At 42.0% G+C, this 51,467-nt stretch carries 48 protein-coding genes and 1 pseudogene; 23 read left to right on the forward strand and 26 right to left on the reverse strand.

Annotated elements, in window-relative coordinates:
- Window positions 1-95: 95 nt before the first annotated feature.
- From VB775_RS19245 to VB775_RS19255, 3 genes and pseudogenes are all read right to left on the reverse strand, one after another.
- Window positions 96-782, reverse strand: coding sequence for a pentapeptide repeat-containing protein (locus VB775_RS19245; protein WP_281008129.1), 687 nt, complete (start codon window positions 780-782; stop codon window positions 96-98).
- 139 nt (window positions 783-921) lie between these two features.
- Window positions 922-1,062 carry a hypothetical protein gene (locus VB775_RS19250; protein ID WP_281008130.1) on the reverse strand — a complete coding sequence of 47 codons (141 nt, stop codon included), beginning with the start codon at window positions 1,060-1,062 and terminating at the stop codon, window positions 922-924.
- A pseudogene (locus VB775_RS19255) lies at window positions 1,062-1,511 on the reverse strand (IS982 family transposase); the annotation flags it as partial. The pseudogene VB775_RS19255 and the gene VB775_RS19250, both read right to left, overlap by 1 nt.
- Window positions 1,512-2,009: 498 nt before the next feature.
- Between VB775_RS19255 and VB775_RS19260 the strand changes: the two are divergent.
- Window positions 2,010-3,494 (forward strand): hypothetical protein, encoded by a 1,485-nt coding sequence (locus tag VB775_RS19260; RefSeq protein WP_281008132.1) that lies wholly within the window; start codon window positions 2,010-2,012, stop codon window positions 3,492-3,494.
- Window positions 3,495-3,618: 124 nt separating this feature from the next.
- Here VB775_RS19260 and VB775_RS19265 read toward each other — a convergent pair whose 3' ends face one another.
- Window positions 3,619-5,151: a family 10 glycosylhydrolase gene (locus tag VB775_RS19265; protein WP_281008133.1), complete on the reverse strand. Its 1,533-nt coding sequence runs from the start codon at window positions 5,149-5,151 to the stop codon at window positions 3,619-3,621.
- 229 nt (window positions 5,152-5,380) lie between these two features.
- On the opposite strand from VB775_RS19265, the gene VB775_RS19270 reads away from it, so the two are divergent.
- The gene (locus tag VB775_RS19270) at window positions 5,381-6,331 is read left to right on the forward strand and encodes a tetratricopeptide repeat protein (RefSeq protein ID WP_281008134.1); all 951 of its coding nucleotides are present in this window, start codon (window positions 5,381-5,383) and stop codon (window positions 6,329-6,331) included.
- 419 nt (window positions 6,332-6,750) lie between these two features.
- Here VB775_RS19270 and VB775_RS19275 read toward each other — a convergent pair whose 3' ends face one another.
- Window positions 6,751-7,842 carry an NAD(P)/FAD-dependent oxidoreductase gene (locus VB775_RS19275; RefSeq protein WP_281008135.1) on the reverse strand — a complete coding sequence of 364 codons (1,092 nt, stop codon included), beginning with the start codon at window positions 7,840-7,842 and terminating at the stop codon, window positions 6,751-6,753.
- Between the two features lie 174 nt (window positions 7,843-8,016).
- Between VB775_RS19275 and VB775_RS19280 the strand changes: the two genes are divergently transcribed.
- From VB775_RS19280 to clpX, 4 genes are all read left to right on the forward strand, one after another.
- Complete coding sequence (locus tag VB775_RS19280) at window positions 8,017-8,427, forward strand: FHA domain-containing protein (RefSeq protein ID WP_281008136.1); 411 nt, start codon at window positions 8,017-8,019, stop codon at window positions 8,425-8,427.
- A gap of 245 nt (window positions 8,428-8,672) precedes the next feature.
- On the forward strand, window positions 8,673-10,082 hold the full coding sequence (gene tig / locus VB775_RS19285; protein WP_281008137.1) for a trigger factor: 1,410 nt from the start codon (window positions 8,673-8,675) through the stop codon (window positions 10,080-10,082).
- Window positions 10,083-10,276: 194 nt separating this feature from the next.
- Entirely contained in the window at window positions 10,277-10,948 is a 672-nt protein-coding gene (gene clpP / locus VB775_RS19290; RefSeq protein WP_281009366.1) for an ATP-dependent Clp endopeptidase proteolytic subunit ClpP, read from the forward strand.
- A gap of 17 nt (window positions 10,949-10,965) precedes the next feature.
- Window positions 10,966-12,303 carry an ATP-dependent protease ATP-binding subunit ClpX gene (gene clpX / locus VB775_RS19295; RefSeq protein WP_281008138.1) on the forward strand — a complete coding sequence of 446 codons (1,338 nt, stop codon included), beginning with the start codon at window positions 10,966-10,968 and terminating at the stop codon, window positions 12,301-12,303.
- 82 nt (window positions 12,304-12,385) lie between these two features.
- On the opposite strand, the gene VB775_RS19300 is transcribed toward clpX, so the two are convergent.
- From VB775_RS19300 to VB775_RS19325, 6 genes are all read right to left on the reverse strand, one after another.
- Window positions 12,386-12,751: a CpeR family transcriptional regulator gene (locus VB775_RS19300; RefSeq protein ID WP_281008139.1), complete on the reverse strand. Its 366-nt coding sequence runs from the start codon at window positions 12,749-12,751 to the stop codon at window positions 12,386-12,388.
- Window positions 12,729-13,337: a chromophore lyase CpcT/CpeT gene (locus VB775_RS19305; RefSeq protein ID WP_281008140.1), complete on the reverse strand. Its 609-nt coding sequence runs from the start codon at window positions 13,335-13,337 to the stop codon at window positions 12,729-12,731. Before VB775_RS19305 ends, VB775_RS19300 begins: the two co-directional genes overlap by 23 nt.
- A gap of 214 nt (window positions 13,338-13,551) precedes the next feature.
- Window positions 13,552-14,094, reverse strand: a complete 543-nt coding sequence (locus tag VB775_RS19310) for a phycobiliprotein lyase (protein ID WP_281008141.1) — start codon at window positions 14,092-14,094, stop codon at window positions 13,552-13,554.
- A gap of 11 nt (window positions 14,095-14,105) precedes the next feature.
- Window positions 14,106-15,296, reverse strand: a complete 1,191-nt coding sequence (locus VB775_RS19315; protein ID WP_281008142.1) for a phycobilisome linker polypeptide — start codon at window positions 15,294-15,296, stop codon at window positions 14,106-14,108.
- 220 nt (window positions 15,297-15,516) lie between these two features.
- On the reverse strand, window positions 15,517-16,269 hold the full coding sequence (locus VB775_RS19320; RefSeq protein WP_281008143.1) for a phycobilisome rod-core linker polypeptide: 753 nt from the start codon (window positions 16,267-16,269) through the stop codon (window positions 15,517-15,519).
- 103 nt (window positions 16,270-16,372) lie between these two features.
- Window positions 16,373-17,233, reverse strand: a complete 861-nt coding sequence (locus VB775_RS19325; RefSeq protein WP_281008144.1) for a phycobilisome linker polypeptide — start codon at window positions 17,231-17,233, stop codon at window positions 16,373-16,375.
- 443 nt (window positions 17,234-17,676) lie between these two features.
- Here VB775_RS19325 and VB775_RS19330 point away from each other — a divergent pair, with 443 nt between their 5' ends.
- From VB775_RS19330 to VB775_RS19340, 3 genes are read left to right on the forward strand one after another with little or no spacing between them, the layout of a single operon-like run.
- On the forward strand, window positions 17,677-17,820 hold the full coding sequence (locus VB775_RS19330) for a hypothetical protein (protein ID WP_281008145.1): 144 nt from the start codon (window positions 17,677-17,679) through the stop codon (window positions 17,818-17,820).
- 12 nt (window positions 17,821-17,832) lie between these two features.
- Window positions 17,833-18,585 (forward strand): biotin--[acetyl-CoA-carboxylase] ligase, encoded by a 753-nt coding sequence (locus VB775_RS19335; RefSeq protein WP_281008146.1) that lies wholly within the window; start codon window positions 17,833-17,835, stop codon window positions 18,583-18,585.
- 9 nt (window positions 18,586-18,594) lie between these two features.
- The gene (locus tag VB775_RS19340) at window positions 18,595-19,647 is read left to right on the forward strand and encodes a M23 family metallopeptidase (protein ID WP_281008147.1); all 1,053 of its coding nucleotides are present in this window, start codon (window positions 18,595-18,597) and stop codon (window positions 19,645-19,647) included.
- Window positions 19,648-20,018: 371 nt separating this feature from the next.
- Here VB775_RS19340 and rppA read toward each other — a convergent pair whose 3' ends face one another.
- On the reverse strand, window positions 20,019-20,711 hold the full coding sequence (gene rppA / locus VB775_RS19345; RefSeq protein WP_281008148.1) for a two-component system response regulator RppA: 693 nt from the start codon (window positions 20,709-20,711) through the stop codon (window positions 20,019-20,021).
- Between the two features lie 382 nt (window positions 20,712-21,093).
- Here rppA and VB775_RS19350 point away from each other — a divergent pair, with 382 nt between their 5' ends.
- The 3 genes from VB775_RS19350 (at window position 21,094) to VB775_RS19360 (ending at window position 25,533) form a co-directional block, all read left to right on the forward strand.
- Window positions 21,094-23,568: a GH36-type glycosyl hydrolase domain-containing protein gene (locus tag VB775_RS19350; protein ID WP_281008149.1), complete on the forward strand. Its 2,475-nt coding sequence runs from the start codon at window positions 21,094-21,096 to the stop codon at window positions 23,566-23,568.
- 474 nt (window positions 23,569-24,042) lie between these two features.
- Window positions 24,043-24,888: a diaminopimelate epimerase gene (dapF, locus tag VB775_RS19355; RefSeq protein WP_281008150.1), complete on the forward strand. Its 846-nt coding sequence runs from the start codon at window positions 24,043-24,045 to the stop codon at window positions 24,886-24,888.
- A gap of 306 nt (window positions 24,889-25,194) precedes the next feature.
- Window positions 25,195-25,533, forward strand: coding sequence for a histidine triad nucleotide-binding protein (locus tag VB775_RS19360; RefSeq protein ID WP_281008151.1), 339 nt, complete (start codon window positions 25,195-25,197; stop codon window positions 25,531-25,533).
- A gap of 448 nt (window positions 25,534-25,981) precedes the next feature.
- Here VB775_RS19360 and VB775_RS19365 read toward each other — a convergent pair whose 3' ends face one another.
- The 5 genes from VB775_RS19365 to VB775_RS19385 all read right to left on the reverse strand — a co-directional run bounded on the left by VB775_RS19365 (window position 25,982) and on the right by VB775_RS19385 (window position 30,396).
- Entirely contained in the window at window positions 25,982-26,164 is a 183-nt protein-coding gene (locus VB775_RS19365) for a CsbD family protein (RefSeq protein ID WP_281008152.1), read from the reverse strand.
- A gap of 845 nt (window positions 26,165-27,009) precedes the next feature.
- Window positions 27,010-27,786 (reverse strand): sterol desaturase family protein, encoded by a 777-nt coding sequence (locus tag VB775_RS19370; RefSeq protein WP_281008153.1) that lies wholly within the window; start codon window positions 27,784-27,786, stop codon window positions 27,010-27,012.
- A gap of 1 nt (window position 27,787) precedes the next feature.
- Window positions 27,788-28,204, reverse strand: coding sequence for a YggT family protein (locus VB775_RS19375; RefSeq protein WP_281008154.1), 417 nt, complete (start codon window positions 28,202-28,204; stop codon window positions 27,788-27,790).
- Window positions 28,205-28,469: 265 nt separating this feature from the next.
- Window positions 28,470-29,345, reverse strand: coding sequence for a metal ABC transporter permease (locus tag VB775_RS19380; protein ID WP_281008155.1), 876 nt, complete (start codon window positions 29,343-29,345; stop codon window positions 28,470-28,472).
- A gap of 316 nt (window positions 29,346-29,661) precedes the next feature.
- Window positions 29,662-30,396: a metal ABC transporter ATP-binding protein gene (locus VB775_RS19385; RefSeq protein WP_281008156.1), complete on the reverse strand. Its 735-nt coding sequence runs from the start codon at window positions 30,394-30,396 to the stop codon at window positions 29,662-29,664.
- 94 nt (window positions 30,397-30,490) lie between these two features.
- Here VB775_RS19385 and VB775_RS19390 point away from each other — a divergent pair, with 94 nt between their 5' ends.
- Complete coding sequence (locus VB775_RS19390) at window positions 30,491-30,760, forward strand: hypothetical protein (protein WP_281008157.1); 270 nt, start codon at window positions 30,491-30,493, stop codon at window positions 30,758-30,760.
- Window positions 30,761-31,067: 307 nt separating this feature from the next.
- Here VB775_RS19390 and VB775_RS19395 read toward each other — a convergent pair whose 3' ends face one another.
- Window positions 31,068-32,378 (reverse strand): FAD/NAD(P)-binding protein, encoded by a 1,311-nt coding sequence (locus VB775_RS19395; RefSeq protein WP_281008158.1) that lies wholly within the window; start codon window positions 32,376-32,378, stop codon window positions 31,068-31,070.
- Between the two features lie 507 nt (window positions 32,379-32,885).
- On the opposite strand from VB775_RS19395, the gene VB775_RS19400 reads away from it, so the two are divergent.
- The 8 genes from VB775_RS19400 to VB775_RS19435 all read left to right on the forward strand — a co-directional run bounded on the left by VB775_RS19400 (window position 32,886) and on the right by VB775_RS19435 (window position 37,704).
- Window positions 32,886-33,341 carry a DUF29 domain-containing protein gene (locus tag VB775_RS19400; protein ID WP_281008159.1) on the forward strand — a complete coding sequence of 152 codons (456 nt, stop codon included), beginning with the start codon at window positions 32,886-32,888 and terminating at the stop codon, window positions 33,339-33,341.
- 111 nt (window positions 33,342-33,452) lie between these two features.
- Window positions 33,453-33,707: a hypothetical protein gene (locus tag VB775_RS19405; protein ID WP_281008160.1), complete on the forward strand. Its 255-nt coding sequence runs from the start codon at window positions 33,453-33,455 to the stop codon at window positions 33,705-33,707.
- A 31-nt stretch (window positions 33,708-33,738) separates the two neighbouring features.
- Window positions 33,739-34,755 (forward strand): PDDEXK nuclease domain-containing protein, encoded by a 1,017-nt coding sequence (locus VB775_RS19410; RefSeq protein WP_281008161.1) that lies wholly within the window; start codon window positions 33,739-33,741, stop codon window positions 34,753-34,755.
- A 72-nt stretch (window positions 34,756-34,827) separates the two neighbouring features.
- Window positions 34,828-35,835 (forward strand): PDDEXK nuclease domain-containing protein, encoded by a 1,008-nt coding sequence (locus VB775_RS19415; RefSeq protein WP_281008162.1) that lies wholly within the window; start codon window positions 34,828-34,830, stop codon window positions 35,833-35,835.
- A 63-nt stretch (window positions 35,836-35,898) separates the two neighbouring features.
- The gene (locus tag VB775_RS19420; protein WP_281008163.1) at window positions 35,899-36,156 is read left to right on the forward strand and encodes a hypothetical protein; all 258 of its coding nucleotides are present in this window, start codon (window positions 35,899-35,901) and stop codon (window positions 36,154-36,156) included.
- 33 nt (window positions 36,157-36,189) lie between these two features.
- Window positions 36,190-36,474, forward strand: a complete 285-nt coding sequence (locus VB775_RS19425; RefSeq protein ID WP_281008164.1) for a hypothetical protein — start codon at window positions 36,190-36,192, stop codon at window positions 36,472-36,474.
- Complete coding sequence (locus tag VB775_RS19430) at window positions 36,471-36,917, forward strand: nuclease (RefSeq protein ID WP_281008165.1); 447 nt, start codon at window positions 36,471-36,473, stop codon at window positions 36,915-36,917. The genes VB775_RS19425 and VB775_RS19430 overlap by 4 nt, the downstream gene beginning before the upstream one ends.
- A gap of 328 nt (window positions 36,918-37,245) precedes the next feature.
- The gene (locus tag VB775_RS19435; RefSeq protein ID WP_281008166.1) at window positions 37,246-37,704 is read left to right on the forward strand and encodes a DUF29 domain-containing protein; all 459 of its coding nucleotides are present in this window, start codon (window positions 37,246-37,248) and stop codon (window positions 37,702-37,704) included.
- A 124-nt stretch (window positions 37,705-37,828) separates the two neighbouring features.
- On the opposite strand, the gene VB775_RS19440 is transcribed toward VB775_RS19435, so the two are convergent.
- From VB775_RS19440 to VB775_RS19470, 7 genes are all read right to left on the reverse strand, one after another.
- Window positions 37,829-38,650, reverse strand: coding sequence for a hypothetical protein (locus tag VB775_RS19440; protein WP_281008167.1), 822 nt, complete (start codon window positions 38,648-38,650; stop codon window positions 37,829-37,831).
- On the reverse strand, window positions 38,647-40,041 hold the full coding sequence (locus VB775_RS19445) for an AAA family ATPase (protein ID WP_281008168.1): 1,395 nt from the start codon (window positions 40,039-40,041) through the stop codon (window positions 38,647-38,649). The genes VB775_RS19440 and VB775_RS19445 overlap by 4 nt, the downstream gene beginning before the upstream one ends.
- A gap of 219 nt (window positions 40,042-40,260) precedes the next feature.
- Entirely contained in the window at window positions 40,261-42,063 is a 1,803-nt protein-coding gene (locus VB775_RS19450) for a helix-hairpin-helix domain-containing protein (protein ID WP_281008169.1), read from the reverse strand.
- Window positions 42,064-42,217: 154 nt separating this feature from the next.
- Window positions 42,218-42,514, reverse strand: a complete 297-nt coding sequence (locus tag VB775_RS19455; RefSeq protein ID WP_281008170.1) for an antitoxin — start codon at window positions 42,512-42,514, stop codon at window positions 42,218-42,220.
- A 69-nt stretch (window positions 42,515-42,583) separates the two neighbouring features.
- Complete coding sequence (locus VB775_RS19460) at window positions 42,584-43,159, reverse strand: Uma2 family endonuclease (protein WP_281008171.1); 576 nt, start codon at window positions 43,157-43,159, stop codon at window positions 42,584-42,586.
- Between the two features lie 48 nt (window positions 43,160-43,207).
- Complete coding sequence (locus VB775_RS19465; RefSeq protein WP_281008172.1) at window positions 43,208-44,011, reverse strand: PP2C family serine/threonine-protein phosphatase; 804 nt, start codon at window positions 44,009-44,011, stop codon at window positions 43,208-43,210.
- Window positions 44,011-44,673, reverse strand: a complete 663-nt coding sequence (locus tag VB775_RS19470) for a vWA domain-containing protein (RefSeq protein ID WP_281008173.1) — start codon at window positions 44,671-44,673, stop codon at window positions 44,011-44,013. The genes VB775_RS19465 and VB775_RS19470 overlap by 1 nt, the downstream gene beginning before the upstream one ends.
- A gap of 682 nt (window positions 44,674-45,355) precedes the next feature.
- Between VB775_RS19470 and VB775_RS19475 the strand changes: the two genes are divergently transcribed.
- Window positions 45,356-46,321, forward strand: a complete 966-nt coding sequence (locus VB775_RS19475; protein ID WP_281008174.1) for a CobW family GTP-binding protein — start codon at window positions 45,356-45,358, stop codon at window positions 46,319-46,321.
- Between the two features lie 382 nt (window positions 46,322-46,703).
- On the forward strand, window positions 46,704-49,157 hold the full coding sequence (recG, locus tag VB775_RS19480) for an ATP-dependent DNA helicase RecG (protein ID WP_281008175.1): 2,454 nt from the start codon (window positions 46,704-46,706) through the stop codon (window positions 49,155-49,157).
- Between the two features lie 108 nt (window positions 49,158-49,265).
- Here the strand turns inward: recG and VB775_RS19485 are convergent, their stop codons facing one another.
- The gene (locus tag VB775_RS19485; protein ID WP_281008176.1) at window positions 49,266-50,987 is read right to left on the reverse strand and encodes a hypothetical protein; all 1,722 of its coding nucleotides are present in this window, start codon (window positions 50,985-50,987) and stop codon (window positions 49,266-49,268) included.
- Between the last annotated feature and the right edge of the window lie 480 nt (window positions 50,988-51,467).

A 51,467-nucleotide genomic window follows, 5' to 3' on the forward strand; every position in this document is an offset into this window, starting at 1 on the left:
TTCTGTGGTGGTAAGATGGACAAAGCTCATGAGGGTATCCTAATTATTGTGATTAATATCAGAATATCCTTATGAGTCCCTTTACGCAAAGATCTCTAGGTGTTGCATTTCATCCTTGAATTGGCGTTAACCCTTATAAGTTTTGCATTACTTAAGTTTGTAAATTCAAAATTGATATTGCTCAAATCCATCCCGCTTAAGTCAGATTTACTAAGATTACATTCTTTCAAGAAATATCTCTTTAAATCTAAATTTCTAAGATCACATTCAATAAAATTAGCACCACTTAGATCTACTTTATCGGCAACAAAAGGAGAGCCAATTTCTATACTGATATCTACAAATCTTGCATTTGTAAAATTCACATTATGCATAGTAGTTTCAGAAAGACTCGTTCCAGAGAAATCAGCCTTTCTCAGAATTGCGTAACTTAAATTAGTGTTATTAAAATCAAAACATTTATTTGGATCAATGCTATCAAGAAAATACATTTCTCCAACTCTTGCTAAACCTTTAGTTCTTGAAAAAACAACCCTTATAAAGTTTGTGTTTTTAAATATAGAACTTGCCAAATTTACTGAGAAGAATTTGGTGTTGTTAAAATTAGATTCACTTAAGTCTGCATGGCTCATGTCAGCATTAAGTATATTGGTGTTGCTTAAGTCTATATCACTCAAGTCTGCATGACTCAAATCAGGCTTTAAATCTGGATTTTCTTTTCTCCATTGATTCCAGACACTTATACCTTGCCGAAAAATTTTGAGATGTTCTTGATTAGCCATGGAAAATATTTTTTAAAGATTTAAGTTTTAGTTTATCGAAACTGTAATTAATTTGGCATGAAGTAGCCAGCGATCGCCATATTCATAAACCTATCAACAAGCAAGAGGCAATTTTATCTGTGAATTGAATTGGCGATTTCTATACAGCAACCTGTTGATAGTCAATCTCTGGAATACCAACCATTTCCTTAGCGTGTTCGATCGCCATATTGCAAAGCTGACCATCTTCATTTAAGTCCAACAAGGTGTTCTCATCTAAATTCACGTGAGTTCGACGCACTAAAAGATGGCAGGAGGAAGAGCAGGTAAGCCTTTGAAAAGAAGATCTAAAGCAGGTTTAGTCTCTCGACATGTATAAGCAACCAACCCAGCTAAAAGGTTGACAAGAAAATTAAAAAAACTGCGATGTCTTGAATGCTCAATCTGAGAAATGTTTTTGAGTTGATCATTGACGGACTCAATAATTGCGCGCTTACGCAGCAAAATCTTATCAATCAACTTGACCAAACAGTTTTTCATATTTTTCTTGCGCTTAGTAATCAGTTGTAAACCTTGTTCATAGAGCTTCTCAAACAACTTTTGGGAGATATAACCACGGTCACCAAACAATTGACCAAAGAGGTCTTGAGCCATCTCAGGCACAGGTTGTCGGTCATCAACATTGGCTGGTGTGAGCTTGAAGGCAAGCAATTCCCCTTTGTCGTTGATAATCAAATTTTCCTTTCTCCCTGCATTGATGGCAACATTGGTTGCTCTTGCCAGTGTTTTTCAAAGCTTTCGCAGAAATCATCCACTTCACAGAAGATTCGCGTGATATCCAAGTGCGATACGATACTGTTCATATTGCTGAGGCTTTTAGTTTGTCAAACCTAGTCTCAGCTTTTCTTTTGCTTTTGTCTACTCCGTCGAACTGACGTTAATTTAGTAATTCTCATTATGAAAACGATTTTGGTATTTCCAACGCCTTCGGCGTTGGAAATACCAAAATCGTTTTTTTGACAGCCAGCCGTTGGCTGTCAAAAAAACGATTACTACTTAAGAACTACCTAAACATATAAAGGTACGCCCCTCAGGGGCGCACCTTTATATGTTTAGATTTGTAATACCCTTTTGCTTATTTTGCGATTTTTAGGATTTATTTTATTCTTGGATTTTGAGGAAAAATTCTTTGAAAATTGGGGGAACAATAGAAATAGCCTAGTCGTCTTGGGTGAAATCAGTTCTTTCATGGAACTACTTCCGAGCTATTTACGTCGAACTGAAGCTTTTGGTAAGCAAAGCCCTAGTTTCAGGATTACTCAAGTACGCACAAAAAATATCAAGAAGGACAATAAAATGCTAACTCGGATCAAGAATTACACATTCAATTTGGGGGCGATCGCAATCACACTTAGTGCAACAGCGATCGCAGCATCTCCATCACTGGCTCAAACGACCCCAGTCCCAATTACTGGTGGTAGTTTTACGGTAAACGTTACCAATGCAGCCACAAACAACGTTAATAGCACAGCCGTAACTGTACTAACACCAGTTGGAACTGCTCAAATTTCAGCTCTTTCAGGAACTACTGCTGGGACTACCAATCTAGCTGTTGGCAATAACTTTGACATTGTTGGTAAATCCACTGGCTCTGTCAACTTTGATACTGGGACAACTGCCAACTTTACCAATGCTGATACCACCATCAAAGGTAAAGTTGTTAATACAACTGCGCCTGGTGATGTCTCAGCTTTAGCAGCGCCCGCAACAGTAACTGGTTCTATTCAAAAAGACTCTTTTATTCAAGTTCCTACAGCGAACATCTCGGCGTTACCAGCTAACACTGTTGTTATTCCTATTACCAGTGGGAAGTTTGATGTCACTCGCTTTAATGATGGCACAACCGTTGGCAATAGCATTCCTACTGTGTTGACTCCCTTTGGAACCGCTCAACTCACAAAGTTTACATTTCAAACTCTTGATAATTTGAATGGATCGCCATTATTTGCTGTTGATGATGAAGTGCGTACTACAGGCTTAGCATCTGGTTCTATTCCCAGCAGAGTTAGTACTTTCACCGATGCAAAGACAGCTATGGTTGGGAAACTCACAACGGCAACAGCTAACCCAAATGCTTCATTTACTCTCAAGGGTGACATTACTGGCGGCAACTTGGTTGTTCCATCTAGTGCAACCACTATCCCAAATACTAGCACTGAGACAATTCTCATTCTTGTCAACAATCCAAAATTGTTGAAGTTAGTTGGTCTGAATCCAAGGTTCTTGGCTTCAGGTAAAAGCAAATTCCTGCTTGTACTAGTCAACAACCAAAGCTTGCTGAACTACGTAGAATCTAAGTCTACCGAAGTAGGTTCTAGCGATCCAATCTCTCTCGGCAATGGCAATGCTGTAGATAGGCTAGTTTTCGTCAATTTCCAGAAGAAGAATCTCTACTATTTTAGTGAAGTATCCTATAGAGCTTTGTTGACATCGATCGCTAATTCTAGCAATACCTCCACTAATACTTCTAACAACACCTCCACTAATACTTCCATCAATACTTCTACTCAAGTTGTGAGAGTGGTTTTTGTGGGCTTACCTAGTCGCCTCATCCCTGGTTTTGGCACAGTCGCAAAATTTGAACGCCGCGATCGCAATGATGATGACCGCCGAGGTGATGATCGTCGCGATGATGATCGTCGTGGCGATGACGATGACGATGATGATGACTAAATCTTAAGCTATATCAATGCTTAGAACAAATCAAAAAACAAAAGAGTAATGGCGGCGCGAAGCGCCGCCATTACTCTTTTGTTTTTGAGTGCAAAGTGCTGTAAATAATACGCCCGAATCTTTTTTAAAGTTTACATATTTGGCGCGATCGCGAAAGTGCTATTTCTTCTACTTGCCAACCAAAGGCAAAATGACTAATAGAATTAACCGCAGGTACAGCCGCTCGAATGGCTTGCATTTGTACTTCTAAGGATGGACGATTTGTAAAGGTGGCGTTCCATTGACCGACTAAAATTGGAGCGATCTTGGTTCCCCTCGGAGCATAGTTCGCAACCCTTAGAATTTGCGCCACGATACAGTCTGGCTTGCCACAAACCGCATATACCATTGGTTGCCACTCATAGGCGTTGGTAAATAAATGCCAAGGTTGCATTCGCGAGTCAAATCCAGCACCTACGGGTTGATTACCATCAGAGAAAAAAGCAATACTGGCGGGAATGCCTTTCTGGAAAACAGGTTTAGCAACTGTGTCAAGATAATAGGTCACACCGATAAAAGCATGACCAACTGCTAATCGCCAGAGTTCACTTTGCCAATAGACGATCGCAGGATTTTTTTGCTCAGATGGTTGGCGACCTTGCCAGAGAGGTTCTGTTTCTTGTGGGTAAAGTTTTTTGACAGCTTGCAGATCTGTTGGCGTGATATATCCCTGTTTGAGAAAACGATTAATAATTTCCCGACCCTGAAAATTCTCAGCGCGATCGCGAAAAGCTTGCAAAGAAGCTTGTCCATAAATCCATAGATAACGAACATTACTCACCACCGAAGACGCACCCGCGCCCCGCTTGTAACGCACATAATCAAACACCACCCCGTCAGGTTTGCGCTTAACGACCTCATTCACTGCTAAATACAAATCGCTCTGGGCTTGATAATTGTAGGGATCGATAAATAGCTGATCTTTAGTGGGAACTTCACCTTCACCGTTTTTGCCTAAGTTCTCAACTATGGAAATTGTACTATCACCATTAGCATTGCGAGCGATCGCATTTTGACGGGCTACGGTTAATTTTGATAGTCCATTAAGATCTACGCCTCTACCATAACCAGTTCCCACATTCATCGTAAATATCCATGCATGAACCTTAATTCCTCGTTCTCGACCTTTAGCGATCGCCAGTTTTAATAAATCTGCATTTTTATACTTCTCTGATTGCACAAGGGAATTCCAAGCAGTTACATTCTCTGATTGTGGTAATAGAATCTTGCCATCGGAAAGCACCTCTATAAATACTTGGTTATAGCCCTTATTCACAATCCGATCCATCACTTCGTCAAGTTTGCCAGACTGCAAATCACAGGGATATAAACGCAGCCAGATCCCTTGAGTTTTCAGCCAAGATTTTTGACGGCAGGTATTTAGAGATTGACTATGCTCCTTCATAATCGCTTGATATTCTTTAGTGGCAACTAAATTTGCACTTTTAGATTTGTCTTGAAAAGCAGCAATCCGCAAATTTTCTTTGGTAGCGATCGCATCCTTATCAAATTGACAATATTCACCAACTTGAGCAAAGGCTGGTTGTAAAACAATGGCTACTAAGAAATTAGTACCTACAATAAGGGAAAAGAATTGAGTAGCGATGTTGACTGACATAGGAGAACCGCAATATTGATGGGGGATGAAATTGCTGTAATGTTTTTGGGAAATATGTTATTACAGCAATTACCGATCAAACAAACCACAAGAAAATTTTTGAAAGCATTGCTAAGCAACGCTTTCAAAAATTTTCTTGGTTTGGGTTTGAGCGCAAAGCGCTGTAAATTTTTGACATAGCGCCAAGCACTGTAACAGAAATCAAACACCATAGCAGACTTTAATCGCCATGACTGATGTTATTAATCCATCAACCGTTGAATCACCTGAGACTTATTTACAGTTTGGCAATCGCTATTACCAGTCTGGCAACATTGCTCTGGCTCTGAAAAACTATGAACGAGCCTTAGCAATCAATCCAGATTTGGCTGCTGTCCATGAACGAATTGGATTAGTTCATCAACAGCAAGGAAATGACATGGAAGCGATCGCGAGTTTTACTAAAGCAATTCAGATCAATCCGCAATCATTAGAAGCCCAATTAGGATTAGGGAATGCTTATCAAAAGATGGGTTGGGCAGAACTTGCGATTACCCATTTTCAACAAGCTCTTGAACTGTATCCCGATCGCTTTTTGACCGAATATCATTGCAAACTGGGGGATAGCCTCAAAGAGAGAGGCAAGACAAAAGAAGCTTTGGCTAGTTATGAAAGAGCGATAGCTACCAATCCTGATTGTATCGATGGCTATCGAGCGATCGCTCAAATATATATGCGTCAGAATGATCCTGAAGCAGTACATACAGTTTATGAACGTGCTAATGCTCGTAATTTAGAACTACTACAAAGTAAGGATTATAACGCCCTAGGGGTAGCATGGATGTTTCAAGTTAGTTCTCTAAGTGACACAGAAAAATCTGCAATAGATGATTGTGTAGATAGAGCTATCTCCAGTTTTGAACGTGCTATTCAAATCGAGCCAGCCCATGCTGATGCCCATTGCAATCTAGGCAGTGCTTTCATTCGCAAAAATCAATTTAAAGATGCCATTATTGCCTATAAAGAAGCGATCGATATCGATCCAAATTTTGCTCAACCCTACTTCAATCTTGGCATTCTCCTCAATAATATTGGCAAGGTTGACGAAGCGATCGCCTGTTTTCAATCCGCCGTTGATCTTGTTCCTAATTGGGTCGAAGCAAAACAATATCTCGGTAAACTTCTAGAGCGCCAGCTATAAACACTAATATTGCTAGGTAATGCGTTTGCTATATTCAAAGTATAGTCAGACTTTGTGAAGATCATCAGGTATCGGATGTAGAGGCCTATAACTCAACCCTAGAAACGATCATGCAACGGTAAGGTGCAGACGCAATCTATGGTGTAGTTAATCGCAGTTCGGGTTAATTTCAAACTAACTCCTAGAGAGGGTTCGCGCTGCGAACCCTCTCTAGCAGGCAAAACAGTAAAAGCCTCGCTTCGCGAGGCTTTTACTGTTTTGCCTGCTAAAATTTTGTAGCTTATCCCGAACTGACGTTAACTAGAACGTGAGTTCGATATAGCCATTTGCGGCGTGCGAAGCACGCCGCAAATGGCGAAAAATGGTAAGAATCGCTTAGCGATTCTTACCATTTTTCGCTTTCGTCGAACTGACGTTAACTAGAGGGTAAAAGGTCGCCAAGGTAGATCGCTTGTACCAGTTAAAAGCAAATCTTTGGTAATTTGTGCTGTTACGGGAGCCATCAGTACACCATTGCGATAGTGACCTGTGGCAACCAAAATGTGAGGATAATCTGGCACAAACCCTAAAATTGGTGATTGATTGGCAACTGGTCTGGGTCGATCGCCTGCCCATGTTTCTAAAACTTCCGCCTTGGCAAAAGTAGGACACCATGCGATCGCCTGTTCTAGTAATAAAGACACATTCGCCTCGTTGGGCAATTCTTTTGGTTCAAACTCTAAGGTTGCGCCGAGCCAATAGCGATCGCCACCTAACGGCACAATATTCAGATCGGAGCCATCCTCATTTTCAATATGCACAACATTTTTGAGGTCTAAATTGGGGATGTATAGCAATAATGCTTGACCAGCAACTGGTTGCATCAGATCTTGTCCTGCATATTTAGAATGATTTTTTAGAAATGGTGACAATATGGCATTAGAGCCTAAACCTGATGTAACAATAATGCGATCGCTAGATATATCTTCTAAATTCTCGACTGGTGCATTCCAAAGAAATTTCACCCCATTTTGAGTTGCGGCTTTGACTAGGGCATTAACCAATTGTGTAGGATGCACAGCCCGATCACATGGACTTAATAAGCCGCCATTGGTCTGCCATTGTGAGAATTCTTGAGCAATTTGTTCGCGATCAAGCCATTGCAAATTAAATCCCTGTCTTTGGCGAATCTCAGATAGCGATCGCGATTTTGTCTCCGCATCAGGCGAGCGATACAAATTTAAAATGCCGTTGCGGTTGTAGAGGATGTCGTGTTTTGTTTGATCGGTTAACTCAGATATGAGGCGATCGTATTTACTCAAGCTCGACAAGCGCAACCTTACTAAAACACCTCTTGCTCTAGAACCAGAAGCAGCCATCAGTACCCCCAGCGCCGCACCTGTAGATACCATTGCAGGGTCAGCATTTACCTCTAGAACTGTCACATTTAGCTCATACTCTTTGCATTTGCTTAATTCATAGGCAATCATTGCTCCGATCACACCGCAGCCAATAATAGTGACAGTTTGCATAGATATTTTCAATTTTTCAGTAGATGTAGCGAAAGGCGCGAAGTGTCCTTGTCTACTCTAAGATCTGATTGTCATCATAATTAAAGTCAATGCTAAACTTTTGAAATAAGTGCAAATCCTGTAGCATTTGTGGTCAAAAATTTCCCAATCCTGTAAAAATCCTGCATTAAACCTGTGATTACGCTAAACTTGCTGCATCCCATCGAATCCAACCCAATCCAAACATGGAAATTTGTATCTGAGCCTGTGATTCGGATTGGGCGATCGGGCGATAATGATGTGATTCTTTATAGCTCTGTTGTCTCGCGCTACCATGTTGAGCTACATCGTCACTCGCTCTATTGGGAAATAGTTAATATTGGCGCAAACGGTACATATATTAACGATCAGCAAATTGATAAGGAGCGCGTGCAGGATGGGGTGACTATTCGACTTGCGACAACGGGACCTAAATTACAAATTTTATTAGATGGGGTTGAATCGATGTCTCCTTCCTCTCACGCTGCTGCTACTAGCCCAAAGTCCCCAACAAAGCCAAGCGATGGTCGCCCTACCTTTATGTCACGTAAGGACTCTGCGATTTAGATTTTTCTTTACTGTGCGTCCCTAAGTAATTTAGTTTACAACTTGGTACAGATGCGAGTTCAAAACTGTGTCACCTAATTTAGATTTTTTTGAAATAAGCGATCGCCAATATCGTATTATCATAGACTTGGCATAATTTGGCACTTGCTGACAGTTTTGCCAAAGGTTGGCAAAAGCACAAAAAATGTTTTTTGATTTCTAGATATATACAATCTAGGCGTACTTAATCTAGGCATATTTAAATAATGAAGGTCACTCTAGAGAAGCTTCCCGCTAGTCAAATTGGTTTTGACATTCAAGTAGAAGGGGCAAAGTCTCAAGCAATATACGATCGCATCGTCAAAGACTTGACGCGCACGATGCAAGTCCCCGGTTTTCGCAAAGGCAAAGCGCCTACTCAAATTGTATTGAGGCAAGTTGGTAGCCAGCGACTAAAAGCTAATGTCCTTGAAGAGTTGCTAGAAAAAACCTTAAACGAAGCCCTTGCTGAGAATAAAGAAGTCAAAGATAAAGCTTTGGGAGGCTTTCAACTAATTACCGATATTGAAACTCTTGTCCAAACCTTCACTCCGGGGCAAGAAGTAAACTTTAAAGCGGCGATCGATGTTGAGCCAGAAGTAACTCTCAACAAATATCAAGGCTTCACGGTTAAGGCTGAAGAAATTAAGCCAGACCTCACCGAAGTCGATCGCACCCTAAACGAATTTCAAGTTCGCAAAGCCACGATTGTCCCGATAGAGGATCGTCCTGTCGCCCTCAATGATGTTGTTACCGTTGATCTTAAAGTGCTAGATCGTGCCACTGGCGAAGAATTGCCTGACGCGGGTGAAGCGGACTTTCAACTAGATGTTGATGAAAAAGCCTTTATTCCTGAAGTTGTTCAGGCAATTGTAGGTGCAGAGATTGATTCAGTCGTTGAAGTCGAGTCAATTTTTCCTGAAGAATATTACCCCGAAGAATATGTCGGTAAGGAAATTAAATATGTGGTCACGATCAAATCGATCAAAGGTCGTGAGCTTCCTGCCCTAGATGATGAGTTTGCTCAATCGATCAGCGACAAAGAGACGATTTCCGAATTGCGGGAACTCCTCGAAAAGCGTGTCATTGATGAGGCTGAGTCTAAAACCCAAGCCAACAAGGAACGCGCTGTGCTTGAAGCCCTCACCGCCGAACTCGAAGTGGATCTACCAGCAACCCTCTTGCAGCAAGAACTAGACTTTTTGGTGCGCCAACAAGCTAGCTACTTGCAAGAGCGCATCGATCCCGCAATGGCAAAGCAACTGTTTACCAAGGAATTGGTTGAAGAAATGCGTCGCCTCAATCAACCAGAGGCAGTAACCCGTCTTCGTCGTAAAGTCGCCCTTGATAAAATTGCTGAAGAGGAAAAGCTTGCGGTTGATGAAGCTGCACTCAAAGAAAGAGTTGCTAGCACCTTGGAAGTCCTCAAAGATCCTAATATCGATCCCGCTAGATTAGCTAGCTTGATTCGTGAGGAAATGCGGACTGAGATCGCTGTGGAATGGTTGATTGAGCATTCTGAGATTGAGTTGGTCGAGCAAGGTTCACTCAAACCAGAGCCAGAAGCCATCGAAACTATCTCACCAGAGACTGATGCAGATGCCATAACTGTTGATGCAACATCTGAAGAAGCTTAATTAAAAGTAAGAGGGGGGCAAAGCCCCCCTCTTACTTTTAAATTGCGTAGAATAGTATGGCTAGATACCAATACTGTTTTTGAGGCATAATAACTCTTAAATCTGTATAGCAAAACCCAGCTTTACCAATTAAGCCTTTTCTAATCAGGTTTTGCCTAAGATCATGCATCAAAATTATGGTGAATTTAAAACGAATGTTCTCTTTATCTAGTCAATTAGCATCAAATCAATTTGCGATCGCTTCGACCCAAAATCAGGTTGTACCGATGGTAGTCGAGCAATCGGGTAAAGGCGAGAGAGCATTTGATATTTTCTCGCGCTTACTGCGTGAGCGCATCGTGTTCTTGGGTTCGCAAGTAGATGACACCACATCTAACCTGATTATGTCGCAGCTTTTATTTTTAGAAGCTGAAGATCCTGAAAAGGACATTTATCTTTATATCAATTCTCCCGGTGGCTCAGTCTATGCGGGCATGGCGATTCTTGATACCATGAACCATGTCCGCCCCGATGTTTGTACTATCTGTATGGGCTTGGCTGCTAGTATGGGCGCATTTTTGTTGGCGGCTGGCGCTAAGGGCAAGCGTATGTCTTTGCCTAATTCACGGATCATGATTCACCAACCTCTTGGTGGCGCTCAGGGGCAAGCCGTTGATATCGAAATTCAAGCAAGGGAAATCTTGTACATCAAGCGATCGCTTAACGAAATGTTATCAGCTAACACAGGCAAACCTCTCGAACAGATCGAACAAGATACCGAGCGAGATTTCTTTATGTCTCCTACGGAAGCTCAACAATATGGTTTAATTGATCGCGTTTTAACCAATTCCAACAGCCTCCAGCCATCTGTCCTATCCCTAGTCTAGCCACAGCGAGATAGCTTATGCCCAGTAAATATGACTCTCATCTTAAATGTTCCTTCTGTGGTAAGTCACAGGAGCAGGTACGCAAACTCATTGCAGGACCAGGGGTATACATTTGTGATGAGTGCGTTGATTTATGCAACGAAATTCTCGATGAGGAGTTGTTTAACAGCGCTCCACCTCAATCTACCCAGCGTAAAGATCCTGCTAATGAAAAGCGGAAAACTAAAACTGCGGCAAATCTTAATCTCAGTCAGATCCCTAAACCCCGTGACATTAAACGCTATCTTGATGAAAATGTAGTTGGGCAGGACGAAGCCAAAAAAGTTTTGTCGGTTGCTGTCTATAACCACTACAAGCGTCTAAGTTTTATCGAGTCGGCTAGTAAGGGGCAAGTTGAAGATGGGGTTGAACTTCAGAAATCAAATATTTTGCTAATCGGTCCTACGGGTTGTGGTAAGACCCTCTTGGCGCAAACCCTAGCCGAAATGCTAGATGTGCCTTTTGCTGTCGCCGATGCTACCACGCTTACTGAGGCGGGCTATGTTGGTGAAGATGTAGAGAATATTTTACTGAGGCTCTTACAGGTTGCTGACCTTGATGTTGAAGAGGCTCAGCGCGGCATTATTTATATTGATGAAATCGATAAAATTGCACGTAAGGGGGAAAATACTTCGATTACGCGTGATGTTTCGGGAGAAGGTGTGCAACAAGCCTTACTCAAAATGCTCGAAGGCACGATCGCAAACGTACCACCTCAGGGTGGACGCAAGCATCCTTACCAAGACTGCATCCAGATTGACACCAAAAATATCTTGTTTATTTGCGGTGGCGCATTCGGTGGTATGGAGAAACTGATCGAGCAGCGTATTGGCAAGAAGTCCATGGGCTTTGTGCAGCAGGGTGAGTCAATTCCTCGCGAAAAGCGGACTGCGGAGATTTTGAAAAATCTACAGCCCGATGATCTGGTCAAGTTTGGGATGATTCCTGAATTTATCGGTCGGGTTCCTGTGACGGCTGTTCTTGATCCGCTTGATGAAAAAGCGCTGATGGCAATTTTGACTGAGCCTCGGAGTGCCTTGATCAAACAGTACCAAAAACTCTTGAAAATGGATAATGTCCAGCTTGAGTTTCAGTCTGATGCAGTTCAGGCGATCGCCAAGGAAGCCTATCGTCGGAAAACAGGGGCGAGAGCTTTGCGCGGTATCGTCGAGCAGTTGATGCTAGACATGATGTATGAGTTGCCTTCACGCAAGGATGTCACCAAATGTCTAATTACTCGTGACATGGTGGAAAAACTATCTACGGCGGAGATTTTGCAGCATCCAGCTTCAATGCCTAAACCTGAATCAGCGTAGAAAACTCAAAAAAACAAGCGTAGCATGTTCTTTCTAGGGATTTTAAAAGCTAAAAATGGCAACTCCATTTTTAGCTTTTTCACTATGTTTGTGCATCAAATCTAGTGCGAAAATTCCCATACTTAATCCAATATTGCTTTAGTTGATGATGAGGTGTATGCAAACTAGCTTTGGAACGATAGAGAAGTACTTGACGATGATCGCCCATCCAAATTTTATCGACTGGATCGACAGAAATAACTGTACCACCAAGTGCTATAACGCATTCAGAAAATCTTTCTACGGCACTGTAGTCAACACTTTCAAATACAAAGAAGTTTCCTGAACAAATTAGGTGGCGACTGCGAATCCAACATTGCATCTTTTTTTGAGCTTCTGGTGGGAGCATTTTAGCTTCATTTGACTCTAAATTGATCGCAGGAAGTTTATAAGACAGTTGGGACTTCATGGGCAAAGCTCTCCTGTTTTTCAAATTTTAATGGACCAGTGGTAGAACCCCATACCTGTTGATGGGTATGAACATCCATCCCTTTATCGAGACTCGCCCAAGTCGTTTCGGTGATTTCGACATAGCTATCGAGATAGGTTTGACAGCCATTTTTCTCGATAAAGCAGCTATTCCCTTCTACCTCTCCAAAGAAGCGATCGCCTTCTCTTCTAAATACCATTGAGCAGTTATGGCGACGCTCAATCACATCAGGCGAAATAGTATTGAGAATGTCTAAATTACGTCCTGAGCCAGCATAAAACATGGCATTTTTGAGACTGAAGTTCTCAATATAAATATGATTGTCGCGATTAACTAAGCGATGAACTCCTTGACGGTAAGGAGTCCATAGATCGTAATCGTAAACCTGTTCTGAATAGAGTCCGATCCCAGAGAAGAAGTCAAAAGGCAAAGGACGAAAGAAAACATGGATATGGGCAAAATCTTTAGGGCTAGCCGATGCTTGTTTATAGTTGCTAAAATCTCCTGCCATCCAACGAGCAAGGGTGAGCAAATCATTTGATGTCACTTCAGCTTTATCCATCATTTTCGGAGATATTGGTTAATCTTTAGATTTCAGGATGAGAATTGATGATGCAAAACATCACTTACAACACTGTGCGCCTAAGTGAAATCCAAACTTTTATTGATCAGTAATGCAAAGCAAGACTTCTTCTAAAAAGCTTGTGGTTTATTGGATTGCAAATTGCTGTAAATCTTAGTCTCCAGATTTAAGGAAGCAATGTTAACAATGTCTAACACTACATATCCGATTCTTGAGACTTTTGGCGAATCTCTGAAGAGAAAGAAGCCGTGACTAAACCCGTACCTGCACTGGTTTTGATTAGCGATACTCGACAGCGCACATTAGGATTAACAAACCAGATTTTTTCTTCGGCTGCTACACGATCGTAAGCAGTGATGAGCACAAACGTACCATCATCAGTAAAGTGATATTCCCCAATTGCCGCAACTTCCTCTGCATAGCCTCGTTCACGGAGGAGTTTTCCTCTCCTAGGCTGTACAGGGTCAGGGACTGGGATTAAGACGCAATTACCTTTAATTGCTTCGCTATCTTCCCAGTCAGATTGACCTTCCCAACTCATCCGAAATGGTGATGCCACCGTTTGCGGATCGATATTGTAGATTTTGCAGAGTTCGATCACTTCGGTGGCTTCGGTGGAAAGTGAAGTAATATCAATCTCCGACTGAACAGCCTCAAAATGACCGAATGCTAAATGATGAGCACTACGCTGTGAGCGCCAATGCCCGATCGAGTTCTCTACAAAATCCTGAATATCCATTAACTTTTTAACTAACTTTTGGGTTTCCGTGGCGATCGCGGTACTTGAAGATCACTTTTGGGCTTGTTAAAACCATTACCTGATTTACTAGAGGTTTTGGTCTTTTTCGATTTAGATAATGGTGTAGCCACTTCGGATGATTCAATTGAAGGCTCTACTGCTGTGACTGGTAGACTTGCTTCAACATCATTCTTAACGGTTTCTTTTAGGCCATTAAGAATGATGTCAGAAATTTGCTCAGAAGAGGTTTCGGGAAGGTGGTTGGTATCTTGCTCAGGACTAAATTTTGCAGCAGTCTCTACAACTGTCTCTGGGATTGGCTCTATAGTGATTTCTGGAACAATCTCTACGGCGGGTTCTGGCGCAGCAACTACCTCAGCGATCGCTGGTTCTTGCCCTTGATGGCTAGACTCTTTCTTGCTAATACTATTACTAGTCTTAGTAGAAGTGCGCGATTTTTTGGCTTTGACAGTTGGTTCGGCGACAGGATTTTGATTGGTTGAGATAGATTCGGAAATAATTTCCACAACAGGAGCTTGCTCTGTAACTACCTCAGCGATCGCTACTGGCTCTTTCCTTGGAGTACTAGGCTCCTTTTTACTAAAACCATGTCCAGTCTTAGTAGAAGCCCTTGACTTTTTAGGTTTAGCTGTTGTTTCAGAGAGAACCTTTTTAGGTTTAGAAGTAGATACTGCTGCTTCTGAAGTGTTTTCAGAATTGATTTCAGGAGTGTCGTCAAGAATAACTGTAGGAATATTTTCTAAAATTGGTTCTGATATATGTTCAAGCTTAATTTCAGGTATAGACTCAGAAACTATCTCAGAGGTATCTTCAGTAACACTTTGTACAGTGCTTTCCACAGTATGCTCTGAATGAATTTCTAAAGGAGTCGTAACAGCTTGTTCGATTGCGATCGCAGGAGTTGCTTCGACATTAGCCTTATTTTCTTCGACAAATGCAATCACAGGTTCAACCGTGGGCAAGTTAGGCTGAAATCCTTGAATAGATATATTTGTAATCTTGCCACCAAAGCGCTGGATTGATTGCAACCTTTTAGAAAGGGAGCTATAGGGAACTGTGACTGTACACCTAGCACTTTGCATCTTGATGGCTTGATTACCGCCTGTAAACTCAATGGTGATACGGTGGTTTGGATCAACGCTTAAGTTTGGGTTAGCGGAATTAATATCTATACTTTTCATGTAAAACTCATCCTAGCGATCGCAATTATGCGACCACATATCAAAACATTTTTAAATGATCCGTATAAGTATTCCGTAAAAACGTCTCTGAAAATCAGTTTTTTTATGTCCCAAATGTTACAAAAGACTGCTTAGTAATCTTTTGTAACATTTGGGTCAAGTACTTACCACTCTCTACTGGCAAAAGAATGCCATAGCTATTCTTCTAATTGCTTAATTCTTAAGCAATTTCCGTAATGCTAACGATTTTGCCAGAGGTACGGTTAATCCTTTGGATTTGAGCAGTCATGTTGCTCTTAGAGACGATGTACTCAGTGGAGCTAACACGGCGGCGAGTGTCAAACTTGGAACCAGATACCAAGATCTTGAAGCGTTTTTCAGTGCCAGAACCAATTACAGTGGCACTTGAAGGCTTAATGGCTTTGCTGCTGTTGGTTGCCACTTCATAAACTAACTGTGAAGATTGCACAGCACTATCAGACTGGGCTGCACCACGATCAAGTGAAAAAATACGATTGTAGCCAACTTGATAGGCATTGTTAGCACTATCTTTACCACGATTGTAAGGAACAACATTTTCACCAAAGGCTGCTTGATATTCATCGCTATCAATGAAGGAATCAATCTCAGCATCATAGCCTTCAGCAACAGTTCGCACGATATGCTCAGATACTTCACGTTGATCCTGTGGAGCGCGACCTAGTAGATGCAAGAAATTGAGTTCAACGAAGCGGTAAGGAGCGCAAGAGGTGAAATAGCGATCGCGATAGAAGTCAGATTTTGCGACGATGCGAACAAACTCACGAACTGAAATTGAGCGATCGCATAATCTTGATTCTGCCGACAACAAACGCTCACTTTCCATGACGTGAGGATTGCCTAAAACTTGTTTGTAAACATTGCGAATAATTGTTTCCAATTCTTCGGCACTGCTGTTAGGTTGCAGTTCAAGAGCAGCTAATAAAGTTGCCATAATAAATTTTCTCTGTAGTGAAAATGGTTAATGAGGTTGTTTTAATAAAAAAATTTAATGAACTTCGCTAGATCACACTAAGCGTTCTCTAGCGAATAAAAAACTAAACAGCAGTAATACTAGCGATTACGCCGCCTTGTTGATGAATGCGTTGGTATTCTTGGGAAAGTTGGTCGAAAGGCACCAAATAGACTTTGTTGCTTCGACGGAACTTGGAAATACTGTTAACAGATTTGGCACGGTAGCCAGTAACTTCGATACGGTAAACCTTGCTGCTAGGAGTACCAAAGGAACCACGACGGGTAAGTGGTGCATCAGCAGGAGTACGGAAGGTTCCACTATCACCAGTTGAAGGAATGACAGCCGTGGGAGTGGAGTTGATGATTAGTGAATTTAGTTTGGGGCTATTGCCTGCCAAATCACCTTTCAAGCTGCTGCTTGAGGCTCCACGAACTAATTCAAAAGTGTGGGTGAACTGTACCAAGTTGGTAATAGCTTCAGTCTTATAGCCACGAATATAAGGAACAATGTTTTCACCAAAGGTAGTTTGGTATTCATCACTGTCGATATAGGAGTCGATATCAGCCTCAAATCCTTTAGCATCAAGGATATCGCTATGGCTACGCACTTCAGCATAATCGATTGGTGCGCGACCAAGCAAATGACGGAAGTTGAGTTCAGTTGTGCGATAACGTGCAGCGTTAGTAAAGAAGCGGGAACGGTAGAGGTCAGATTTGGCAACTGCCCTTACAAATTCACGGACGCTTAATTCGCCACGCTTGAATTGGGATTCAGGAACGCTGAGTCTTTCGCTCTCCATTACATAGGCGTTACCTAGTACTTGACGATAAACCGCATTGATAATAGTTTCTAGCCCTTCCGAAGAAAGACCATTAACTGATTCAATGGGAGGAGTTTCATCAAATAGGCTGACACCCAAGCGTGAAGCTGGTCCAAAAGGCATTAGACAATATCTCCTGATTTAACGAAAGAATATGTATTAAAAGTATTTCAATAGTGATTACGCAGATTTTAGATTTCAAGCTCAGCATTGCTTAACCTTACGCCTAAAACCTGAATAAAAAATGAGTAAAGCGCAATTTATACGCTTTGTTATAATCGATTCTCTTACAAGTACGTAAACTTAAATATCAAGATTTGTGAATTTTACTCATGTCTGCACAATATTTACACAATCAATCACGGTCGATATTTATGTAATTAGTATTTTTATGGCTGTTGCCAAGTCTCTGAGGACATAAAAAACAAGAATTGATTGGTGGGGCTTCGCGCCACCAATCAATTCTTGTTTTTTAATTTTTCTTAAGATAACGTGAGTTCGGTATAGCCATTTGTGGCGTGCTTTGCACGCCGCAAATGGCGGAAAAAGTTAAGAACTGAAGTTAATTGATCAAACCCACAAACATGATGGCAGCCCAGAAGCGGGTACGATTTATCGATGCGAAATTGACTGCTGACGAAAAGTTGCTGTTACTTGCTGGTGCAGTGTTTACCGATCTTTTATACTTTGAGACTAAAGCTTCTTCATAGTCAGGAATTGCCTTGAATTTTCAGATTATCCGTTACGAAGAAATTGAGTCCACTAATAGTGAAGCATGGCGCTTAATCGATCGCCTCAATTCTGTCGAAGTCCAAAACGGCAGTCACCCCCATGGGAGTGATTGCCATACTGTGATCATTGCCAAACGTCAGACCAAAGGGAGGGGGCAACGTGGTCATAGTTGGCAGTCAGATTTGGGTGGATTATTTATGTCAGTAATTTTGCAGCCCAATGTTGCCGCCGTAAATGCTCACCAAATTACGCTTTGGTCAGCTTGGGGCATAGCCAAAGCCCTTAGTGAAACGGGGGCAAATGTCAAGCTCAAATGGCTCAATGATCTCTTAATTGATCGCCGCAAATTGGGAGGTATTCTCACCGAGACAAGAATCGAAGGTGACAAAATTCTTTATGCAGTGGTGGGGATCGGCATTAATTGGACAAATGATGTGCCTGAAGGCGCGATCGCCTTGGGAGAATTGCCAACTACTTTGTCAAGCATGGATGAACTGATCGAGGTGGTGCTAAAAGGTATTGAGCTAGGTCAAACTCGAAGCGATCGCGAAGGAATTATGGGCATTTTGGCGGAATATTTGGAGATGCTTAGCGATAAAAATGTGCGTCAAATGATTAATGGGCGGGAACTTCAAGGGCAAATAATCGACATTAGACCAACAGGCGAACTGGTAGTAAGATGGGAGGGCAATTCCCAAGACGCAATCTATCAGCCTCAAACTTTTTCTGTCGGCTATCAGTAGAATTAAAATATGCGAAAATCAACAATCTCCACGATCACACTGGCTACCCTGCTCTGCCTCTCCACAAATAACTACTTTCTAGTTGGCTCAGCATACGCCGCAACCAAATCGGCTATTTCCCCTGATATCGCAGTTACTCAACCTTCTGAGCAGTCCCCTCAAGCACAGCCTCAACCTGAGATTGCTCCTGCACCGAACACCATTGAGATTCAAAGCGATCGCAATGTTAATAACTCGGCTCCAGCTAATCAGCCTGTAAGTAATGTGGGGAATCGAGACTCTGTGCAAGTTAACATTGAATCTGCTAACCCCACCCCAAAAGCAGCAGTCAAGCGATCGCAACCAGTCGGGCAACCCGTCGAAATTGTCTTAGAAAATCGATCCACTGGTTGCAAATTCAAGGCTAGTAGCCTTTTAGAGCGCAATGCTGATCTTTGTAATCCTGAAGCGATCGCCTCTAAAAATAATGCTCAGAATTCCCAGAACTATTACCAAAATGGCAAAGTCCTCTATGCTGCGGCTTCGGGTGACACGGCTGTACAAGTGCGCCGCCTAACGGAGCAGGAAATTGCCGCGATGAGCTTGCCAAGCAATGGTGACAAGCAAATGTTGTTCCCCTTAGTCGCTCCATCGGTAATTAGTTCAATATTTGGGACTCGCGTGCATCCTGTTACAGGGCAAGTCCGCTTTCATCAAGGTACAGACTTAGCGGCTCCTGAAGGTACACCTGTCGTCGCCGCCTTTAGTGGTCGCGTGGAAATCGCGGGTTGGCTCGGAGGCTATGGCTTAATTGTGGTAATTTCCCACGGTGATACCCATGAAACAAGGTACGCTCACTTGTCTGAAGTCTTGGTCAAGCCGGGGCAAGAGATCAAGCAGGGCAATGTTATTGGTTTAGTTGGCAGTACGGGTATGTCTACTGGCCCCCACCTGCATTTTGAGATTTGGCAAAAGATGCAAGAGGGACTAGTGGCGATCGACCCTACGCCGCAGTTGCTGCTTGCCATGGAGCAGTTACAAAAATATCTCGCCCAATCACCTAAATCGACAAATAAAGCTTAAGTAACGTGAGTTCGGGATAGGCTAGCCAAAACATTAAAAGCCTCGCGAAGCGAGGCTTTTAATGTTTTGGCTCTTAGATGGGTTTGCTGCGCGAACCCTATCTAAACGTGAGTTCGATATAGCCATTTGCGGCGTGCAAAGCACGCCGCAAATGGCAAAAAATGGTAAGAATCGCTTAGCGATTCTTACCATTTTTCGCTTTCGTCGAACTTACATTGAATTAAAAAACAAACCCAGTAAGGGTTTGTATAGCAACGCAAGAGATAGATAGGACAAATCAAAACCAAAAAGGTGAGTGGCGGCGTGAAGCGCCGCCACTCACCTTTTTGGTTTTATGTCATAAGCAAAACTTACACTGCTATAAAACACCATTAATTGACATTAAACCGATAACCCAAACCATAAACAGTTTCAATTAGTTTTTCCTGTCCATATTCCGCCAATCGTCGCCGCAACAGTCTGACTTGGGCAGCAACCACGTTACTTTCTGGTTCTGCTTGCATTTCCCATAGCCGACTCAGAATCTGATCGCGGGTCAAAATTTGATGAGGATGCCGCATAAAATACTCTAAAAGCTGAAACTCTTTAGCCGTCAGTTGAATAATTTGGTGTTTCCCATTAATGTCATGGGCAGCGATCGTACAAGTATTGTAATCAAGAACGAGATTGGCAACTTTTAACTGTGTGGCTTGAATTTGTGGCGATCGCCTTTGCAAAGCCCTCAATCTAGCCAATAACTCTAACATCCCAAAGGGTTTTATGAGATAGTCATCGGCTCCTGCATCTAGTCCTTGAACACGATCTTCTATTCGATCTTTTGCCGTGAGAAGAATGACAGGAAGAGGATTTTGATTTTTGCGTAATCGTCTACATAATTCTAATCCTGAAAGCTGCGGTAACATCCAGTCCAAAATTGCCACAGTATATTCTGTAGGTTGGCAATCGAGATAGTTCCATGCTTCTTTGCCATTTTGAGCCCAATCAACCACATATTTCTCTTGCTTGAGACTACGTTGAATTGCAGTCCCTAAATCAACTTCATCTTCAACGAGTAAAACTTTCATGTTTTTTATTTACAGTCTATAGCAATGTAAGTTTTGCTTAGGACATAAAACCCAAAAGATGAGTGGCGGCGCTTTGCGCCGCCACTCATCTTTTGGGTTTTGATTTGTCCTATCTATCTCTTGCGTTGCTATATTCATGTTTTGAGTAATACAACAAATTTTTTGAAAGCGTCGCTTGGCGACGCTTTCAAAAAATTTGTTGTATTTTAAGCCAGCGTTAGGACGAATCAAAACTTACATTGCTATAACATGAGTTTGATAAAACATTGGTGTGCAAAGTTGAGATAATCTATGTCGCAATCTCGTTATGTTTGATGGTCACAAATTAACCCCAAAACATGACTATTATACGACTACTACATAAAAAGGAAGATTTTAAACTGTGGCGATCGCAAACCAATATGGCTATTACACCGAAGATAATCGGGAATTTGTGATTACAGATCCGCGCACCCCGCGCCCTTGGTTTAACTATATGTGGAACAGCCAGTATGCAGGACTGATTTCCCATACAGGCGGCGGCTTTAGCTTTCTAGAATCACCACGCGATAACCGTATTAGCAGAATGCGCTATAACTGCCTCCCTTGGGATCGTCCTGGACGCTATGTGATGGTCAAGGATGTAGCCTCGGGGCAATATTGGTCACTGAGTTGGTCACCAACAATTCACCTTAACTATGATTTTTATGAGTGTCGTCATGGTCAAGGCTATACTAAAATCACGACTGAGATTAATGGAATTCGTGGGGAAATTACGTACTTCGTTCCCAATGATGTGAATGCGGAAGTTTGGCGCGTGAAGTTGACTGATGTATCGGGTACGGCGAGGGATTTAGAGATATATTCTTTTGTAGAACTATTGATGGGGAATGCCCTCAACGATCAAATTAATCAACCCAATGACAAGCATTTTACGGACATCCATTTTGATTGCGATTTACAGGCTTTGGTCGCTACCCGCCGCTATTGGGTTCTAAATAAAGGAGTATCAGTTAAGCAGCCCAATATTGATTGGAAGTATCAAGTTTATTTCTCGCAAAGTTTACCAGTTTCTGGTTTTGACAGCAGTCTCGATACTTTTATCGGCAGATGGCGATCGGAGTCGAATCCCTTAGCAGTGGAAACAGGGGTGATGCAGAATACTGAGATCACGGCTGGCGATCCTGTAGTGGCTTTGCAATCGAAGATTAGCTTAGGGGCAAATAGTTCGGTTGATTTTGCAGTAACTTTGAAGATTGCAGCGAAAGAGATCCCCCCTACCCCCCTTGCAAAGAGGGGCAAAGAAAATTCTCCCCCCTTCACAAGGGGGGCTGGGGGGGAGCTAAACCGTGAGACAAAGATAGGGAAGGATGCGGGAGAACTACTAGAGATTGTCGATCGCCAATTTCTGCAACTTAAACAAAAATGGGATCAGCATTTATCCTGTGTGCAGGTGCAAACGCCCGATCCCGCCTTTAACGCGATGATTAATGTGTGGAATCAGTATCAGGCGGCTGTCACCTTCGATATGGCGCGAAATTCGGGCTACTATCATGGTGGATTGCTGTTTGGGACAGGAATGCGCGATCGCTTTCAGGATATTCTCGGCGTGGTCATGGTTGATCCTGCAAGAGTGCGCGAAAGATTGATTAAGGCTCTTAACTTCCAATTCAAGGATGGTTCCACGTTACATAATTACTTTGTGCTAACCAATACAGGCGAACGCACCAATCATTCCGATACACCACTTTGGATTCCCTTTGGCATTGTCGAATATCTCAAGGAAACTGGCGATTTCTCGATTTTAGAAGAAGTTGTTCCTTACCATGATGATACATCAGGCACAGTCTATGAGCATTTGGTGAGAGCGCTGGACTTTGCGATCGCCAACACAGGCGAAAAAGGAATGCCGCGCATTTTTACAGGCGATTGGAATGATACGCTCGATCATGTTGGCTCACAGGGCAAGGGCGAAACCACTTGGGGCGCGTTCTTTTTGGGTTATGTATTGAATAAGTCCTTGCCTGTTTGCGAACATCAAGGCGATTCGCAATCATTAGCAAAATTCCAAAAGTTCTATGAGCATCTGCGTCAAGTTACTAACGATATCTGTTGGGATGGTGAATGGTATTTACGCGCTTTCCGTGACAATGGCGAGCCGATTGGCGTATCTAGCGCTAGTCAGGGCAAAATCTTTTTGAACGCGCAGTCATGGGCAGTAATTTCTGAACTTGCACCGAAGGATCGCGCCGATCGCTGTATGGCAAGCAGCCGTGAGTATCTGACAACTCCTTTTGGCATGAAAATTGTTGATCCATCTTTTACGGAAATCGATGATACGGTCGGCTTAATCAGTCGTTGCGTTCCAGGGAAGAAAGAAAACGGTGCAGTGTTTAACCATGCCTCGTCTTGGTTTGTACTTGCCTCGCTGCTCAATGGTGATACCGAATTTGCATGGGAAATCTATCGCCGCATGATGCCGATTAATTCCTCACAGGCGACCGATGCAAAATGCGATCGCTTTGAAACGGAACCCTATGTTTATCCAGAATATGTGACTAGCCCCGATCATGAAACCCAAGGACAGGCAAGCCACTCATGGCTGACGGGTACAGCAGTATGGATGTTACGCATTGGCATTGATTACATTTTAGGTTTTCAACCCACTTTTGAGGGCATGATTATCGATCCCAAGATTCCTGCGGAGTGGTCAGGCTTCACGGCTCAGCGCCAATTTCGCGGCAAGGTTCTCTCGCTGACGGTAACCAATCATAGCGATGTCAAACAAATGCTAGTCAATGGTGAGGTGGTTACAGGGAAATTGATCGATTTGGCAAAATATGTAGGTGATGAAATCGCGATCGCAGTTCATCTCTAGAAAACCATTGTCAGCAACTATCTAGATCCCCCCTCCCCTCTTATACTAACGTTAGTTCGCCGAAAGCGAAAAATGGTAAGAATCGCTAAGCGATTCTTACCATTTTTCGCCATTTGCGTCGTGCGAAGCACGACGCAAATGGCTATATCGAACTCGCGTTATACTAATTCACGAAAGTGTGACAACACTTTTGTGAGTTAAAAACCAAACCCAGTCAGGATTTTCAAAACACAAAATGGCTAAGCCATTTTGTGTTTTGGCATAATTGCTATAGCAATGTAAGTTTTGCTTAGGACATAAAACCAAAAAGATGAGTGGCGGCGCTTCGCGCCGCCACTCATCTTTTTGGTTTTGATTTTTCCTATCTATCTCTTGCGTTGCTATAGAAGGAAATTAGACGTAAAGCACCTCGCCTCCTTTTTTGATTTGGCGATGAAGATCGATATAATATTCAAAAATATATTGAATTAATCCATGTCGATCGCATTTAGTAAATATCACGGCCTAGGTAACGATTTTATCCTGATCGATAACCGTCACAGTGCTGAACTAATTCTCACCCCTGAGCAGGCTATCAAATGGTGCGATCGCAATTTTGGTGTTGGCGCAGACGGAGTAATTTTTCTGCTGACTGAGAGTAATGGAGAACATCGGATGCGGATTTTTAACTCCGATGGCTCCGAGCCAGAGATGTGCGGCAATGGAATTCGTTGCCTAGCTAAATTTATGCAGGACTTGAATATCCCAACTACTGACAACAAATATAAGATTCAAACTGGCGCAGGTTTGATTGTGCCACAAATGGATGTGGATGGACAGGTAACTGTTGATATGGGCAAACCATTTTTGACCGCCAACGAGATTCCTACAACTTTGGGTGAAAGCGATCGCAAGGTTGTCAATGTGCCACTTGAAGTTGGAGACAAGACTTGGAATGTCACGACAGTAAGCATGGGTAATCCGCACTGTATGACCTTTGTTGATGATGTCGATACAATTGCTTTGGCGGAAATTGGTGTTCTCTTTGAACATCATGCTGTATTCCCTAAACGCACAAATACCGAGTTTGTGGAAGTCGTTAATCGCAGCTATGTGAAAATGCGTGTATGGGAACGGGGCGCAGGAGCAACCTTAGCTTGTGGGACGGGTGCTTGTGCGACGGTTGTAGCTGGTGTTTTAAATGATCTGTGCGATCGCATCTGTACGGTAAATCTCCCTGGGGGCGATCTCAAAATCCATTGGTCAGCCGAAAGCGATCACATTCTGATGACTGGTCCCGCAACTTTAGTATTTACTGGTTTAGCAGAGAACGAATTGTAAATAAGCTATGGCTATTGCGGCGTTTTGCGTCACAATAGCGCTAAAAAGGAAGGTTATGGTAAGTAGCTAACCATAATTAAAACCTAAAACCAGAAGCTGTCTCGTCTGCGTATCGGGCAGGACAGATTTCTAGGTTTAGCGAACCACAATAAATTTCTTGATTTGGGTTTAAGCGCAAAGGTCTATTTAGCGTTTATCAGTCTAGTGAAGTACGGGTTTGTTTTCCCGCCGAAGGCGGGAAAACAAACCTTTATACCTCGCTTGCTTGTAAAAGACTATAAACATAAAAAACTAGAGGTTTTCAAAATGAGTGAAACAATATTTAGTAAAATTATTAAGCGAGAAATTCCTGCTAGCATACTCTATGAGGATGATCTTGTCCTTGCTTTCCGCGATGTCAATCCTCAAGCTCCAGTACATTTTCTCGTCATTCCTAAAAAGCCGATTGTGAAGCTTTCGGAAGCAAATATAGAGGATCAAAATTTATTAGGGCATCTATTACTTATAGCTAGTAAAGTCGCTGCTCAAGAAGGATTAACTGATTTTCGTTTGGTTACTAATAATGGAGCAGGAGCTGGGCAGAGCGTCTTCCATTTACATATTCATGTTTTAGGCGATCGTTCCTTTGCTTGGCCCCCTGGTTAAACCATACAGATGAGAAGCAGCATCACTTATCTGCTATACCAAAGAACAAAATGCCTTAGCAATGTGAGTTGATATAGCCATTTGCGTCGTGCGAAACACAACGCAAATGGCGGAAAATGGCTAGAATCGCTTAGCGATTCTAGCCATTTTCCGCTCTCGTCGCACAGACGTTAATCTAACGTGAGTTCGATATAGCCATTTGCGGCGTGCTTCGCACGACGCAAATGGCGAAAAATGGTAAGAATCGCTTAGCGATTCTTACCATTTTTCGCTGTCGTCGAACTGACGTTAATCTAGACGCATTCTTGGTTACTGAAAATAAGCGATCGCCCTGCGGCAGGCTAGGGCGAACACCTACTAAGTCACCACCTAAAACCTAGAAACCTTTCCTGCCCGCGTATCGGGCGGGAAAGGTTTCTAGGTTTTTAGATTACTTATGTCTAGTTACTTAGTCGATAACTTTTTTGACTTCATCTTTGACATCTTCAGCGGTGTGGCGTAATTTTGCTTCAGCTTGTTTTGCCTGACCTTCCGATTGGTTTTTAGTGTCACCCGTCAGATCTCCCACGGTTTCTTGCACTTTGCCTTCAACATTTTTAGCAGTTGCCTTAGCTCTATTTTCTAAACTCATAATGGACTCCTTCTATAATTTGAGAATTATTTATTGATGTTACGTCGAGATTCCACTTCCTATATCCTCTTCCATCGAGAGAAGAGAAGCAAACCCATATTATTCTCTTGTGCATCTATTCAGAAACAGAGATGCTAGGGGTTTGGGCTTAGAATGGTTGAAATTTCTACATAACAAGATGTGTCTATAAGAGTCGAATTAACAACCCTTACTTCTAGAATTACTATGACAGACCAATATTTGATTTCTTGAATGAATTGATTAAGTTGATTGAATAAGATACAAATCGCAATTAAAATCACAACACTTTAACCTAATCCTCAATAGAAAATAACGACGATTCGCTCTGCCATAATTTTTTGGAGTGAGTTGATATCGCCATTTGTCGAACTGACGTTAAGTTTGAGTTAATTCTAATGTTATAGCAACGTAAGTATTGCTTAGGACATAAAACCAAAAAGATGAGAGGCGGCGCTTCGCGCCGCCTCTCATCTTTTTGGTTTTGATTTGTCCTAGCTATCTCTTGCGTTACTATACGTAGAACAAAGATCGTCATCATGTTTCCATGTCATCCTAAAAGAGGATTTGGAGACCAAATCCCTACCATATTTGAAAAGTAGGGGCTTGGTCTCCAAGCCTCAATGAGCTAGCTCCCAGAGAGAGTTTGCGGTGCGAACCATCTCTAGGAGCCAAAACAGTAAAAACCTCGCTTTGCGAGGCTTTTACTGTTTTGATTTTTAAAATTTCGTAGCTTATTCGGAACTCTCCACAATTAGAACCTAAAACCAGAAGCTGGCCAGTTTGCTACGCGGGCGGGACAGCTTCTGGTTTTGTCTAGCTACTTACTAGTTTATAGACTCATTTTCACTCGTTAGACGCTTATCAAAGTTTTCTTCATATCTAAGATCTTGAGTATGGAATAGCTTGTCCCAGAAGGTGAAATAGAGACCATAATGCAAGGTGTACTTGAAATGATGGATAGAATGATGAGCTGGACCAATAAACCATTTGCCTAGCCAATGATGGGGAAAAGATACAGGTAACCGATCAATGCCTAGATGGTTTAACACAGCCCAAACCGTCATTGTGGTCAGGACAGCTATTAAAGTGATGAAATGTAGTGGAATCACAAAAACAATACCCACTAAAAAAAGAGAACTAACGATCGCTTCTAAAGGGTCAAAAGCAAATGAAGTCCAAGGTGTGGTGTAGCGCGATCGGTGATGTCCTTGATGTAACCAACGAAAAAGGGAAGGGTGATGAAACAATCGATGGGTGAAATAGAAATATGCGTCCTGTAGAATCAACACGAGGCTATAACTTATACCTAAATACCACAATCCATACTGATGAGGATTGCTGTAAATGCGGGTAAGGTTCCATCCATATCCCGATACGATGAATGCAGAGGCGATCGCAAAGACGGCTGCTGAAAGCACAGATAGTTTAATATCTCGTCGTATTGAATCCCAAGATGGAACTTGTGGTGGATTTTGCCCACCTAGTGACTGACGGAATGGTGAATAAAAAAACAGATACATCCCCCCTGCCACAAGAAAATATCGGGCAAGAATAATCCCGAAGAATGCAATACCGTAAAATCCAAATGAGTGATCTAGCAATTTAGACTCTATTAAAAAAGATGAATCTGACTAAAGAAATTAAAAGATAGCTCAAAATTGCATAGGCAATAATTGCAATCACAATATTTACATCAAATATATTTGTACCACCATCAGATGTAGGGCTGATGAATAAGGTCGAAAATGGAGCAATAAATGGTGCGGATAAATTATTGATTAAACGAGCAAACTCATTTTGAGTATTAGCACCAAATAAACGTAATACAAATCTTAGCATCAGTAATATTTCGATGATTCCCCCTAGCCAGTAAATACTGTTAACTACCCAATAGTAGATATTACTGCGTTGAGCTTTTCCTAGACGTTGTTCTTCTTGTTGAAGGCGAAAAGTCTCTTCATCCTGTCTTAGGTCTTGCTGTCTTTCTTGATTGCTTTCATTTCGCTGATTATCGTTCATGTTTAGACTACTGAGTTTTGTGATGGGGCTAAATAACTATTTAGCTTTTAGCCCTAAGATGACAGATAGCTGCATTATTTATTGATTGAATTGATTGACTACGATACAAATCTTTAAGTAGCTAGACATTAAGTGCGTATTTGAGAATTGAAAGCGTTACAAAGCAACGCTTTCAATTTTTTCTTGAGGCTCGTTTGAGCGCAAAGCGCTATAGGATAAACTGCAAATCTAGAATCTTGTGACGATTGAATTTGAAACTGCTGTTCTAAAATTGTGAGAGTTTATGCAATAAATGTTTCGTTCTTCTGACGATCGCCTTTTTAGTTAAAATTCCTTGCGAAGGGCTAAATAATAGAGCTAAAAGGAAAAGTCCTGAAATAATCAAGACGATCGCACTACCAGAAGGAACATTTTGATAATAGCTAATGTACATGCCACTAACACTGGCGATAACACCGAACAATGCTCCTAGTGCCATCATTAAGTGTAATTCCTTCACTAATAGATAGGCGGTGGCGGCGGGGCCAGTGAGGAGTGAAACCACTAACACCACACCGACCGATTGCATACTGGCGATAATCGTGAGGGTGATGCCTGCCATCAGTCCAAAGTGAATGAAATGGACAGGTAAGCCCATAGCTTTAGAAGCTAGCGGATCAAAGCAATAGAAAATTAATTCACGGTAGAAGATGACTACACAAGCTAAGACGGCGATCGCAATAATCAAAGTTCGCCATAGGTCAGCAGTGGTCACTCCCAAAATATCGCCAAATAGAAAACTATGCAGATCTAATTTGCTTTTGAGGGTGGTAATTAACATGACACCCAAGGCTAAAAATCCTGAAAATACCAGAGCCATTGCCGTATCAACTTTAATTTTGGAATGGGTCTGAATCCAAGCCACGACAAAGGTGCTAATCGTACCTGCGATGAATGCACCCAGAAAAATATCCATGCCAATATAAAAGGCGATCGCCAGCCCTGGCAAGACCGCATGGGCAACCACATCGCCTAAAAGTCCCATATGCTGCACGATCAGATAACTACCAACCACCGCCGATAGAATCCCAATGAGAATGCCGATCGCGATCGCATTTCGCATAAACTCAAAGCCCAAAGGCTCTATTAACCAATTCAACATAAATTTTGTTCCTTAACTTATTTCGTCCAAAGTGAAGATCTGCCCTCACCCCCCAGCCCCCTCTCCCATTAAGGGCGAGGGGGAGAAAGATTAATTTCTTGTTCCCCTCTCCCTTTTTGGGCTGCTGTGTACACACAAGTTATCAGCTATATAGTGAGTTACTAAAGATCCCCCTCAATCCCCCTTGTAAAGGGGGAAGAAGAAAATTCTCCCCCCTTTACAAGGGGGGCTGGGGGGATCTAAACCCCGAAACGAAGACAGAGAAACTTGTGTGTACAAGGTAGCCCTTTTTGGGAGAGGGGCTAGGGGTGAGGGTCTATAATTCTTTCTGCATCAAAATCACACTGTCGCCGTAGGCGCGTTTAATATTCTGGGAAGTAATCACAGTATCGCGATCACCATCGGCAATTAGTTCTTTATTCATTAGCAATAGGCGATCGTAATTATCTAAATTAGATCCAAGATCGTGAGTGATTACTAACAGGATTTTGCTTTGCGATTTCAATTCCGCAAACACCTCAAAGATTACTTCCTCCGTTTTTTTATCGACACCCACAAACGGCTCATCGAAAAATAGTAATTCTGCTTCTTGGGCGATCGCCCTTGCTAGAAATACTCTCTGTTGTTGACCGCCCGATAGTTCGCCAATTTGGCGATCGCGTAGTTCCCATATGCCGACACGCTGAAGCGCCGATTTGACAATGCTCTCGCAGTGACAGCCTGACTTTTTGATCCAGCCTAGCCAATTACGATGACGGGTACGCGCCATCATTACCGCACCCCAAACCGTCACAGGAAAATCCCAATCCACCTGCGATCGCTGCGGCACATAGGCAACGGTGCGAAGCTGTCGATGCAAAGCCCGCGATCGATAACGCACATGACCATTACTAGCAGGCACTAATCCCAGAATTGCCTTAAAAATCGTACTTTTGCCAGCGCCATTGGGACCAATCACCGCCACCATTTGCCCAGAATCGATCGCAAAGCTGACATCTTCCACGGCATTGACATCGTGATAGCTGACTGCCAAATGCTCAACTTCTAGCATATTTTTTTGTTTGCGGTTAAGTTTGCGATTAAACTGATAATGATTATCGTTCTTAGTATATAATCAATTCACCTTAGCGCAATATTTTTGTTCCATGCCCATCGATCTGTTCCCCAAAAAACCTGCCGTTAGTGCCGAACAATCGCAGCAGGTCAAGGATTGGTTATATGAAATCTTGCAAATTAATCATCAAACAGTTATTTCTCTTAGCCAATTACAATGCCAAGATCCCGATTGTCCCCCTATTCAGACGGCGATCGCGATTATGACCAGCCCACATCGGATCATTCGCATTCATAAGGCAATTTCCGATATTACCTATGTTGATGTAGTACAGGCGATCGCTGTTAATCTTAAAGATTAGGGATTTTAAAAGCACAAAATAGCCACGCCATTTTGTGCTTTTAAAATCCTTATAGGGTTTGATTTTTATAGCAATGAAAGTTTTGCTTAGGACATAAAACCCAAATAAATGAAGGCGGCGCAAAGCGCCGCCTTCATTTATTTGGGTTTTGATTTGTCCTAGCTATCTCTTGCGTTGCTATAACTTCCAAAAGTGTAGCAACACTTTTGGAAATTGGTACAAGTTTTGCTTAGGACATAAAGCCGAAAAGATGAGTGGCGGCGCTTTGCGCCGCCACTCATCTTTTCGGCTTTGATTTTCTCTTGCTCTAATAATCACTGAAGGGTCTAATCGTAGATTTTGCCAGTGCAGGAACTATGCGATCGCTTGCCATTCTTGCGCCCGAAATATTTCTTGCTGTGGGTCCCACACGCAGAGCGGCTAGACCTCCCATGATAAATAAATCGCAGCCATGCCATCGCAAATGTTCATTGAGAATAGGAAATCCGTTAACGAGGGGTTGCGGATATTGCTGCATTACTTGACGTAGCAACGGTTCCGCTTTTGCATCAAACCTTGTACCTGTGGCTAACCAAAGGCGATCGCATGATAATTCTATTCCATCTATACAAATAATTTGCCATTTTGTTCCATTCCAACTGGCTTGAGCAACTTCGCATTCTGGATGAAATTCTAATCTGCCTTGATGATGCTCTCTTCGTAATTGTGTCATCACCGAGGGAGTCATCGAACCACCATCTCTCGCTGTGAGAACTATTTCCCGCCGTTTTTGCCAATCGGTTTCGGCATGAAAACCCTTGAGATATTTGGGACCAAGCCATCCCGCATCGGCATCAAAGAGCTTTTCTTTAAATTGCCGACGGGAAAGCAATAATACCTTTGCGCCACGGGCGATCGCCCCTAAAGCCAAATGTCCACTAGTTAAGCCACCACCAACGATCAAGATAGTTTCTCCCGCTAAGTGTGGCGATGCTAGATTGAGGTCACTAGAATGCACAAGGCGATCGCAAGGAAAGTTAGGGGTAATCCGCTCAACCCAATTGGGAATTTGTTTAATGCTGTTATTGGTGGCTAAGACAACGCGCTTAGCGGTGATGCTTTTGCCATGATTTAGCCAAAGCCGAAAGCCTCGACGAGGGGATAGAATTGGCTCTAGATCAACAACTTTAGAGGCAATTAGGCGTTCTGATAATTGCTGTGAGGCGATCGCATTTTGGCAAAAGTCACGAAATAGCTTCGTGGATGGCAAATCATAGGGAGGAAATAATTCTTCGGGACGTTTTTCGGCGAAGCGCCGCAATGCGAAGGGATCGGGGGCGGGATGATGAACGGCAGGCGATCGCAGATGAGGAATTTCTTGAGCGGCAAATTGGCGATGCCATTGGGTGAGCCAATCACCACTAGGATCGAAAATTAGAATTTTCTCGCGCAAATCTTGACGTTTTTGCAGGAGATGCAGGGTTAAGGTGAGAGCGTGAACTCCTGCGCCAATGATGGCTATGTCAATATCAAAGTTACCTTTAGCCTGAATCTTGGCTTTGCTGGGGTAATTCAGGGATTGGGCTGAAGAATTATGTGTAGATTCTGCTAAGCGATCGCCCAAATTAACAATAGACATAGCAAACTAAATAACAACAATGATAATCATTATCATTTTATACTGCCTTAACTGCTAAATGTCTATAGCAATCCTAAATAGGTTGTGAGAGTGCGACCCTTTGGGGCGCACTCTCACAACATTCAAAATCTTACAACTCATTTAGAAGCGCTATATGTCTAGTGAAAGTTAAGTTTGTGAGTGACTTAATCGATTCCTATCAGCAATTAATTGAACATGGATAAGAATGGAGTTAATGTGATTCAAGCGAAGTTGGCAAATTTTGAGAGGATGACTTGGGGGGATATTGCTGGATGCGAAGAAACAAAATCACAATGTTTCGACGGAATAGATACTGAGTGATAGTCCTTTGGCTCAAGTTAATCTAGTGCTGTTGACTATCTATTCAAAGAGCGATCGCGATGACATTAGCTCTGCTGAGATTTTGAATATTTTATCTGATGTTCTCAAGCCATGAACTCAGATAAGCCGTATGGTATAGTAGATACGTTAGGAATGGAGGCAAAAATGACAGAGTTACTTACACCTCAATCTCTTTATGATCAAGATATTTTGCTTTGGGTCGAAGATACGATCGCTAAGCTGAAAGCCCATGATTTTGCAAATTTGGATTTAGAAAATTTAATTGAGGAGATAGATACTTTGGGGAAAAGTCAGCGTAATGCGATGAGAAGTCTATTGAGAAGACTAATCGAGCATTTGCTAAAACGGTGTTATGTTCCATTACCTGAGTGTTATGTTGGTTGGCAAAGAGAAATTAGAGCTTTTCGTAACGATATCAAGGATATTTTGGAAGATGCTCCAAGCTTAAAAAATCAAATTGCAGAGATTTTGCCTAAAGCATTTGAGACTGCCCTTACGTCAATGAGGGAAGAATATCCCCAAGTAAATTTTCCTAATTCTTGGCTTGGCAATTGCGATGTCAATGACATTCTAAATCGTAACTTTTGGGAAGATAGTTAACTGCGATCGCCAGTCACATCACTTTTCAGGCAAATAGGCGATCGCATAATGACTAGGCTATATTAGATTTACAGTATATTTTTATTTCTCATTATTAGTGAGGTTATCTAAATGAGAGCAGTGGAAGCTACGGGGACAATTGATCGCGAAGGGCATTTATTGTTAGATCATCCTTTTGATGTGGATATAGCTGGGCGTGTTCGTGTGATTGTGTTGTTTTCTGAACCAGATCAGGAATTGGAAGATGATCCTGATGATACGCCTATTGAGGAGGTGAAGGCGAGTTTGAAAAGGGCTTTTCAGCAAGCTAAGGCAGGGCAGCGTATTCCATTTGAAAAAATGTGGGACGGAATCGATGCCGAGTGATAGTCCTTTGGTGTGGTAGCAATCTAAAGATATGGCAATTGAAGTTACAGAAGATTATCGAAGTTTGTTAGTGGCGGTGAAGCATCGGATTCGTGCTGCTCAGTATGAGGCTTTAAAGGCGGTTAATCGTGAGTTAATGGCGCTTTATTGGGATATTGGTGAGTTAATCGTTACTCGTCAAGAAAGCGCTGGTTGGGGTAAGTCAGTGGTGGAACAATTAGCTCATGATTTGCAGGTTGAGTTTCATGGGATGGCTGGGTTTTCGGCGCGGAATATTTGGAATATGCGAAGTTTTTATGTTACCTACCGCACTAACGAAAAACTGCAACCATTGGTTGCAGAAATTGGCTGGACTCATAATCTGGTGATCTTAGAGAAGTGTAAAGACGATTTGCAGAGAGAGTTTTACATTCGCATGACCCAAAAATTTGGCTGGACAAAAAATGTGTTAATTCACCAAATCGAGAACAAAACTTACGAAAAGACTTTGCTAAATCAAACAAATTTCGATCGCACTTTGTCAGAGGAGATGCGCGATCGCGCCAAGCTTGCGGTTAAGGATGCATATACATTTGATTTTCTGGAGTTAGCGGATGAACATAGCGAACGCGAACTTGAGAAGGCGATTTTGACGAGGGTGGAACCATTTTTGCAAGAGATGGGTGGGATGTTTACTTTTGTGGGTAGTCAATATCGTTTAGAGATTAGTGATGAGGAGTATTTTATTGATTTGTTGCTGTATCACCGTGGGCTGAAGTGTTTGGTGGCGGTTGAGTTAAAGATTGGGAAGTTTTTGCCTGAATATGTGGGGAAGATGCAGTTCTATTTGGCGGCTTTGGACGATCGCGTGAGGTTGGAGGGTGAGAATGCGGCGATTGGAATTATTCTTTGTAAGTCAAAGGATCGGACGATTGTGGAGTATGCGCTGCGGCAGTCGAATCAGGCGATCGGAGTTGCCACTTATCAAATTGTGTCGTCTTTGCCGTTGGAGTTGCAGGGACAGTTGCCTGCTCCAGAGCAGGTGGCTAGGTTGTTGGGGGGGATTTAGGCGATTTTATAATGAGATTTGATACAGAAGGTGCGAACAATCTAAAATGCTGAGAAAGTGAGAATTTAATTTATGAGCGATTTAATCGATTCCTATCAGCAATTAATCGATCACATTGGCGAATGCTTGGCACAGGGGCAGCAACGCGCTTTTGAGCAGGTTAATACGCTTTTGGTAGAAACTTATTGGCAAATTGGGCAGTACATTGTGGAGTTTGAGCAGAAGGGGAATGAGAGGGCAGAATATGGTTCAAGGTTGTTAACTCAATTATCACGGGATTTGAAATCTGCTTATGGCAAAGGATTTAGTCGCCGTAATGTCTTGGATATGCGCCGCTTTTATGTTGGTTATCCAAAATGGCAGATGGTGTCTGCCAAATTAGGTTGGTCGCATTACACGGAGCTTTTGGCGATTTCGGATGATTTAGCGAGATCGTTTTATGAACAGCAATGCATACGCGATCGCTGGAGTGTGAGGGAACTAAAGCGTCAGAAGGATTCGGCTTTGTTTGAGCGAGTTGCCATGAGTAAGGATCGAGCAGAGATTTTGGCTTTGGCTCAGAAAGGACAAAAAATTGAGTCAGCAAAGGATGTGGTGAAAGATCCCTATGTGTTTGAGTTTTTGGATTTGCCCGATCGCAATTACTTTGAGAGTGAATTAGAAAATCGGTTGATTGTGCAGTTAGAGAAGTTTTTATTAGAACTGGGAAAGGGATTTGCATTTATCGGGCAACAGTACCGAATTACGTTAAATAATACGCATTTTTATGTAGATTTAGTGTTTTATCATCGTATTTTGAAATGTTTTGTCTTAATTGATTTGAAAACAAGGGCGGTGCGTCATGAAGATATAGGACAGATGAATATGTATCTAAACTATTTTCGTGCCGAAGAGAATATGGAAGATGATAATGAGCCGATTGGCATTGTGTTGGCGAGAGATAAGGATGAGATTTTGGTTGAGTATGCGACTGGGGGGATTTCTAATCAGCTTTTTGTGTCGAGGTATCAGCTTTATTTGCCCGATGTTGAGGTTTTGAAGCAGGAGTTAAGGAGGCTTTTGGATGAGAGCGATCGCTGACACTATGATGATGTCTGTTGATAGTTTGGGTAAAAATTATGTTGCAGTTAAGGTCAGTATATTGTGCTGACGACTCACTCGAAGGGCGATCGCGTGATTTCGTTGGCGGCGATCGCTTTTGGCAAGAAGTCGAGTAGTAAGGTGTATGGAGTTGATGCGATTCGGGAGAAGCTGGCAAGTTTTGAGACGATGACTTGGGGGGAGATATTGCTGGATGCGAAGATACAAAATCACAATATTTCGGTGGATAAGTTAATCAAGGAGGCTCAGGATCGCCTTTTTGAGATTTTCTCTGAGCAGTGGGATGCTAAAGTATTATGAAAGCTTGTAGTAGTAATAGATGAGGAAATAACTATGACTCTCACTCTTGACCTTCCACCAAATTTAGAAAGCTCGTTATTTCAAGCAGCTAATCAGCAAAGTCTTACTGTTGAAGAGTTTGTGATTCAAATGTTGATATCGGCTTTTATGCAGAAAGAGAAGCAAAAGAAAGCTGTAAGTTTATTAGAGTCTTGGTTAAGTGATGCTGATATTGAAGAACAAAAAACAACGGGTGCGTACTTGATTGAGGCGTTAGATCGAGATAGGTTATCCGATCGCTTGTTATTTCCTGATGAAATGAAAGGTAAGTCTTGGTGAAAAGGTCTATTTTTCTCGATTCTGGAGTCATCGGGCTGATTACCAATCCCAATCTGTCAGCAGAAGGTATAAGTTGTGCTAAGTGGCTTTTATCGCATATCAATAAAGGAATTCAAATTATTATTCCAGAAATTGTTGACTACGAAGTTCGGCGAGAGTTGTTGAGAGCGAATAAGGTTAAGGGGCTTGCAAGGTTAGATGAGTTGATTGATTCTTTGGAATATCTGCCAATTAATACGGAAGCGATGCGTCAAGCGGCAGTTTTTTGGGCGGAAGCGCGTCAAAAGGGACAACCAACGGCTTCGGATAAGACTATTGATGCGGATATGATTTTAGTTGCTCAGGTGGTTGTGATGGATGTTCAAAATAAGGTTATTGCGACAACTAATGTTGGTCATTTATCTCGTTTCGTGGCTGCTGATTTGTGGCAAAACATCTTGTAGCTTCGTGTTTTTGGGGAGCGTAGAGATCGCTAATCACAGCACTTTTTAGGCAAATATTAGATTGCAACTTATTAAATTGCGTGATTTCGTTGGCAGCGATCGCTGAGTATTATGGAAGTTTGTAGTAATGGTTAAGAAGGTCAAGCAGCCCAAACAGGCTAGAGAGGTTCTATCTCCTAGTAAGCAACCTCGAATAGCAGTAGATTCTAATAGTTATTAGCAGAAAAGACCTAGTTGGCGAGTTGCGAAGATGGAGTTTGTCGATCCTTTTGGCATATTCTAGATAAAAATTGTAGTATAGTATTTAGGTTAGTATGTAGAGGCGAAAATGACAGAGTTACTTACACCTCAATCTCTTTATGACCAAGATATTTTGCTTTGGGTCGAAGATACGGTCGCTAAGCTGAAAGCCCATGATTTTGCAAATTTAGATCTAGAAAATTTAATTGAAGAGGTTGAGTCTTTGGGAGTTTCGCAAAAAAAAGAGTTGCTGAATCGCTTAATCACTTTGTTGGAGCATTTACTGAAGCGGATTTATGTGCCTTTACCCAATGATTACAACGGATGGGAAAGAACAATTCGGAACCAACGCAAAAAGTTAGAGGCGTTATTAGTGGAAGTACCCAGTCTAAAGACAAGATGGAACATCAGTTTTAGTTCTGCTTGGAATATTGCGCTTAAAACTGTCAGGGCTGAATATTCAAAAGTAGAGTTCCCTGATTCGTGGCAATTTTCTTCGGATTTAGAACCAATGTTGGGCGATCGCTTTTGGCAAGAAGTCGAGTAATGAGGAGTATGGAGTTGATGCGATTCGGGAGAAGCTGGCAAATTTTGAGACGATGACTTGGCGGGAGATATTGCTGGATGCGAAGAAACAAAATCACAATGTTTCGGTGGATAAGTTAATCAAACTATCCAATTACATACTGAAATTTTGAATCAATCGCACAACGGGTTGCCGCCGTGAATTCTGCATTATCCAGTATAGCTTCATCTAGTCTATCTTTTGCTTGTCTAGCTAAATCTTGTAATTTTATATGTTTAGGTTGTGACGCAGCCAAGTCCACTAGATCGGCTAGTATTTTCAAGCCTGCTAAATGTTCAAATCTTTTTTCAACAATCGCTCTTTCTTTAGAATTTAGTCCAAGAGATTTAATTGCAATTTTTCCTCTTTGATTTCCATTAATTTCATAGGCAAACTCACCACGGAAGCCAATAAAATCACTAGGCTCCTCTTTTCCCATATCTATGAATAGAGGTTGTTCGTCATCAATACTGTGCGTATGATTAGTTGCTCGCTTAGTTGGATCTTGTAATGGAAATAAGTTTTGCTTATACCTTTGGTTGCAACCTGTACAGCAAAGGTAGAGATTGTCCCATTCGTAGGCAAGCCAATAGTAACCAGGGTACTGTAACGATTGTCGAGATCCTTGTTTGTATGCTCCTTTAGGACGAAAATGTTCAACATCTCCATCACTACCAATTTTGCTTTCACAAAAACAACACTTTTTATGCTGAGCTTTGATTAGTTCTTGTTTGACTGTTGGATGTCCATAGATGGAGGAGGCAAAATTAAACTTTTGAATTATCTTCTTTTCAGCTTGTGTCCTTTTTGTCCCTGTTTCATAGAGAGATGGATTTTGAGAATATAAGTTACAAAGCTCTTGTTGCTTTAGTTTGCCCTCTATTGCGAGTTTTTCTGGTGGCGTTTTGGGTTTATGAATCCGAATCATTCGACTGCCTCCGTCATAGGCTTTTCTAATAATTTGGCAGCACGGCGAATGATGTCCATTGCTTTGATATCTTCAGAAGTTTCTGCGGTAGGTAAAGTACCGATTTTCTCTTCTAATTCTTTCAATTCCTCTTTATCAGCTTTTGTAAGCTTTGATTTGGTGAGAATCTCTTGTCTACGATCTAGCAAAGGTTCAATTTTGGCAGGTCGTGCCGATGGCATTTCAAAAACACTGGTCAGAACTTGATCGACTCGCCAATTTTCAATAATTTCTAGATTGTTATCAATTACTACGCGATCGCCTTCTCGCCTTAACAAGACAATATTGGCATCCTGTGCAGCTTGCACTACTAGCGGACTATGGGCGGTAACAATAAATTGTGTATTCGGAAATCTCTCTGTCAGAAATTCCATAATTGTTCTTTGCCATTGTGGATGCATATGCAAGTCAATTTCATCAACTAACACAATTGCTGGTTCAGCAAGTGGATCTTCGCTATCAGGATAACGTTTAAATAGTCTCACTGCTAGATCAACCATCCAAGCGATTGTTGTCCGATATCCCAAACCTAAACTAGATAATTGCACCCATCCATAAGGTGTTAAAAATTTTGCTATTGGACGTTCTGTATCTTCATCTAGTTCAATACGAACATCCTCTACATCTGGCAAGATGCTTTTTAGTACCCCGATAATCTGGTTGTATTGTTTCTTTCGGCGAGCATGAGATTCAGCAGAAGTACGAATATCTTGTTCAGATCGCATAGATTTAATAGCATAATCAGTTTGTAGCAGCCATTCTTCTGCATTGATCAGTGTGGCATTATCCGAGAAAAGACTTACCGAATTATCATGAGATAGACTATCACTTAGAGATGTTTTTCCCATCCTACGAGTTGCTCCATAGCCGTAGCAAATTAAACCACATAGGTCTTTACGTTGTCCTTCGAGGGCATATCCCACAGTAGATTTATATGAATGTTCGATTGATTTTTCGCGATGATTTGATTTGATCTCTGAAAGAGTATTACCATTAACGATTTTCGTATAAATTATTGCTCCATTTGACTTTAATGATTCTAATTCCTGTAATGTATCAGCATCTTGATTTGCACTTAATCGGAAAGGAAAAGCAACATTTACGGACTTATCTAATATTAATTCCATACGATTCAGGCAACGTAGAAGCGTTGTCTTTCCGACTCCGTTATTACCTAAAATAACTGTCCACTGTGCAGGATTGCCATTACTATCACAAAGCTTAAGCTCTTGCTTCTCTTTAAAGCAAAGGACATTTTCTACTTCCAATGAGAGAAAGTATGCAGGAGGAGTCTCGCTGTTTGCTGCCGCAGATTTGCTGCCGCGTATATATTTCTTTGGCTGGTTGGTCATGACTTTTGAGTGAGAAAATCTGTGCGCGAACTAACTATTTAGTATTGGTATATTAACAGATTCGCGATCTGGAAGGAAATTAATGACTAAAAAGTTCGTGTTTTATTTAAATTGTTAGGCTTTAACAGTACTAAAGTGATACAAATTTGAGTTAATAACCAAAAAAACAGTATGAACATCTAAGAAGCGTATTATAACCCTCAAAAAAATACTTTTACTTTACGGATAACCATTTTTTTTAATGAATAATCCATACATGATTGTCCACAAACCTATGCCTCCCATAATAATGGCAAATGCATTCATACCTTGAATACCAATAACAATTACGTATATAGAAAGCAAAGGTGCCATAACGAAAAAGTAAACCCCATAGCAGATCAAGAAAAGTCGAGTAATCAAGGATAGATTTGGACTATGAATAGTATGAAAAAAATTTTCCCATAGAGACCTTTTTATTGATGGTTGATTGTTATTAGTAGGTATTGATGATTGGGAAGTAGCTATTGGTAGTTGAGCAGAAGGAACTATTATTGGGGCTGTATTTACAACAGATTTAGAAGGACGGAATTTTAAAATAGCATATATCATTCCGCGAATAGATAAGAAACACATAGCAATCATAAAAATAAAACTCATAAAAATACTCTTATACAAGAAAATGTTTACAACAAAAAAACCTATTATTGTTGGAAGAATAATGACTGACATGACAAATAAAACTTGAACAGGTGTTAATTTATAATTCCTAGCACTTTGCGATATTGAAGGAGAGATCGTGATTTGAGGGCTTGCTGTTGGCTGGATAGGAGAATTAGCTGTTAATAATTGAGAAATAGTTTGTGAGTTAGGTAAAGTCGGAACTTGTGAATTAGTAACTGTACTACTCTGGAGAGAAGCTATTTGAGATTGTTGCGTACCAGACATATTAGAAGGAAAAAATGGTTTTAATACTGGCTTCCCAACAGCATTACCGATCGCCGTAGGTTTCAGATGTTGCCCCGAACTAATCCCACCCAACGCAGGAAACGGATCGCGTCCCCCTAACTTCGCAGCCCTCTCACACCAAGGACAAACACCCAAATGTCCACTGTAATAATGCTGACCATTTACCCCACACCTCACCAAACCATCCTCAGCCACACCCAACGCCTTACTCCAAACATCCGCCGTAGGACGAGCCGCAGGATTGCTATGCCCCTGCTCAAAACAAAGCAGAAAAAGCTCCTGCAAAGCCACAGGTAACATCTGAAAAGAAGGAGCCAAAGGCATCGGATTATAAGGAATCCCGCGCCGACCATGAGGGAAATGTCCCGCCTTAATCCGTTCCTTTAACTCAGGCGGCTCACCCTGCCCCCTAAACACCCCACCAAAAGGATGCGTTCCCTCCATCAACAACTGATAAATCAACACCCCCAACCCAAACAGATCATGCTCCACCGAGCGATCGACATCCCGAAAGCTCACACCCTGTAACTCAGGCGGCGTATACTCAGGCTTACCCACCGTACAGCGATAAACCGTAGTTCCATCATTTACCTGAAACGAATCCGTATCCACCAAAGTCACGATCGCATCTTCGGCAACCAACACATTCGACTCATTCACATCCCCAATCACATATCCCCGCGAATGCACCGATCGCACCGCCCGCGCCAAATTTCTCGCAGTCCGCAACAATGAGACATAGCTAAATGTAGGACTTTCTTTACGGCGCTCAGAAGGATTGTAATATTGGAAAATTGGCTTTGCCTTGCTCGTATCCAGCTTTGGCATCAAAAAGCCCACCACCAGACCCAAATCCGTCACCAACTCAGTCGCCCAAGCGATGGATACCCGTCCCTCTTTTGCCAAAGGATCGACAGGCGGATTCGCAACCATAAACGCCAACTTTCGCGCATAGTCCCCATGCGGCTGATGATAAACCTTCGCCACCAGTTCAGAATTAATCTGCACCGTATAGATATTCGCCTCGCCACCCGATCCAATCGGTGACTTTAAGAAAATGTAACTTTTATCCATGTTGTTTTTACCAAATACTCTCAGGTAATTAGGTCAGCAAAAGAAACCTGTAAATGCCCAGATCCCCGACTTTTTCTAGGCAAGCAAAGACAATTTGCAAATTTACAAAAAAAGTCGGGGATCTTATATCTTTGCTTTTTAAGTTTTCTTATGCCTAGCTACTTAACGCTAACGCAACTATATCTCCCAGAATTTCGCCACTTCCTTTCATGAGACCAAAAGCAGAACGTTGATTTTGAATTGGCTCAACCTCATCAACATTGGGAAAATCTTCATCAATATCTTCCAGAGTTGCTAATAATTGCAGTAAAGCCCCTTTCTTGAATGGCTCAATAATTAGCCGATCGCCATCTTTACGAATCACCACATCATTACTAGGCATTTCAAAGGCATGAGGGATATTCAGAGTTTGATTGCGACCATTATGAAACAGCCGAACTTGATATTGCATAACCATATCTACTTACAGTAAAAACTCATTTTTAAGTATAGCTCTATTAACTTGGTAATGCAGTCAGCATCAAATATTAAAAATTTGTGCTGGTGTTAACTTCAATTCAGGAAACAGAAACGACTTAATCACCTCATCACCTCGATAAACTATTTCTTCATACAGCCCATCTACGAGCAGTAAAACCGTTACTTTGCGATCGCTAAAATCAATAATCCAATATTCAGGAATCTCGATCGCATTGTATTCTGCGCGTTTCTTGCGATAGTCAATATTGCGCGTACTATCACTAACGATCTCCACAACTAATAAAGGAACCGAATCCGTTAATACCGCTTCCCGAAATCGCATATCTTGCCATTGATCCGATGTAATCACCACCACATCAGGAACTCGACAAGTGATTTTCCCTCTAACTTGTCCCGTTTGTACCGCTATCAAATCCTGCTTAGAAATCAATGGCAACTGCAAACGTTGAATCTCAAAACGGAAAGAATCATTGACAAATTCACTCATGCCACCATGAAGTCCCGTTGGTTGTGCCATTGCCACTAACTCTCCATTAACTAACTCATAGCGCGTATCAGTTCCATCATCGTAAGCAAGATATTCCGCAAGTGACAGCAAAGGACTGGCAACAATCATGACTGAATCCTCCTAAAACGATAAGTTAACAGCGCATATTCACTCATTTTATAACAACTCGCTTGGTAATGCAGCCAGCAGCAAAGTCAAATCATCATCAGTGCGATCGCAAACTCTAGGCGATCGCAAAAATCCTGTTAACTCCTGATGCGCCACATCTAAGTCTTTCGCCTCAGCAATGAACTTAAATAGCGGTGCAAAAAATGGCGCATGAGCCACACCTTCAGGCATTTGCAAAGCCAACATTTGCAACCCATCCGAAAACATCGCTAACTGGGCAGGTTTCCCTTCCCATAAACAAATCTGAGCAGAATCAATGCCATTGGGTGAAGTCAAAAATGTGGCTAAATCTAGGGATTCCTCAATGGGAGGACTAGTTAAAGCGATCGCCGTTCCCTTCTGATTAGCAACCACAATCGCTCCATCGCCCACCTGAATCGCTGCCACAATCTCAGGAGTTGCTACTACGATTAACAAAGTCGTTGATAGCTCACGCACATTCACCTGACGCGATTCTGCTTCAGTTTGAATAGCCACTAAAGCATCTTCTAAACCACTGTTAAGCAGCACTTTCCATCCTTCATCATTATCAGGAATTGATGACTCCGCTATTTTAGAAGCAATTTCCTTCACCGCCGTTTGCACCGCCAGCAAAGATCCCACCTCCGAGAGCGAGACAGATCCCGCCCCATCCGCAACACCCGCAACTAAAATGCGATCGCCTACCACTTGCCAAAAATGAGCATCCTGACAGGGCAAATCCCGCTTTTGATGACTAGTTCCTTCAAGAGAAACCGCTACCACTGACCATTGATCAGGATTTTCTGAATTACAGGAATTATCAAGATTCATCAAACTGACATCCAATCTGTAGGAGGTGCTAAAGGAACTTGCTCATCGGGCTTAGAATGAGAAACGCGCTGCATACTTGCCGATAGCCACACAAACATCTCGCGGAAACTTAATCCCTTGAGCTTAATCGGCGATCGCACAGACATCGTTTGCAACTGATTCATATCCGCACCTTCCACACCCACCGCAAAAAAGGCAACCCGTTTGTTTGTCTCTTCTTCCTTCACCCGTTGCGCCGCCTGAGTCAAAAGATAGGCATCCTCGCCATAGGGCGCACCATCGGTAATCAAAAACACCCAAGGACGATAGTAAGTAATGCCATTATCCTTATACTCGCGCTTACGGGATTGCAACAAATCAAGAGCTTTGTTAATACCCGCAGCCGTATAGGTCAAACCCTGCGCTGTCAAAGTTGGAGCTTGAAAATGCTCAGCCGTAGCAAAATCATGCTCCACGCGCACCGTCGAATCAAAAGCAACGATCGCCACTTCCACCCGTTTACTCGCCAAATTGTCCTGCAACAGATCATCCCGAAAAGTTTGCAACCCTGCATTCAAAGCTGCAATTTTTTCCCCACCCATCGATCCAGAAGTGTCTAAAAGCAACACACAAGGGCAGCGTGGCTCTGGATTTTCCGCAAATTCGATTGCATCAAGAGTCATAGCACCGAAATAAAGCTAAAGTATCTATAATTAAACCATATTTAGTTGCTGATGACTGTCGGATGGACTAGGAATGCGAGCGTTTAGTATAAATCTATTCACTAGATCTATTAATTTTTAATGGAAGTAACCCTTAATCAACATGTGGAATATGACTATCAAAAAACCTGTGTTGCCATTATTGAGAGAGGTTTGCTGCCAGTGAGAAAGTCGTGGAGAGGCTTCGCAATCCCCGCATTGGTGAGCTAGTACCGCAGGTCTGCAAAGGCTGGTGGGAAGAACAAGTGCTGATCCTGTCCTGCATGGATTCGTTCCTGATCTCGAACCCAATCCTTTAATCGAACGTCAGTTCGACGAAAGCAAAAAATGGTAAGAATCGCTAAGCGATTCTTACCATTTTTTGCCATTTGCGGCGTGCGAAGCACGCCGCAAATGGCTATATCGAACTCACGTTGAATTAGTGCAAGTAAGTAGGATATTTTTATTTGAAAAGCTATAATAATGATAATCATTCTTGAAAACCATTTAAGAATTGCCTAGATCCCCCCAGCCCCCCTTAAAAAGAGGGGGGAGAATTAAATTCTTCCCCCTTTTTAAGGAGGATTGAGGGGGATCTCTTAGAGCTTTTGACTGTAGAAAGTAATTCTTAAATGGTTTCTTATATATTAAAAACCAAAAGTCTATGACCACAAACTTCTCTCCAATTCCTGTCACAGTTTTAACAGGCTATCTCGGTGCAGGTAAAACTACTCTGCTTAATCGCATTCTCACCCATGAGCATGGCAAGAAAGTTGCGGTGATTGTCAATGAGTTTGGTGAGGTGGGTATTGATCACAAATTAGTGGTCAATGCCGATGAAGAAATCTTCGAGATGAATAATGGTTGTATTTGCTGCACTGTACGCGGTGATTTGATTCGGATTATTACCAACCTAATGCGCCGCCGCGATAAGTTTGATCATCTAGTCATTGAAACTACTGGACTCGCTGACCCTGCCCCCGTAATTCAGACCTTCTTTGTTGATGAGGATGTGAGCGCCAAGACCAAATTGGATGCTGTAGTGACAGTGGTTGATGCTAAGCATATTGCCCAACATTGGGATGCGGAAGAAGCTCAGGAACAAATTGCTTTTGCCGATATCATTTTACTAAACAAAACTGATTTAGTAAGTGAATCAGAACTATTAGCACTAGAACAACGCATTAAGTCAATGAACTTAATGTGTAAAATCTACCGTACTCAAAACTCAGAAATTGAGATGGATGCAGTTTTAGGCGTTGGTGCATTTCAGCTAGATCGAGCCTTGCAAATCGATCCTGAATTTCTTGGCGAAGATGCCCACGAACATGACGACACGGTAAAATCTGTGGCGATCGTGGAAGCAGGGGAACTCTATTTGCCTAAAGTCAATGCTTGGATTAGTGAACTATTGCGTGAACAGGGAGTAGATATCTTCAGGATGAAAGGTATTCTCAATATCAAAGGAATTGATGAACGATTTGTGTTTCAGGGTGTGCATATGCTGTTTGATGGTACTCGCGATCGCCTATGGCAACCTAACGAACCTCGCCAAAATGAACTTGTATTTATCGGGCGGAACCTTGATCAAGCCAAGCTAAAATCAGATTTTCTTGCCTGTATGCATTGAGCTAGTTATACAAAAACACAAAATGGCATAACCATTTTGTGTTTTTAACGTGAGTTCGATATAGCCATTTGCGGCGTGCGAAGCACGCCGCAAATGGCAAAAAGCCTTAAAAGCTTTGATTTACAAAGCTTTTAAGGCTTTTCTTATGGATCGTAAGTATCGAAAGTGTTAATTCGCGATCGCTAAAGTTTTCTTTAACTCCGTATATGACAATATAAGTATTAACAACAATTAAGTAGCTAGGTCTGGGAAAACGTAAAAAGTACAGGTTAAAATTACCGACTTTTTTGTGAACTTACAAATTGCCTTTGCTTGCTTAAAAAATCTGTGCAATTACAGGTTTTTAATGTCTACTTAATATGCAATCTCAAGAATCTAACTCGTGCCTCTTGATATCAACCGTTTACAACAAGCCTTAAGTATCGAGGCTGAAAAAGGCTTTTCCAATTTACAGGGAAAGCAATTTTTGTTTGCAGATTTTTTGAATGTGAGCTTAAAAGAAATCCCTGAAGACTGGGAAATGAGCGATCGCCTCCAAGCCCAAACCCTTGCCAAACAATATGCTCAATATAGTGATTTGCCCTTATCGCGAAGACAACACCTAGTAGCTGAAACCCGTCGCTTGCTCTACGAAGTGCGTCGCCGTGAAATAGCAGAAACCAACGCCGCACCCAAGATTAAGAAACCCAAGACTGAGGCAATCGCTGCGACCGAACCCAAAGCCACTAAAAAAATATTGCCTGATACCGAGTTGAAAAGCCTTGAAGGTATTGGCTCATTTATGGCGACAAAGTTTAAGCTTCTCGATTTGCATACGGTACGTGATGTTCTTAGTTATTATCCTCGCGATCACATTGACTATGCTCGCCAGATTCCCATTCGCGAACTGAAAGATGGTGATACAGTCACCGTAATCGGCACAATTAAAAAATTCGGATGTTTTACTAGTCCCAAAAATCCCAATCTCACGATTGTGGAAATTATTTTACGTGACCATACGGGGCAGATAAAACTTAGCCGCTTCTGGACTGGCAAACGCTACTCCAATCGTGGTTGGCAAGAATCACAGAAAAAACTTTATCCTCAAGGCTGTACAGTTGCGGCTTCAGGGGTGGTCAAACAGAGCAAATATGGTTTGACGTTAGAGAATTATGAAGTGGAAGTTCTCGAACATACTCAAGATACAATCCAGTCCAAAACTGTCGGGCGCGTCGTACCAGTTTATCCACTTACAGAGGGCATCACACCCGAAGCCATTCGTCGCCTTGTGGCGCAATGTTTACCCGCAGTATCACAGATTTCCGATCCGATGCCCGATCGCTTTCTTAATGATTACAAAATGATGCCTTTAGCACAGGCGATCGCCCAAGTGCATTATCCAGATACCAGCGAAACATTAGAACAAGCTGTAATTCGACTCACCTTTGATAAATATTTCTACCGTCGCCTTGTTTCTCTCTATCGTCGTCATCAGCAAAAAGCAATTCATTTTGTACCCCAAAGCCAAGCGATCGCTCAACTGGAAAAGATTCTGCCCTTTGAGTTAACTAATGCTCAAAAGCGAGTTGTTGCTGAAATTCGGGCTGATTTGCAAGGTCAAACACCGATGAACCGTTTAGTGCAAGGCGATGTCGGTTCAGGTAAAACGATTGTGGCGGTGTATGCATTGTTAACGGCGATCGAGGCTGGCTACCAAACTGCACTGATGGCTCCAACGGAAGTTCTCACCGAGCAGCATTACCGCAAGATTGTGGAATGGTTTATGCAGCTAAATCTACCTGTAGAAATTTTGACTGGTTCCACAAAGACGGCAAAACGTCGTGAAACTTTACGACAATTAGAAACAGGTGAATTACCTTTAGTCATTGGAACCCACGCTCTAATTCAGGATGGCGTAAACTTTGCGCGATTAGGACTAGCGGTCATCGATGAGCAACATCGTTTTGGTAGAGATCAGCGATCGCGGCTTTTGCAAAAAGGCAATGATCCCCATGTATTGATCATGACTGCTACGCCAATTCCCCGCACTTTATATCTTACTAATTCTGAAATTGAAGTTAGTATCATCGATGAGCTTCCCCCTGGACGTAAACCGATTCAAACTGTCTTACTGAAACCCTCACAACGCAAAGACGCTTATGATTTAATCCGTCGTGAAATAGCTCAAGATCGTCAAGCTTATATTGTCTTTCCTCTGGTGGAAGAGTCCGAGAAAATGGAAGATATTAAAGCTGCAACCCAAGAACGTGAGCATCTCCAAAATGTAGTTTTTCCCAACTTCCAAATTGGCTTACTTCATGGTCAAATGTCTTCGGCAGAAAAAGATGAAGCGATTAATACTTTCCGTAGAGGTGAAACTCAAATTCTGGTTGCGACAACGGTGATTGAAGTCGGTGTGGATATTCCGAACGCTTCAGTCATGCTCATCGAACATGCCGATCGCTTTGGGCTTGCTCAACTTCATCAATTACGAGGTCGAGTCGGACGTGGCGCGGCTCAGTCCTATTGTCTATTACTAAGCGGCTCTAAATCTCAGACATCACAAGAGCGTTTACAAGTTCTTGAGCAGTCGCAGGATGGATTTTTTATTGCTGAGCGTGATTTCCAGATGCGCGGTAAAGGTAAAGATGAGGGAACAGAACAATCTGGACATGCAGGTTTCTCGATTGAGGATCGGTTGCCTGATGAGGCTGCGCGTCAAGAGATTTTCCAAATAGCCCGTGAAGCGGCGGAAAGGATTATCAAAAAAGATGCCACGTTGGAGCATTTTCCTGCGTTGAAAGCAGAATTTGAGATGCATTATCAACGATTACAAGGCGGCGCAATTTTCACATAAAAGTGGGATTCGTGAACAGGCAAAGTAAAGCTTATGAAGCGATCACTTGCATAAAAGGTTAAAAATTTACTAGCTCTATTGTAAAGATGATCATTGGAATGTCATGCTTTACTTGGGTAATGTCGTAACGCACTTTTGACGTTCCATATCGCCGATCATGCTTTCTGATAATTCTGGCATTCCAAAAGTTGCATAGATGGGATAGAGACTTCCTGAGCCTGAGTCTCTAGCGGCAATTATGTTGGGACGATCACGCCAGAAAAATCCTTTCCCGCCGTCATATCGCAATTCTTGATTGAGAACGACTCCAATTTTCATGTCGAGGTTTCCATTAGCATCTTGGGTGACGACACAGGTTCCACCTTTGGCTGTGGATGGAAATACATAGAAGTATCTGCCTCCTGTATACCAAGCTCCTAAGAATTTGGCGGCATTAGGGTTACGGGCTTTCCATTCATTCTGAAATTTGCGGCGTTGATCGGCTTGGTTGCCGCGCAGTTTGACTAGGCTTTCTGGGTTGCCACGCAATTTGTTTTCAAATGATTTGAATTCATTGTTGGTGGGATATTTGGCGATCGTGTCTGTTGGAATAGAAGGAATGGCTCTATCATTATTTCTAGATGAATTTTGAGGTGGAAGTGTAGTACATCCAAACTGTCGTAATTTTTCAGGTCTGAAAGGCTCTAATAGCCGAGGGAATGCAAAAGCAAAAAAACTATTCTCTTCAGAAACTTTAGCAAGTGCAGCTAGGATATTGATCCTACCGTTTTTAGTATTTGCAACTTGTTGTAAGACTACAAACTTTTCACCATTTTCAGTTTCGACAAGTAACTTGTTTCCTGAGATTTTCCCAATACCAAATGTGTGTGTGTATACAGTTCTAATCCCAGAAGAATCTCTTACATCGTCACCAAAACTAGTAATAACGCAGGATTTACCTTTAGTACTAGATGGATAAATACTTACCATACTTCTTTCATAGCCTTGCCACTGTCCCAAAAAAGGCGCAAGACTGGGATCGAGAGTACTCCAATCATTTCTAAATTGTGTAATTTGCTCTATTTTATATCTACTTCTGTTGTCTATATAGTAATGTAATTGCCTCAAAATATATTTTGAAGGTTGTATGGATTCAATTTCTTGATCGGATAAATATCCATTGGAGTGCGAATTGCTAACTTGAGAAGGCAAAGATGCAGTACAGCCTGCGTCAGAAAACTGCTGAAGAACTTGCTTGTTTTGAACTGTATTAGCAAGTGGTAAAGATGTAATAGGTCTTAGTGGATCTGAGAAAGCACTTTGAAGGCGAATATTTTGCTTGCCTTGCTCAACACTAGCGATGCCCAAATAGTTGCCATTTCTAATTAAAGTTCCTCCTGAACTCAGAAAATTATTATTCCAACCATTTGGTTTTAACTGCAAATAGCCATTAGAGATAGATGCAATAGCAAAGAAAGCGTCAAGTTTGCCTGATGGTCTACTTGGCAAAGTAAAAACAACACACGCACGACCTTTAGAAGAAGAAGGATAAATCATAAAATCTGATACCGTCTTGTTCCAACTACCAAGAAAAGGTGCTACTTCTGGATCAACTTTTGACCAATCTCTAACAAAAGCATCAAGCTGTCGGCTTCGTTCACCTAGACCAAATTGTCTAGAACGCTGCACAGATGGAATAACATTTCGTTCAAATTCTTGAGCAAGTCTTCTAACTTCCTCCGTAGTGGGATATCTGTCAGTATTACTAGCGATCGCCCCCGACCAATTCCCCACACCAAACGATACAGAAGCAGCGACTAAGCCAACTAGCAGATTTCTTGAATTAAACATAATGTGAACTTCTTTGAGATTTGTGATGATGTGTTAGCGGTTGAACCGAACTTGAGAAGGTAGAGAGGCGGTACAACCAAATTTAGCAAGTCTACTGCTCCTAACTTCCCGTAATAGTTTCCGATTTACAACTTCACTAGATATAGTTTTGCTATCGTAAACACCAAAAATGGCAAGGAAATCAATGCTTTTTCCTGATTTTATAGTCCCTCTTTCTTTGAGTATAACTTGTTTGCCCCGTTCCCCATCCATTAATAGTTTATTGCCTGAAACTTTACCTAAACTAAATTCATTTATAGTTCGGACTCCAACCCTATCGCTAATATAATAAGTTGATACCAAACACACCTGACCCTTAGTGGTGCAGAAAACTCAGGAGAGTCTCAAGATGAGACAATGGTAATACGAGCAAATTCGATACGAAAATCTAACTTTTCGCGTTTGGCAATAGAAGCACAGGCAGGTGGAGGATTAGTTCTA

It is taken from the genome of Pseudanabaena sp. CCNP1317 (genome assembly GCF_034931345.1).
GTDB classification, from domain to species: domain Bacteria; phylum Cyanobacteriota; class Cyanobacteriia; order Pseudanabaenales; family Pseudanabaenaceae; genus Pseudanabaena; species Pseudanabaena galeata.

Coding starts and splice junctions, on each gene's coding strand:
- VB775_RS19245 (WP_281008129.1), bottom strand. CDS start 782: ATGGCTAATCAAGAACATCTCAAAATTTTTCGGCAAGGTATAAGTGTC.
- VB775_RS19260 (WP_281008132.1), top strand. CDS start 2,010: ATGGAACTACTTCCGAGCTATTTACGTCGAACTGAAGCTTTTGGTAAG.
- VB775_RS19265 (WP_281008133.1), bottom strand. CDS start 5,151: ATGTCAGTCAACATCGCTACTCAATTCTTTTCCCTTATTGTAGGTACT.
- VB775_RS19270 (WP_281008134.1), top strand. CDS start 5,381: ATGACTGATGTTATTAATCCATCAACCGTTGAATCACCTGAGACTTAT.
- VB775_RS19275 (WP_281008135.1), bottom strand. CDS start 7,842: ATGCAAACTGTCACTATTATTGGCTGCGGTGTGATCGGAGCAATGATT.
- tig (WP_281008137.1), top strand. CDS start 8,673: ATGAAGGTCACTCTAGAGAAGCTTCCCGCTAGTCAAATTGGTTTTGAC.
- clpP (WP_281009366.1), top strand. CDS start 10,277: ATGTTCTCTTTATCTAGTCAATTAGCATCAAATCAATTTGCGATCGCT.
- clpX (WP_281008138.1), top strand. CDS start 10,966: ATGCCCAGTAAATATGACTCTCATCTTAAATGTTCCTTCTGTGGTAAG.
- VB775_RS19300 (WP_281008139.1), bottom strand. CDS start 12,751: ATGAAGTCCCAACTGTCTTATAAACTTCCTGCGATCAATTTAGAGTCA.
- VB775_RS19305 (WP_281008140.1), bottom strand. CDS start 13,337: ATGATGGATAAAGCTGAAGTGACATCAAATGATTTGCTCACCCTTGCT.
- VB775_RS19310 (WP_281008141.1), bottom strand. CDS start 14,094: ATGGATATTCAGGATTTTGTAGAGAACTCGATCGGGCATTGGCGCTCA.
- VB775_RS19315 (WP_281008142.1), bottom strand. CDS start 15,296: ATGAAAAGTATAGATATTAATTCCGCTAACCCAAACTTAAGCGTTGAT.
- VB775_RS19320 (WP_281008143.1), bottom strand. CDS start 16,269: ATGGCAACTTTATTAGCTGCTCTTGAACTGCAACCTAACAGCAGTGCC.
- VB775_RS19325 (WP_281008144.1), bottom strand. CDS start 17,233: ATGCCTTTTGGACCAGCTTCACGCTTGGGTGTCAGCCTATTTGATGAA.
- VB775_RS19340 (WP_281008147.1), top strand. CDS start 18,595: ATGCGAAAATCAACAATCTCCACGATCACACTGGCTACCCTGCTCTGC.
- rppA (WP_281008148.1), bottom strand. CDS start 20,711: ATGAAAGTTTTACTCGTTGAAGATGAAGTTGATTTAGGGACTGCAATT.
- dapF (WP_281008150.1), top strand. CDS start 24,043: ATGTCGATCGCATTTAGTAAATATCACGGCCTAGGTAACGATTTTATC.
- VB775_RS19360 (WP_281008151.1), top strand. CDS start 25,195: ATGAGTGAAACAATATTTAGTAAAATTATTAAGCGAGAAATTCCTGCT.
- VB775_RS19365 (WP_281008152.1), bottom strand. CDS start 26,164: ATGAGTTTAGAAAATAGAGCTAAGGCAACTGCTAAAAATGTTGAAGGC.
- VB775_RS19375 (WP_281008154.1), bottom strand. CDS start 28,204: ATGAACGATAATCAGCGAAATGAAAGCAATCAAGAAAGACAGCAAGAC.
- VB775_RS19380 (WP_281008155.1), bottom strand. CDS start 29,345: ATGTTGAATTGGTTAATAGAGCCTTTGGGCTTTGAGTTTATGCGAAAT.
- VB775_RS19385 (WP_281008156.1), bottom strand. CDS start 30,396: ATGCTAGAAGTTGAGCATTTGGCAGTCAGCTATCACGATGTCAATGCC.
- VB775_RS19390 (WP_281008157.1), top strand. CDS start 30,491: ATGCCCATCGATCTGTTCCCCAAAAAACCTGCCGTTAGTGCCGAACAA.
- VB775_RS19395 (WP_281008158.1), bottom strand. CDS start 32,378: ATGTCTATTGTTAATTTGGGCGATCGCTTAGCAGAATCTACACATAAT.
- VB775_RS19400 (WP_281008159.1), top strand. CDS start 32,886: ATGACAGAGTTACTTACACCTCAATCTCTTTATGATCAAGATATTTTG.
- VB775_RS19405 (WP_281008160.1), top strand. CDS start 33,453: ATGAGAGCAGTGGAAGCTACGGGGACAATTGATCGCGAAGGGCATTTA.
- VB775_RS19410 (WP_281008161.1), top strand. CDS start 33,739: ATGGCAATTGAAGTTACAGAAGATTATCGAAGTTTGTTAGTGGCGGTG.
- VB775_RS19415 (WP_281008162.1), top strand. CDS start 34,828: ATGAGCGATTTAATCGATTCCTATCAGCAATTAATCGATCACATTGGC.
- VB775_RS19425 (WP_281008164.1), top strand. CDS start 36,190: ATGACTCTCACTCTTGACCTTCCACCAAATTTAGAAAGCTCGTTATTT.
- VB775_RS19435 (WP_281008166.1), top strand. CDS start 37,246: ATGACAGAGTTACTTACACCTCAATCTCTTTATGACCAAGATATTTTG.
- VB775_RS19440 (WP_281008167.1), bottom strand. CDS start 38,650: ATGATTCGGATTCATAAACCCAAAACGCCACCAGAAAAACTCGCAATA.
- VB775_RS19445 (WP_281008168.1), bottom strand. CDS start 40,041: ATGACCAACCAGCCAAAGAAATATATACGCGGCAGCAAATCTGCGGCA.
- VB775_RS19450 (WP_281008169.1), bottom strand. CDS start 42,063: ATGGATAAAAGTTACATTTTCTTAAAGTCACCGATTGGATCGGGTGGC.
- VB775_RS19455 (WP_281008170.1), bottom strand. CDS start 42,514: ATGCAATATCAAGTTCGGCTGTTTCATAATGGTCGCAATCAAACTCTG.
- VB775_RS19460 (WP_281008171.1), bottom strand. CDS start 43,159: ATGATTGTTGCCAGTCCTTTGCTGTCACTTGCGGAATATCTTGCTTAC.
- VB775_RS19465 (WP_281008172.1), bottom strand. CDS start 44,011: ATGAATCTTGATAATTCCTGTAATTCAGAAAATCCTGATCAATGGTCA.
- VB775_RS19470 (WP_281008173.1), bottom strand. CDS start 44,673: ATGACTCTTGATGCAATCGAATTTGCGGAAAATCCAGAGCCACGCTGC.
- VB775_RS19475 (WP_281008174.1), top strand. CDS start 45,356: ATGACCACAAACTTCTCTCCAATTCCTGTCACAGTTTTAACAGGCTAT.
- VB775_RS19485 (WP_281008176.1), bottom strand. CDS start 50,987: ATGTTTAATTCAAGAAATCTGCTAGTTGGCTTAGTCGCTGCTTCTGTA.